Below are 54,350 nucleotides of genomic sequence, written 5' to 3'. Positions count from 1 at the left end.
GGCCCGCCGGAGGCCAGGAGGTCGAGCGCGGCCGGGTCGACACCCGGGCTGTGGTGCAGCAGCCCGGCCTGCGCGACCGAGCGGGCCAGGGCGGCCCCGGCGTAGAGCAGGGCGAAACCGCGCACGTCCAACCGCAGGTCGGCCTCGCCGTCGACGCGGGTGAGCTCGGCGGCGCCGTCGGCGACGGTCAACCGCCAGGTGCCGCAGTTCCAGTCGGCGAGCGCGTCGGTGAGGCCGAAGTCGACAACACCCCGGGCGTGCGCGGGCCACCCCCGCGCGCTCACCGCGCGGGCGACGTCGACCGGTCGGTGCATCCACAGGTCCCGCTCGTGGTCACGGGCCGACTCCAACGGCAGGTAAACGCTGACCGCGTCCCCGTCGAGGGGGCACAGCCGCAGGGTCGGCGCGACGCTGGCCCAACTGCCGAGCACCCCGACGATCTCCCGGGCGGCCTCGGGGGTGACGGCCAGGGCCTCGTCGACGGTGAGCACGGAATCCGCGCCGTAACCCCGGCCCCGCTGCCAGGTGGCGTAGCCGACCAGGTCGCCGTCGGCCTCGACGAGGGTGAGACCGTCGCCGGGCAGACCCCCGTCGGCGGCGAAGAAGTCGAACAGCTCACCCCGGCGGGTCAGCATGCCGTTGCGGTACCGGGCGACGCGCTCGTACAGGTCGGCGACGGCGGGCAGGTCGACCACCGTGCCGGCCCGCACGGTGAGGTGCGACGCGGGCCGGTGCCGGGGCAGAGCGGCGGTGCTCAGATCGACGGTGCGCAGCACCCCGGCGGTCTCCCATCCGCAGGCCCGGTACGGGGCGGCGACGGTCGGATAGAGCGCGCTCACCGCCGCGCCACGCGCGTGGGCCCCGCGCAGCAGGGCGGTGAGCAGGGCACGGCCCACGCCCCGGCCCCGGGCCTCGGGGGCGACCGCCACCCCGGCGACGTCGGCTGCCGGCACCGCCCGGCCCGACCACCACTGGTCGTGGTGCAGGTCGACGGCCTTGCCGACGAGCCGACCGCTGTCGTCGAACGCGCCGTAACGGGTCAGGCCGGCGGGCGTGGCGGTGGCCGGCGCGGGCCGCTGCGGGTCGGAGCCGAACGCGAACCGGCCCAGCTCCCAGGCGGCGTCGAGGTCGTCGGCGGTGAGTTCGCGTACGTGCACGGTGGCGGGCATCGGCACACCGTAGCGACACGGCCGCGCACCTAAGGCCGATTTACTCGCATCATGATCAACTAGTCACGCGATCTTGCAGTTCCTGTCGCGGCATACGGGGCATTTCCACGCATCACGGCGACCGAAACTGCAAGATCGGCGGGGTGTCGAGTCGGTCAGTGCTGCGGGATGTTGGCCACGCCGATGCGCTTGCGGAACACCCAGTACGTCCAGCCCTGGTAGGCCAGCACGATCGGAGTGAAGATCACCGCCACCCAGGTCATGATCTTCAGGGTGTACGGGGTGGACGCGGCGTTGGTGGCCGTCAGCGTGCCGGCCGTGTCCAGGGTGGAGGGCAGCACGTTCGGGAACAGCGCAGCGAACAGGGTCGCCACCGCCAGACCGATCGCCACGGCGGTGCCGGTGAAGGCCCAGCCCTCCCGGCGTACCCGGGCGGCGGCCAGAGCACCGAGCAGGGCGAGGGCCGCGCCGACGGCGAGCACGACGGCGGCCGCGCTGGAGCGGATGCTCAACGTCCAGGTCAGGAACCCGACCGAGAGCACGGCGGCACCCACACCCAGGCGTACGGCGAGCGCGCCCGCGCGCTCGCGGATGTCGCCGGTGGTCTTCAGGGCGAGGAACACCGCACCGTGGGTGAGGAACAGCGCGAGTGTGGTCGCGCCGCCCAACAGGGCGTACGGGTTGAGCAGGTTCAGCAGGCCGCCGACGTACTCGTGGTCGGCATCCAGTGGCACGCCGCGCAGGATGTTGGCGAAGGCGACGCCCCACAGGATCGCCGGCAGCAGCGAGCCAACCACGATCGCCGCGTCCCACCGGCGCTTCCAGGACGCCTCGGGGCGCTTGTGCCGGTACTCGAACGCGACGCCCCGGGCGATCAGGGCCAGCAGGATCAGCAGCAGTGGCAGGTAGAAGCCGGAGAAGAGGGTCGCGTACCACTCGGGGAACGCGGCGAACATGGCGCCACCGGCGGTGATCAGCCACACCTCGTTGCCGTCCCAGACCGGGCCGATGGTGTTGATCAGGACGCGGCGTTCCCGGTCGTCGCGACCGAGCACGGGCAGCAGCATGCCGACGCCGAAGTCGAAGCCCTCCAGGATGAAGTACCCGGTGAACAGCACGGCGACGAGGAGAAACCAGATGGTGGTCAGTTCCACGATGGGCTCCGGGATCAGTAGGCGAAGGCGAGCGGGCGCTCGGCGTCGTCGGTGTCGTCGGTGGGGGGCTGCTCGCTGACGTCCGGCACGCCGGCCTTGGCGTAGCGCAGCAGCAGCTTGACCTCGATCACGGCGAGAGTGGCGTAGATCAGCGTGAAGGCGGTGAACGAGGTGAGCACCTCGGCCAGCGAGACGCTGCGGGACACCCCGTTGCGGGTGAGCATCTCGCCGAAGACGATCCACGGCTGCCGGCCCATCTCGGTGAAGATCCAGCCGAAGGAGTTGGCCAGCAACGGCAGCACCGGCATGGCCAGCCCGGCGCGCAGCAGCCATCTGCTGCTCGGGGTGCGGCCCTTGCGCTGGCTCCAGAGCACCAGCAGGGCGATCGCGCCGGCCGCCATCCCGAAGGCGATCATGAAGCGGAAGCTCCAGTAGGTGACCGGGATGATCGGGGTGTAGCTGCCCGCGCCGTACTGGGTGGCGTACTGGGCCTGCAGGTCGTTGATGCCGTGCACCGTGCCGTTCGGGTCGCCGGTGCCCAGGTACGACAGCAGGTACGGGATCTTGATGGCGAACACCTCGCGGCTGCCGTCCAGGCTGCCGATGGTCAGCACGGAGAACGAGGCGGGGCTCTCGGTGGTGTAGAGGCCCTCCGCGGCGGCCATCTTCATCGGCTGCACGTCCGTCATGATCTTGCCTTGGATGTCGCCGGTGAACAGCACGGCGGCGGAGGCGGCCAGAACCACCCAGGAGCCGAACTTGGTGGCGAAGCGGTACGCGCCGGCGTCGGCGGAGTCGCGGTTGCGGATGACGTGCCACAGGCCGACGGCGACGATCAGCGACCCGGCGACCAGGAACGAGCCGGCCAGGGTGTGCGGGAAGGTGATCAGGGCGACCTTGTTGGTCAGCACGGCCGGGAAGTCGGTCAGCTCGGCGCGCCCGCTGTCGGGGTTGATCCGGTAGCCGACCGGGTTCTGCATGAACGAGTTCGCCGCGAGGATGAAGTACGCGCTGAGGTTGGTGCCGATCGCGGCGGCCCAGATGCTGGCCAGGTGCGCCCGTTTGGGCAGCCGGTCCCAACCGAAGATCCACAGGCCGATGAAGGTGGATTCGAGGAAGAACGCGACGAGCGCCTCGATGGCCAGGGGTGCGCCGAAGACGTCACCGACGAAGCGGGAGTAGTCGCTCCAGTTCATGCCGAACTGGAACTCCTGCACGATGCCGGTGACCACGCCCATGGCGAAGTTGATCAGGAACAGCTTGCCGTAGAACTTGGTGAGCTTCAGGTACCGCTCGTTGCCGGTGCGGTGCCACATCGTCTGCAGGATGGCCACCAGCACGGACAGGCCGATGGTCAGCGGCACGAAGAGAAAGTGGTAGACGGTGGTGACACCGAACTGCCAGCGGGCAACGTCCAACGCGTCCACCTGAAAACCCCCAGCCATCCGTACTACGAGACGTAGTAAATACTACTGCTCGTCGTAGACGGTTGGGCGGCCCGCACCCTCCCGGGGCCAATGACCCTGATCACCCGACCCGCCCTCGCGGCCCCGCCGGCGCGTGCGACGATGGCGCGCTGATGGACACCGCACACACCGCCTGGCAGCCGCCGCTGATCTGGCGCGCAGCCCTGCTGCTGGCCCGGGGCCTGGTCGGCCTGCTCGCCCGCCTCGAGGTCACCGGCGACGTCCCGGCGCACCTGCGTCGCGGCCCGCTGGTGCTGGCCGCCAACCACATCAGCCCGTTCGACCCGGTGGTCATGGCCGCCGCCTGCCAGACTCGTGGCGTCGCGCCGCGGATCATGGCGACCGCCGGGCTGTTCCGCGTCCCGGTGTTCGGTGCCGCCATGCGCCACGCCGGACACATCCGGGTCGACCGGGGCACCAGTGCCGTGCACCGGGCCCTCGACGACGCCGCGGCGGCCGTCGCGCGCGGCTCGGTGATCCTCATCTACCCCGAGGGGCGCATCGGCCTGGACCCCGGCCTGTGGCCCGAACGCGGCAAGACCGGCGCCGCCCGCCTCGCCCTGGCCTGCGGCGCGCCGGTCGTCCCGGTCGCCCAGTGGGGCTCGCACGAGGTGTTGCCGTATCAGGCGCCGCGCGGAATGCTGCGCGGCATCGGCCGTTCGCTGTGGCGTCGACCGGTGATCCGGGTGCACTTCGGCACCCCCGTCGACCTGGGCGAGACGGCTGCCGCCAACCCCGGTGCGGCCCGCCGTGCCACCGACCGCATCATCGACGCGCTCACCGACACCCTCGCCCCGCTGCGCCCCGACGAGCCGGACCTGCCCCGCCACGTCGACCCCGACCGTCCCAGCGACCTCACCCGGGCGCACCGCCGCCGCTCGACCTGACGCCCATCTCGCGAACGCGTTAGACAACTTCTGGAAAATCGTCTAATCTGTCTACCGTGAGCACAGTAGAAGCGTCTGTCGAGGACCCGAAGCGCGCCGCCGTCCTGGCGGCGGCGGTAGCGGTGTTCGGGCGCTACGGCTTCCAGAAGACGTCGATGGAGGCGGTCGCCAAGGCGGCGGGCATCTCCCGACCGGGCCTGTACCTGATGTTCCCCAACAAGGAGCAGTTGTACCGCGCCACCATGCAGGGCGTCATGGAGCGCGCCCAGCACGCCATGGAAGCCTGCCTCGCCGACCAGTCGACGAGCTTCGACGAGCGGGTCGTGGCCGGATTGGACGCCCTGATGGGCGCGTACATCGACACCCAGATGGCCCGCGATCTCAACGACCTGCTGGAGAACAGCGAGCCACAGTTGGGCTCGATGTTCCACGACTACCAGGTGCGGGCTCAAGCGGCACTGCGAGCCCACATCGACGCCGTCGCCCCGGCCGGTCTGCTCGACGAGGGGCGGACCGCTGACGACGTCATGGACCTGCTCTTCTCCGCGGCGCTCACCTGGAAGTCGACCTCGACCTCCAGGGACGAGTTCCGCGACCGGCTGCGCCGGGCTCTGCGGCTGCTGCACCGCTGACACACCCCTCACCGAACCGCCACGATCTCGCGCCCTTGGAGGCCCGAAATGTCACGAATCATCACCCCGTACTCGGCCCAGTCGACCGCCGCTGAGGTGATCGACGGCATCGACCTCACCGGCCGACGAGCCATCGTCACCGGCGGCGCGTCCGGGATCGGCCTGGAGACCGCCCGAGCGCTGGCCGACGCCGGCGCCGAGGTGACGTTGGCCGTACGCGACACCGCCGCCGGTGAGCGCGCCGCCGCCGACATCACGGCCGGCGGGGCACCCGGCAAGGTCCGGGTCGACCACCTCGACCTGGCCGACCGCGCCTCCATCGACGCCTTCGTGGCCGGCTGGACAGGCCCACTGCACATCCTGGTGAACAACGCCGGCATCATGGCCGTGCCCGAGCTGACCAGGACAGCCGACGGCTGGGAGGCGCAGTTCGCCATCAACCACCTCGGTCACGCCGCACTGACCCTGGGTCTGCGCGACGCGCTGGTCGCCGCGCACGGCGCCCGCGTCGTCGTCGTCAGCTCGTCGGCCCACCAGCAGTCCCCGGTCGTCTTCGACGACATCCACTTCACCACCCGCCCCTACGAGGCGTGGTCGGCGTACGGCCAGTCGAAGACCGCCACCATCCTGTTCACTGTCGCCCTGGCCAGGAAATGGGCCGCCGACGGCATCACCGCCAACGCCCTGCACCCCGGCGGCATCATGACCAACCTGCAACGCCACCTCGACGACGCGCAACTGCGCTGGGTCGGCGCGCTCGACGAGCAGGGCAACCGCCTGGAGGTGCCGCCGGGCTGGAAGACCCCCCAGCAGGGCGCGGCCACCTCGGTCCTGCTGGCCGCCAGCCCCGAGGTCGAGGGCGTGACCGGCCGCTATTTCGAGGACGGCAACGAGGCCCCGGTCATCGCCGAGCGGGCCGACGGCCGCAGCGGCGTGCTCACGTACGCCCTCGATGACAGGGACGCCGACGTCCTCTGGGACGAGACGCTGCGGCTCCTGGGGCGCTGACCGGGTCGGCTCAGGTGCCCGGGCACCTGAGCCGACCCGGCGACGGGGACAATGATCACGTGTCGCGCCGCCCTCTCGTCCTCGTCGCAGTGGTACTCGTCGTCGTCGCCGGCATCGGCTACGCCGGGCTGCGGACGGCTCACCACCACGCCAAGGACCAGCGGGACCTCGCCGACCTGACGCGGTCGTCACCGTGGCCTCGCGATCAGCTGCTGATCCCCGACGAGGTGACCCGCTCCGGCGCCGTCGGCTGGCTGGAACGTGGCGGCCTGGACGTCGCCTACCCGCTGCACACCGCCGACGGCCGCGCCGTGCCAGTGCTCTGGCGGTTGCGCGTGCCGCACCCCGCGAGCGGGCTACCCGACGGCGTCGACTGCGGCTCGCCACGGCTGCGCACCTGCACCGACCTGGGCGGCGGGAGCACGCTGATCGTGACCCACGAGACCGACAACAGTGACCCGTCCATCGCCCTCTACCGCACCGAGGGCGCCACCGTACGGGCGGTCGAGGTGCAGGGGCCGGACCCGGTCGGCGTCGACGAGTTGACCGCCGCGCTCACCCGCGCCCACCGGCCCAGCGACGCCGAACTGCTGGACCTGTTGCGCCACGACGGCCACCAGACCGACTGGAGCTGACCGCACCCTCTCGCGATCGTGCACTTGCTGTCCCGACACAAGGAACGTTCCACGCGTATCCGCGACCGAAACTGCAAGATCGGCGCGGTGGGGGTGGCAGCCGGCGCCACGGGCCTGATTTTCGCCGGCAGGCCATCCGCGCTCCACCAACCGAGGGCATACTGCGTCGCGTGTTGACCCGATTCGGTTACCTCGACGCGCCCGCGCCGCTGGCGTTCGCCCACCGTGGCGGCGCCGCCGAGGGCGACGAGAACACCACCGAGGCGTTCGCCCGGGCCATCGGGCTCGGCTACCGGTACGTGGAAACCGACGTGCACGCCACAGCGGACGGCGTCGCGGTGATCTTCCACGACCCGACGCTGCTCCGGGTCACCGGTGAGGCGGGCCGCATCGCCGACATGAGCTGGGCCGACCTCGCCTCGGTACGCGTCGGCGGCGCTGCCGTCGTACCCCGGCTCGACGAGGTGCTCGGCGCCTGGCCGCAGGTCCGCTTCAACATCGACGTGAAGGCCGACAGCGGCGTCGCGCCGACGGTCGCTACCGTGACCCGGGCCGGCGCCGGCGACCGGGTGCTGCTCGCCTCGTTCAGCGACGCGCGCCTGACCCGGCTGCGCGCGCTCACCGAAGGGCGCGTCGCCACCAGCCTCGGCATGCGTGGGGTCGCCCGGCTTCGGCTCGCCTCCCTGCACGGACGCCCGCTGCGACTGCCCCCGTCGGTGGTCGCCGCGCAGGTGCCGCCACGCTACGGGCGGGTGCCGGTGGTGGACCGCCGGTTCCTCGACTACTGCCACCGCATCGGCCTGCAGGTGCATGTCTGGACGATCGACGAACCCGCCCAGATGCACGACTTACTGGATCGTGGCGTGGATGGCATCATGACCGATCACGTCGGCGTGCTGCGCGACGTCTACCGCAGCCGCGGCCACTGGGCCGCCTGACCATCGAAGGACCCCCGATGGCCGAGACCGTGACCCCCACGGTGGACGACACCCCGCCTCCGGCGAGCACCCGCCGGGAACGCAGGGGCTGGTACATCTACGACTGGGCCAACTCCGCGTTCCAGACCACCGTGATCACCGTGTTCCTCGGCCCGTTCCTGACCACCGTCGCCGAGTTGGCGGCCGGCTGCGAACTCGGCGCGGACTCCTGCGACGGCTCCGTCTACCCGCTGGGCATCAAGATCGCCGCCGGGTCCTACTACCCGTACCTGATCTCGCTGTCGGTGTTCCTCACCGTGTTCGTGCTGCCGGTCATCGGGGCGATCGCCGACCGGTCGGCGCACAAGAAGCGGCTGCTCGGCGGCGCCGCGTTCACCGGCGCCGGCGCCACCATCGCGATGGCCTTCGTCACCGGCGACCGCTACCTGCTCGGCGGGGCGCTCTTCCTGGTCGCCAACATCTCCTTCGGCGCCGCGATCGTGGTCTACAACTCGTTCCTGCCGCAGCTCGGCGGCCCCGACGAACGCGACGGCATCTCCAGTCGCGGCTGGGCGCTGGGCTACCTCGGCGGCGGCCTGCTGCTGGCCCTCAACCTCGTCGCGATCACCCTGCTCGACGAGGGCGACAACCCGCAACGCACCCTGGACCTGGCCCGCTGGTCGATCGTGTCCGCCGGCGTGTGGTGGGCGTTGTTCACCCTGGTGCCGCTGCGGTGGCTGCGCGAGCGCCCCAGCGTCGCGGCCCTGGCCAGCGGCGGCAACGTGCTCACCGACGGGTTCCGGCAACTCGCCCGCACCATGCGCGAGGTCAAGGCGTACCCGCTGACGCTGTACTTCCTGCTGGCTTTCCTGGTCTACAACGACGGCATCCAGACCGTCATCACCCTGGCCAGCCAGTACGGCACCGAAGAGCTGCGCCTGGACCAGAGCACCCTGATCATCACGATCCTGCTGGTGCAGTTCCTCGCCTTCGGCGGCGCGTTGAGCCTGGGCGCGCTGGCCAAGCGCATCGGCGCCTGGAAGACAGTGCTGCTCAGCCTGGTGCTCTGGACCGGTGTGATCATCGCCGCGTTCCGGCTTCCCGCCGAGGCGCCGCTGCCGTTCATGGTCCTCGGCGCGGCCATCGGCCTGGTCCTCGGCGGCAGCCAGGCGCTGAGCCGGTCGCTGTTCAGCCAGCTCATCCCGGCCGGCAAGGAAGGCGAGTACTACGGCTTCTACGAGATCAGCGACAAGGGCACCAGCTGGCTCGGGCCGCTCGCCTTCGGCCTGGTGTTCCAGCTCACCTCCTCCTACCGGGTGGGCCTGGTCTCACTGCTGATCTTCTTCGTGGTCGGTTTCCTGCTCCTCGCCGCCGTGCCGATCCGCCGGGCCATCGTGGCCGCGGGCAACACCCCACCCCGGGTGCTCTGAGCACGCGTCCCGCGCCCGACAGATCAGATGCGGTCGATCAGCTAGGCTGCCCGACCGTGACCGACGACGCCGCCACCGCCCCGACCTGCCTGGCCCACCCGTTCCCCGGCCAGCCGCACGCCCCGGCCGGGTGCGCGGCCGCGCGCGGGCTCGACGGACGTCCGGTGCACGCGGCGGCGTTGAAGTTCTTCTGGGGGCCGATGGACTGCGGCAAGTCCACGATGGCGTTGCAGATGAACTACAACCACGCCCGGCAGGGTCGGCGGGGGCTGGTCACCACCCGCATCGACCGGTCGCTGGGACCGCAGGTCACCACCCGCATCGGCCTGGCCCACGAGGCCATCGAGGTCACCGACGACCTGGACCTGCGGGCCCTGGTGCGCGGCCGGTGGGCCGACGGAGTACGCGTCGACTACCTGATCTGCGACGAGGCGTGCTTCTACACCGTCGAGCACGTCGAGCAGATGGCCGAGCTGGTCGACAGCTACGACGTCGACGTGTTCGCGTTCGGCCTGGCCACCGACTTCCGCTCGCGGCTGTTCCCCGCCGCGCAACGCCTGTTCGAGCTGGCCGACGAGGTGGCCCGCATCCAGGTCGAGGTGCTCTGCTGGTGCGGCCGCGAAGGGCTGCTCAACGCCCGCGTCGTCGACGGCCGGGTCGTCCGTGAGGGTGCCCAGGTCGTCATCGGCGACACCGTCGACACCGCCGAGGTGCGCTACCAGGTGCTCTGCCGCCGGCACTACCGCAGCGGCGACCTCGGCCCCCGCGACTGAGCGGCCCGCCGCGCCGACATTCGGTCAACCACGATCACCCCGACCGTGGTCAGCAGCGCCGCCCCGGCGGCCACCGCGATCGGCGCCCGCAACGCCACCGCCGCCGGGGACAGCGCGAGCAGCAGCAGCGTCGCCGCGACCCGGGCGACCACCCCGGCCTGACCGAGCGCCATCTCGTACGCGGCGTGACCGGCCAGAAACAACGCGGGACCGCCAAGGACGACCAGCGCGCTCGCCCAGCCCACAGGTTCCCCGGGATCGTGCAGCAGCCGCTCGTCACCGACTGCCGTGACGACGATGCCGCCCACCATCACCGGGTGCAGATAGTTGAACACCAGTCGGGAGAGCCGCCCGGCCCGTTCACCCGCGGCCGCCAACGCCGCCATGCTGGCCTGCGCCCGGTCGAAGTACACCCACCACAGGGCCACCGAACCCGCGAACGCGAGGAGGAACGCGGCGATGGTCACCCGGTCCAACCGCTGCGTCAGCGTCCCACCGGTGATCAGGAGCGACTCCCCCAGCGCGATGAGGATGAACGCCTGACAGCGTTCGGCCAGGTGCCCGCCCTCCACCCGCCAGTGCTCCGGCCTGCTGCGCCCCATCCCGGGCACCGGAAACCCGGTCGCCAGCCCGATCGAGTCGACGACGATCACCGCGATCCAGATCAGCTCCCGGGCCGGGGCGTCCACCAGCCCGCCGACGACCGCCAGCGTCCCGGTACCGGCGATCCAGACGAAACACTGCCGGAAGCTGTCGCCGAGCCAGGGCTCACCCCGGATCGCCCACAGGGAGAAGGCCGTGCGACCCACCTGCACCGCCGCGTACGCGAGGGCGAAGAGCAGACCGTTGTCGCCGAAGGCGGTGGGCAGCGCGGCGGCGAGCAGCAGGCTGCCCAGCGTCACCACCAGCAGCGTGGCCCGCACTGGTGTCCGGTCCGGGTGCAGCCAGTTGCCCGCCCACACCGTGTAGATCCAGACCAGCCAGATCAGGCTCAGCAGCACCGCTGTCCGTCCGACGCCCTGCCAGCTGAGGTTCTCGGCCAGGTAGTGCGACAGCTGGATGATCGTGAAGACGTAGACCAGGTCGAAGAACAGCTCGGTGGAGGTGGTCCGCTCCACGCCACGGCGCGGGCGCAGTAACTGCGGATGACGTGGACCGCGTCCTGGCGACGCGCCGGTCACCGCGCGGCCGCCAGTGACCGGAACCGGTCGGTCAGGATCACGGCGACAGTCACCGCCAACGCCACAGCGGCGCACACCGCGACGGGTGCCTCCAGCACCACACCGACCGGCATCAGCGCCAGCAGGACCACCACCGCAGTGACCCGACTGATCGGCAGGGTCCGCCACAACAGCGCCTTGTAGGCGGCGTGCCCGGTCAGGAACAGCGCGGGACCACCCAGGGTGAGCAGTACGTCGACAGTGGTGGCCGGTGCGCCGGGCTCCCGCAGCAACCGCTCGTCGGCCGCCGACGTGACGACGACACCGGCGACGATCACCGGGTGCAGGAAGTTGAACGCGACCCGGCTCAACGCCCCGGTGCGCTCCCCGGCGTGGGCGATGAACTCCGTGGCGGCCGGGGCCGAGCGGGCGAAGTACACCCACCACAGCGCCACCGAACCGCCGAACGCCAGCAGGAACGCCCCGGACGTCACCAGGTCCACGTGCGACGTGAGGGTGCTGCCGGTGACCAGGATCGACTCCCCCAGCGCGATCAGGACGAACGCCGCGCACCGTTCGGCCAGGTGCCCACCCTCCACCATCCACCGCTCGGGTCGGCTGCGCCCCCGTCGTGGCAACGGATAGCCGATCGACAGGCCGACCACCTCGATCACGATCACCGCCGTCCACACCGCGTCCCGGGCGGCACCGCCGACCAGGCCACCGATGACCACGAGCACCGACGTCCCGGTGATCCACGGCAGCGACTGCTGAAATCCGGCCACCAACCACGGGCTGCCCTGCACCGCCCACAACGCGAACACTGTGCGGCCCACCTGCACGGTGACGTAGACCAGCGCGAAGAGCAGGCCGGTGGAGCCGAACGCCTCCGGGATCGTCGCCGACAACAGCAGGCTGCCCAGCCCCACCCCGATCAGCATCGTCCGCACCGGCCCCTGGTCCGGTTGCAGCCAGTTGGTCAGCCAGGTGGTGTAGACCCAGACGAGCCACACCAGCGCCAGCAACAGGCCGGTACGCCCCGCGCCCCGCCAGTCCAGGTGCGCGAGCAGGTAGTGCGACAACTGGGTGATGCTGAAGATGAAGACGAGGTCGAAGAAGAGTTCCGTCGAGGTGGTCGGCTGCACCCCCTCGCGTGGGCGCAGCAGCTGTGGGCGTGTCGGGGCGGCGACCGGGGGCCTAGAAAGGGTCACCGCACACCCGCCAGTTCCCGTCCTCACGGACCACCGGCAGACGCCGTTCCTCGCTGAGCCCGCCGCTGCGGGTCACCTTCACTGTCACCGTGCCGTGCGGTCGGCCGCTGCGGGTGGCGACCGACACGTCGGTGATCTCGTAGTCGGTGACCATCGGTGGTGTCCGCACCCAACTGGTGAAGCCGATAGCGCTCCAGCGGCTGCGCGCGTCCTCGCAGAGCCGCTCGTACGCCCGGTCGCTGTCGCCGAGGGCCACCTCGCTGAGGAAACCGTCGGCGGTCTCCCGGATCGGGCCGGCGGCCTGCCGGACGGTCTGCAGGTTCCAGGCGCCCAATCCGGCCACCCCCACGCAGCACAGCGCCACGCCGAACCCGGCGAACGCCAACCCGGTGCGCATCGGGCGGTGACGCCGGGCCGGTCGGCTCCACGACTGGCCCGCACCCACGACTACCGACCGTAGAGAAGACGCTCACGCTGACGGGCGACAAGCCGGAAACTGGGTGCGCCCGATGGGCGGGTGTGCCCTGTTCGCGGCGGCCCCGCATCGTCTACCGTCGGCGCACACCCCCGAGCAGTGCCAGGAGCCGATCGATGAGCCGCTTCGTGCAGCCGGTACCACCCCCCGTCGACCCGTACGCCGGCGATGGCCTGCTGCGGTCCTGGCTGGAGCGTCACCTCGGCCCGGGCGGGCACGCCGCCGCGAAGGGCCGTCTCGCGGACCTGGCCGCCGACGTCATCGGGCCACTGCGCGCGGCGCACGCCGACGCGGAGGCGCACCCGCCGACGCTGGTCCGCTACGACCCGTGGGGTGCCCGGATCGACCGCATCGACACCTCCGCCGGTTGGCAGGCGCAACGCGCCGCCGCCGCCCGGCACGCCGTGGTGGCGCTGCCCTACCTGCCGGACGCCCGGGGCACCTGGGGTGCCGCCGCGCGGGTCGTGCAGCACGCCCTGCTGCACCTGTACGGGCCGGAGTCCGCGACGTTCTCCTGCCCGGTGGCGATGGCCGACGGGGCGGCGGCGCTGCTCAGCATGCCCGACGTCGACGCCACGGTCCGCGACGCGTGGCTGCCCCGGCTGATCTCCACGGACCCGGCCACGGCGATCACCAGCGGGCAGTGGATGACCGAGTCGCAGGGCGGCTCCGATCTGGGCCGCTCCAGCACGCTCGGCCGACCCGCGGCGGACGGTTCGTGGCGGCTGACCGGGGAGAAATGGTTCTGCTCCGCCGCCGACGCCGCGATGGCGGTGGCGCTGGCCCGGCCGGAGGGCGCCGGGCGGGGCAGCCGGGTGCTCGCCCCGTTCCTCGTTCCCCGGTACGCGGTCGACTCACCGCTGGCCGACGGCGCGGCGCCGGGCGCACCCGCGCCGGGTGTCACAGTGCACCGGCTCAAGGACAAGCTCGGCACCCGGGCGCTGCCCACCGCCGAGATCGGCCTGCGCGACGCGTACGCCCTCCCGCTGGGTGACCCGGCGGTGCCCGGTCTGGTTCGGGCGATGACCCTGGTCGTGGTGACCCGGGTGCACAACGCCGCGGCGGCGGCCGGCGGAATGCGACGGGGTCTCGCCTACGCCCGCGCGTACGCCGAGGTGCGGCACGTCGCCGGCGGCCCACTGGTGTCCTCGCCCCTGCACCGGGCCACCCTGGGCACCCTCGCCGTCGACGCTGCGGGCGCGTTCGCCCTCGCTGGGCACGCCTTCGCCCTGCTCGGGCGGGTCGAGGTCGGCGCCGACCCGGAGGCCGCGGCCGAGCTGCGCGTCGTGGCGCCGTTGGCGAAGCTGGCCACCGGCCGGCTGGCCGTCAGCTCCGCCAGCGAGTACGTGGAGAGCTTTGGCGGGGCCGGTTACGTGGAGGACACCGGCGTGCCCCGGTTGCTGCGCGACGCCCAGGTGCTGCCGATCTGGGAGGGCACCACCAATGTGCTGGCCCTGGATGTGCTGCGCGCGCTGACCCGGGAGGACGCCGGGGCGCCGCTGCTGAGCCGGCTGACCGCCGCCGTCGACCTGGCGCGGCCGCTGTCGCCGGTGTTGGCCGACACCCTGGCCGCCGCCGCCACGCAGTTGCGGGAGACCATCGCCGCGGTGACCGTCGACCCGGTTGCGTCGGCGGTGCTCGCGGGCGCCCGCGGTCTGGCGTTGCGCCTGGCGTACGCGCTGACCACCGCGTTGCTCGTCGAGCACGCCGCGTGGGGCGACGAGCAGGCGGAGTTGGCCGCCCGGCTGTGGGCGCGCCGCTGGCTGCGGCACGAGGAGATCGCCGAGGACGCCCACCACCACCTCGACCTGCTCTGCTGACCGGCCGGCGCGAGCGGACGGGTAAGCGCCCATGTCGGTGCTGATCGAGCTGGGTGACGACCGGGGCGCGCCCCTGGAGGAACACCCGCCTCCACCGCAGGTGTCCCGCCGGTGGTGGGTGGCGGTGCTGGTGGCGGCCTGTGTCCTGCTCGGTGGTTCCGCCCCGCCCGTGCGCCTGACGCCTCAGGTCGGGCCGGCGGTGCCCGCCCGGGCGACAGTGCTCGGCGCCGGGCCGCTGCTGCTGGTCGTCGACCCCGAACCGAACCCGCCGACGCTGAGCGCCTACGACTCGGCCGCGCCGGACGGCCCGCCGCGGTGGCGGGTCACAGTGCCGCCCGCCGCCGGGTGGTCCGCGGAGGTCGCCGGTGACCTGTTGCTGCTGGTCGAGCGTGACCAGGCGCTCGGGGCGCGGGTGACCACCGCGCGGTCGTTGCGTACCGGCCAGCCGGTGTGGCGGCGACCCGAGCGCGTGTACGCGGCCGGAAACGAAGCGGTCGCGGTGCGCGAGGTGCGCAGCGCCGCCGAACCGGGTCGGCGGGTCGAGGGCACGGTGCACGGCGTCGACCCGGGCACCGGCGCGACCCGGTGGTCGGTCCCGCTGCCCTCCACGGCGGTGCTGCGAGCGCTGCCCGGCGTGCCCGGGCGGGTGCTGCTGGTGCAGGACGACGGGTTGGTCCGGGTGCTCGACGCCCGTGACGGCACCGAACGCGGGCGGGGACAGCTTCCGCCGGCCGACTACGGCCCGGACAATCCGCAGCTCGTCGGCGCGCACCTGGTGCTACGCCACCCGAACGGCGGCGCGGTCGCGCTGACCGGCTACGACCTACCCGGGCTGATGCCGCGCTGGCGATCGCCGGCGCAGCCGGGTGAGCTGATCCTGCGGCCCTGCCAGGGTCTGCTCTGCGGGCAGGACGAGCAGGGACGCTGGGCGATCGACGCGGGCACCGGGGCGCGGGTGTGGACGTGGCCGGCCGGGGCGCGCTGGCGCACCGTGGGGGGCCCACGGGGCACCACGGAACCCCTGGTCGTGCTGGGTTTGGCGGCGGACGGCAGGCGCTCCCTGGTCGCGACGGTAGGGCGTGAGGGTCATCGGGTGTCCGCGGTGCTCCCGGCGGGTGTGACCGACTGCCGCCGGGTCGGCGCCGGGCTGATCTGCCGCGACGGCACGGCCCGCGTGACGTTCTGGCCCCTCGACGTCCCCTGACCTCTACTCGCGGGGCGAAGTTGTCGGCCCCCGCCGGCATACTGCCGGCGTGACAGCCTCTGCCGACCTCGCGATGGTCAACCTCGACAGTTCCGATCCCGCCGGCCACGCCGCGTTTTACCACGAGGCGCTGGGCTGGGAGGTCACCCACAGCCAACCCGAATACGCGATGATCAGCTCCGGTGGCGTCTCCATCGGCTTCGGGCTGGTCGAGGGATACCGACCACCCTCCTGGCCGGACCAGACCGGCGACAAGCGCTACCACCTGGATCTTTACGTCGACGACCTGGCCGCGGCGGAGGAGAGGTTCGTCGCCGCTGGGGCGTCGAAGCCGGCATTCCAGCCCGGCGGCGAGCGGTGGGTGGTGCTCCTCGACCCGATCGGGCAGCCGTTCTGCATCTGCCCCCGCCCGCAGAGCTGAGAAGAGCCCGCCACAACGACAGAAGGAATCAGCATGGCCGTCACTCTCGTCAACCCGGACGGGTTACCGAAACCGGACGTCTGCCGCTGATCGACAACCCGACGTCGGGCGGGTAGCGCTCAGCCGCGACGACGTGACCGGGCCGCCCACACCGCGTAGGCCGGGTCGCGGTCGAGGTTGTGCCGGTCCCGGTCGTAGCGGCGGGTGGTGCGCGGGTCGGCGTGGCCCATGGCGTCCTGGACGTCCTCCAACGGCACGCCCTCCGAGCGGGCCGTGGTGGCGAAGGCGTGCCGCAGTGAGTGTGGGGACAGCTTCGCCCAGGCTGGGATGCCGGCGGCGCGGGCGAGCCGACGGACCATCCGGAACACCGAGTGCCGGTCCAGTCGGGCACCGCTGGCGGTGACCAGCAGCGGGCCGGTGAGCTGTGGCACCGGCACGCCGGTGGCGGCGGCCCGCTGGGCCAGGTAGGCGTCCAGGGCGTGCCCGGTGCCGGGGGTGAGGGCGCGGCGACGTTGTTTGCCGCCCTTGCCGATGAAGCGCACGCTGCGGTGGCCGCGTTCGGTGCCGAGGTCGGTCAGGTCCAGCGAGATCAGCTCCCCGACCCGCAGGCCCAGGTCGGCGAGGAGCGCGAGCGCCGCCCGGTTGCGTACGGCGGTCGCGCCGGTGTCCGCGTCGGCGGCGCTGAGCAGGGCGTCCACCTCTTCGGGGGTGAGCCCGACGGTGACGGAGTGGTCCCGGTCGACACGGGGGCGGTCGGCGCCGGAGACCGGGTTGGCCGGCACAGCGCTCAGTTTGACCAGGAAGTCGTACCAACTGGACAGCGCCGAGAGTCGACGCGCGACGGTCGCCGGGGTCAGTGGGCGGCCGCTGCGGGCGCCGACGCTGCTCTCCAGCGCGCGGGCGTACTCGTTGACGTGCAGGAACGTGGCCCGCAGCGGGTCGAGGTCGTGATCGGCGCACCAGCGGAGCCAGCCGGTGACGTCGCGTCGGTAGGCGTCGCGGGTGTGCTCGGACAGCCGCCGGTTGCGCAGCCACGCCTCGGTGACCTCGACCGGCCCGCTCGGCAGCGCCGGTGGCGCGGACGGGCGGGCGAGCACCGGAGCGTCGGAGAACACCATGTGAAAAAGGCTCTCAGTCTTGGGTGGGATCGGCCTGCAGGCGCGCCGGTCCCACCCGTTACCGTGTCGAATCAGGCGTTGATCTCTCGCCGGGCGCCGCCGTTGGCCTGGATGGTCACCCGGCGGGGCTTGGCACGCTCGGCGACCGGGATGCGCAGTGTCAGCACCCCGTTCTCGTACCCGGCTTCCAGTTTGTCGGTGTCGAGCGTGTCGCCGAGGAACAGCTGTCGGGTGAAGGTGCCCATCGGGCGCTCGGCGGCGACCAGCTCGACGCCGTCGCCGACGGGCCGGCGACGCTCGGCGCGGACGGTGAGCACGTTGCGCTCGACAGTGCAGTCGATGGTGTCCGGATCGACGCCGGGAAGGTCGAACGCCGCGTAGAAGTGGTCACCGTCGCGGTAGGCGTCCAGGTGCATCGTCGCGGGACGTGCCGCCGTACCGAAGAACTGCTCGGCGAGCCGGTCGATCTCGCGGAACGGGTCGGTACGCATCAACATGGTCATACCTCCTCGGTTCTCCTGGCCGAAGGTAATGAGTTGAGCCGGGTTGACTCAACTTCCTCTTCTTATTTAGCGCGTCCGCGCGCCGACGTCAACCGCTCCGGACAGCCGCTTCTCAAACCAGTGTTCGGCGTAGGGGCCCCGCGAGTACGCCGGGATCTCGGCGTAGCCGTGCCGGGCGTACAGGGCGCGGGCCTCGACCAGGTCGTGCCGGGTGTCGAGCCGGATCCGGTCCGCCCCGGCCGCGCGGGCCTGCTCCTCGACGGCGGCCAGCAGCGCCGCGCCCCCACCGGCGCCGCGGTGCTCGGAGCGGATGAACACCCGGGTCAGCTCGGCCCAGCCCGAATGCCAGCGCAGCCCGGCGCAGCCGGCCAGGTCGGGGCCGTGGTGGGCGAGCAGGAGTAGCCCGCCCGGCGCGGTCAGGTCGTCGCTGGGCAACTCGGCCAACGCCGCGTCGACCTCGCCGGGCACTGCCGGGCGACGGTGATAGCGAACCACCATCTCGGTCATGTACTCGCGCAGCAGCAGCACCGCGTCGGGGTGCTCGGGCCGGCTGGTGCTGGTCGTCCAGGTGGGCCGGGCGGTAATGGTCACCTGTTGATCATCACCGCCCGGTCAACGGCTTTATCCGGTCGCCCCGGTTCGCGTACCCGGGGTCGCCGGGTCGCCGACCCGGAGCAGCGGCCAGTCGGCCAGGTCCCGCAGCAACTGCCGGTCGTGGGTGGCGACGACGACGGCGGCGCTCGTCGCGCGGATCGCGGCGGTCAGCTCGTCGGCCAGTGTCGACGACAGGTGGTTGGTCGGCTCGTCGAGCAGGATCAGCGTGGGCCGCCCGGCCAACACCAGTGCCAGGTCGAGGCGGCGCTGCTGCCCCTGCGACAACCGCCCGACGGGCGTACGCGTCGCGGCGGAGTCCAGCAGCCCGAGCGATCCGAGCGACACGGCCTCGGCGGGGGGCAGCACCCCACGCGACACCAGTCGTCCCACCTGGCCGGCGTACACCTCGTCGGCGGTGAGATCGGAGGCCTGCCCGGCGGCCTCCTGGGTGAGCCGGGCGACCCGGGCCTCCCTCGCCGTCCAGGCGTACCCGTGGGTGGGTTCGAGCGCTCCGGCGAGCACCGCGAGCAGTGTGGACTTCCCTGCGCCGTTGGGCCCGGTGACGAGCAGCCGGTCGCCGCCGTCGATGGTGAGGTCGACCGGGTTGGCGAGCCGCCCGTCGACGGCGACGCCCTGCGCGCGTACCTGCGGCGCGCCCTGCCGCACGCCGAGGTCCGGCATTCGCAGCGTCGGCGGTGGTTTCGGTACGTCGATCCGGTGTGCCTGGAGCGCGTCCTGCTGCCGGTTCAGGGCCTGCACGACGCCCGGCGCGCGGGACTGGCGCTGGTGCTTGCCGGTCCCCTTGTCCGGCCGCCAGCCGGTGGAGAGGCGGTCGCGGGCCTTCGACACCGCGTCCTGGAGTCGTCGACGCTCGGTCTGTTGCTGCTCGTACTCCTGCTCCCAGTGCTCCCGATCGCGGCGCCGCGCGTCCTGCCAGGCGTCATAACCGCCGGCGTAGAGCCGTGCCTTCGCGTCGTGGGTGGGGTCGAGGTCGAGGAACCGGTCCGCGACGTCGCGCAGCAGCGCCCGGTCGTGGCTGACGATCGCGAGACCGCCGTCGTGCTCGCGGAGACGGCGGGTCAGGAAGTCCAAGCCGTCGGCGTCGAGGTGGTTGGTCGGCTCGTCGAGCAGCAGCACGTCGTGGCGCGCGCCGAGCAGGCACGCCAGCCGCACCCGGTAGCGCTGGCCCACCGACAAGGTCGCCAGGGGACGGTCGCGGTCGGTGCAGGCGCCGAGGGCCTCCAGTGCCACGTCGACGCGACGTTCGGCGTCCCACGCGTCGAGGCGGGTGGCCGCGTCGAGCGCGGCGGCGTAGCGGTCCTCGGCGCCCGGATCGCCAGCGGTCAGGGCGAGGGTCGCCTCGTCCAGCGCGGCGAGGGCGGTGAGCGACGCGGCCAGCGCCTCGGACGTGAGGGTGCCGACCGTCTCGCCGTCGCGGGTGGGCAGTTCCTGGCGGGCCAGGCCGATCGTGCCGGCCCGCTGCACGGTGCCGTCGTCCGGCGTGATCAGCCCGGCGAGGACGTGCAGCAGTGTCGTCTTGCCACGACCGTTCTCGCCGACGACCGCCACCCGCGACCGGGCGGAGACGGTGACCGAGACGTCGGTCAGGACGCGACGGGACCCCCGGGTCACTGTGACGTCGGTGGCGCGCACGTGTGCGCTGCCGGCCTCGACGGGCCGGGACATGGTTTCGGGGTTCGGGGTGAGGTTCAACGGTGCTCCGCAGCTCGCGATGGAGCCGGGCAGCAGCTGATGGCCGCCCGGCGGGAACCGGGACGGCGAGCGCGAATTCAGCAGAGGAAGGGCGCCGCCGTCAGCGGGCGGAGCGGACCTTCTGCGACCAGATACCTCGTGCCATGACGGCGATGCTAGCAACCTCGGCGCATCAACTCCCGAGGATTTCGCCCACCCGGTGGTCAGCGCGACACGAGGTGGGCGGGGGGAATAGCAGCGGGCCGCCTACCGGCGCGGGCGGGGCCGCAGGGCGATCAACGCGACCGCCAGTGCCACGTGAGTCGCGTCGAGGGCGAGCCTGGCGCCGCCGGTGCCCTCGACGCCGAGCACGGCGACGAAGGACAGCACGGTCGCGCGGCGGACGATCAGAGCAGCTGGTAGACGCCGTGCTCGCGGGTGAGCAACTGCTCGTCGATCAGATACCGGCGCAGCGTCGCGTGATCCGACCCGCCTGCGGCGCACCACGGCTTGAGCGCGTCGTCGACGGCCCGCTCCGGATAGCGGGTGCCCGGCTCGAACGACTGCTCGGCGATGTGCGCGAGCACGACCCGCCGTCGACCCCGCTGCGCCGGCAGACTCACCAGGACGCCCGCGCGCAGGAAGGTCCGCAGCACCGGGTCGACGCCGGGCTCGGCGTCGACGGCCGGGCCACTGTCGCGCGCGGCGGCCCGCAGCGACGCCTCGTCGGGCGCGAGCGCGCCGTCCGCGCCGGTGACGAGGCCCGCGTCGGTGAGCCGGCGGACCCCGGTGAGCACCACCCGCGCCGGCAGGCCGGTCCGCTCGGCGACCTCGGTCGCGCTGGTAGCACCCAGCACGATCGCCGCGAAGATCCGTCGCCGTCCGTCGTCGGCCAGGGCCCCGGCCAGCACATGCGCAGTCACGCCGGTCACCCTCGCATCAGCGGTACGCGGACCGCCAGGCGATTTTTGGCCCTCTCAGTCGGTCTGCGGCTGTTCGGCGACGAGCAGCACCCGGCGCAGCAGGTCGGAGAGGTGTCGCCGCTCGGTCGCGGTGAGCGCGCCGAGCAGGCGGTGCTCCTCGGCGCCCTGGACCTCCATCGCCCCGCGCCACGCTGCCCGACCCGCCTCGGTGAGTTCCACGTCGACGCGTCGACGGTCGACTGTCGACGGAATCCGGCGGACGAAGCCCCGCCGTAGCAGCGTGTCTACCCGGGCGGTGATCGAGGCGGGGGCCATCGTGAGGTCCGCGGCGAGGTCAGAAGGTGCGGCCCGGCCACCGCGACCGGCCAGGGCGTGCAGGGTGTCGTACTCGTGGGCCGGCAGGTCGAGGTCGACCAGGACCCGCTCCTTGACGGCCCGCAGATGCCGGGTCAGTCGGATCATCCTGGTCACCGCCCCCTCGACGTCCGCGTCGAGGTCGGGCACCACGGGCAGCCAACGCTCGATGTGCCGGTCGACGACGTCCGGAGTGGTGGTCACCGCGCCAGCTTACCTCAGCGCCGAAATATTCGTTGCCGAAATATTCGTTGCCGAAATATTCGATGTCGAAGTATGTTGTGGGCATGGCTCACCCACTGCGCAACCACTCCTTCCGGCTGCTGTTCCTGGGTCGCACCATCTCCGCTCTCGGCGACGCGGTGGTGCCCGCCGCACTGGCGCTGGCCGTGCTGCGGGCCACCGGCTCCACCGGCGCGCTGGCCGTCGTCCTCGCCGCGGCGGTCGTCCCCAGGCTGGTCCTGCTGCCGTTCGGCGGCGTGGTGGCCGACCGGTTCGACGCCCGCCGGGTCGCCCTCCTGGCCGACCTGGTCCGCTGCGCGACGCAGCTCGCGGTCGGCGTGGAGCTGCTCGGCGGCGACCCGTCACTGACCGCCGTGGTGGTGGCGTCCGCGCTCGGCGGCACCGCCTCGGCGTTCGCCATTCCGACGGCGTCCCCGCTGGTCGCCGGCACCGTCGAACCGGCCGACCGGCAGCGGGCCAACGCCCTGATGGGGATCACCGCAAACACCAGCCGCCTCGCCGGCCCGGCGCTGGCCGGCGCGCTGGTCTGGGCCGCCGGACCCGGCTGGGCGTTCATCCTGGACGGCGCGTCATTCGCGCTCAGCGCCATGCTGCTCGCGCTGGTGCGGGTCCGCCACGTGCCGGTGCCGCGCCGTTCCGTCCTCGCTGACCTGCGACACGGCTTCGGCGAGGTACGCGCCCGCGACTGGTTCTGGACCAGCCTGCTCGGGCACGGCGTGTGGAACGGCGCCGCCGCCGTGTTGATGACCCTCGGGCCGGCCGTCGCCATCGACCGCCTGGGTGGCGAGACGACCTGGGTGCTGCTGTTGCAGGCCGGCGCGATCGGGATGCTCACCGGATCGCTGCTGGCCGGGCGGGTCCGGCTGCACCGGCCGGTGCTGCTGGCCAACCTCGGGCTGGCCTGCTACGCCGCCCCGCTGTTCCTGCTCGCCGTCGCCGCGCCCGCCCCCGCGGTGATCGCCGCCTACGCGGTGGCGCTGACCGCCCTCGGCTACCTCAACCCGGTGTGGGAGACCGTCGTGCAGCACCACTTTCCGCCGGAGGTCCTGGCCCGGGTCACCTCGTACGACTGGCTGGTGTCGCTGGGCGCCATGCCGCTGGGCTACGCCCTGGCGCCGTTGGCCGCCGACACGTTCGGCGCACCCGTCCCGCTGGCCGTCGCGGGCCTGCTGGTCCTCGCCGCCTGCGCGGGTACCGCCCTCGTGCCCGGCGTACGCCGACTCACCTGGCCGGCGACCCCGCAATCGCAACCGGCCGACCCCGCTGCCGTCCGTTGATCAGTTCGAATGTCGATGGGTGGGTGAGCGACGGCCGGGCCCACCCACGACAAAGGCTCCCGGCCAGCGCCGGGAGCCTTTGTACGATGTGGTTGGTCAGCCGGCTTTGCGGGCCATCGCGACGAAGCCACGCCACGACCGTGGGCTGAACGTCAGCGTGCCGCCGTCGCGGTCCTTCGTGTCACGGACCAGGACCACGCCCGGAAGGTTGTCGGCAACCTCGACGCAGTCACCGCCGTTGCCGCCGCTCTTCGTGCTCTTCCGCCACCGCGCACCGGTCATGTCCATGATGCTGCCGCTTCTCTGAGAAGTTCCAACGAACACCCTCGGGGCAGGGCCTCGCCGCGAATACGCTCCCACCGTCGTTCCAGGCTAACAAGATCCGACGTTTGATCGAGGATCTGCGCCTGTGCCGCGCTGTCGACGTGCGCGACCCGTGACCCGTCCGGCATGTCGGCGATGGTGAACGGTCCGTCGAGCCCGGGGTAGCTGGGCGCGTCCGTCGGGACGATGTGGAGCTGCACGCTGCCCGTCTCGGCGTGCCCGAGCAGGCGCGCGAGTTGCACAGCCATCAAGGTGCGGTCGTCGCCGACACGCCGCCTCAACACCCCCTCGTCCAACACGGCGATCAGCAGCGGGCCGCCTCCCCGGCCGATGATCGCCTGCCGGTTGATCCGCGCCTCGGCGAACTCGGCGACCGCCTCCGGTGTCAGCACCCCACCGGCCAGGGTCGCCCGGGCGTACGCCTCGGTCTGCAGCAGCCCAGGCACCCACGCGAGTTGGAACGACCGCAGTGTCACAGCCTCGCGTTCGAGGTCGACCCACGGCCGGAACCACACCGGCTCACGGCGACGGACCACGTCCGGCCACAGCGCGTCGGCGTCCTTTGCCAGCAGCCCCGCCACTGTCGCACGGTGGCGGCTCTGGGGAATGTGCCCCGGGTTTGCCCACCTGGCGACGGTCTTCGGGTGCACACCGAGCTGACCTGCGAGGCTCTCGGCGGTGTGACCCGCCGCGGCCAGCGCCGCGACAAAGGCGTGGTTCATGCCGTCCCTCCCCGGGAACAAATCCGCTGCTCCGAGAAGATTAGTTAACGCTGTGTGTTTGTCCAGCAACCCCCGGCACAGTGCGGTGTAGACGGTGCTGCGACGAGGAGGAGAAGCTGTGCGGAACGAAGTACGAAGCGCTCTCAGAGCCGGAGACGTGGTCCTGTTGACCGCCGCCGCGAGCGTCCCCACACCGGTTCGACGGTGCGCGACAGTCGGGGTCGGCTGATGCCCGAGCGTCCGAAGCACTCCCCGTTGCGCCCGTCGTGGCGCTGCCCGGTCTGCGGCACCCTGTGGCCGTGCTCGGCCGCGAAGCTGCGCCTGCTCGGCGAGTACCGCGAGGATCGGCCGGGTCTGTTGATCCACCTGGCGAAGGTCCAGGAGGAAGCCACCGACGATCTCACCAAGCTCAACCCGGACGTCGCGCTGCCCGATCTGACCCCGCGTTTCGTCGGCTGGGCAGAGGCCCGCTGAGCTGTCGTCAACCACCTCCGCGGGTCGGTACGAGTCAGCACGATGCGGGAGACTGACGGCGTGACGACAGGCCCCGGGATGAGGCCGGCCCGATGAGCCGACCATTCAGGATCGTCGTCGCCGTGCTCGCCGCGGTGGGCGCCACCCTGATGTACCTGGGGGTCACCGCCGAGGTCAACTCCATGTCGGGGCCGATCACCGTCACGCGGACCGCCGTCGACTTCCGGACCCTCGTCGCGAAGGGGGTTGTCTTCTTCGCCCCCCTCGACCCCATGACCGCCCCGATGATGGACGCGGTGACGCCGCTGATCCGCTGGGTCGTGATCCTGCTGGTCGGGGTTTCGACGTACCTGGCCTGCGGCCTGGTCACCCGGCGGACGCACCCGTTCGTGGCGGCGATGGTCGGCGCGGCCGCGGCCCTCACCGCCACGGCGGTCGGGGACCTGCTCTGGTGGGCCACCCTCGTGGTCCGCGTCCACACCGCCCCCACCGGTTGGTACGCCAACGAGGCACTGGACCATTCCACGCTCCTCGCCAGCGCACACCTGACGCTGACCGGCTGGACGTCCGACGCCCTCTTTCTCGGCTGCCTGTTGGCGGGCACGAACGCCTCCCTGGTGGGCTGCGCCAGCCTGGCGATACTGCTGCTGGACCGGCTCAGGACTAAGACCGACGAAGGTGACGGCGAGGCTCAGGCCCGGGTTGCCGACAGCGCGCCAGCGGCCCGCGTTCCGCTCTTCGGCGACGTGCGAGGACGCGGCCCGAACCTTGCCCTGGCCGGCGTTCTTCCGGTGCTGGTGCTCATGCTGATCAACGGCACCCAGGCGGTGTGGGACAGCTACTCGGGGAGAGGTTTCCTGGCGTTGCTGTCTGTGTTCCTGTCCCGCCCCGCCCTGTCCCCGCCGCCACGCACACGCGATGACGTGGAGTACCGGCTGACCCACGAGATCGATCCGAATCCCCTGTCGATGGACCTCTGGGCGCACAGGTCGGTGCTCGCCCTCGCCCTGTTGGTGGTGCTGTGGCTCCTGCTCTGGGCGCTGGTCGGCGGCCTGCCGAATTCCGGGCACCGCCTCGGGCTCGTCGTGGTCTGTTGGGGTGCCACGATCACGGCGTCCGCGTTGACAGCGACGTCCGATGTCCTCGTCGGCTGCGCCATCTCGGACTCCCCTACCGGGTGTGCCCCCTGGGAGTCCCTGGGCCTGCAGTTGACCTCGGCGCTGCGGTTCGGCGCGGCCTGGGGCTGGCTCGTCGCGCTGCCCGTGCTGCTGGCCCGTCGGCTCCTCGACACCGACACGTCCATCGATACGCAGGAGACTCCGGCCCATGAGTCCACGTAACAAGCCCCCGCGTCGCCGTAAGGGCGTCACCGCGGCCGCGCCGCCCCCCGCGCCGGCAACCATCGCCTGGTGGAAGCGTCCCGTCACCTGGCTGCTGACGATCGTGGTCGGTGCCGTCGCCACCTGGCTCGGCGCCGTCGTCCTCGGCGCGATCAACCAGTGGAAGCCCGCGAACGAGCTGGCCGAGCAGTTGGCTGGCCGGGGGCCGGTCGTCGTCCTGGACCTCAAACACGTTCCCTACCCACAGGAGGGCGCGCTCGACTACGTCTACCCCGCCGGCGCCGACCTGGCTCGCCTGGACGCCAAGCGGCCGGACGACCCGACCGTCGAGGCCGGCGCCGTCGACATCGAACGGAGCACCTGGGAAATCACCCTCGTCGGCACCCGGGACGAGGCCGCCGAGGCCGTCGACCTCCGGCCCGTCCTCGTCGAGCCCTGCCGTCCCCCACTCACCGGGATCCAGGAGCCCAACGAATCCCAGGGCGACTCCAAGAAGATCGTCCTCGTGACACACGTGGATCGGCCGAATCCCCGCATGCTCGTCGACGACCCGGATGGCGAGGACGCCGGTGCCCCGTTCTTCGCCAGCCACAAGATCACCTTGCCCAAGGGTGAGAAGAACGTCATCCAGGTACGAGCGCTCAGCGCCAAGCAGCACTGCCGATGGCGACTGGAGCTGGACTACCTGGCCGACGGACGACGCCAGACGATGGTGATCTCGGCGCCCGGCGACAAGCCGTTCGAGGTGACCGGGCGCGCTGACGACTCGGCCTACACCTGGGTCTACCTCAGTCCGTTCAACGGTTGTCGGGCCAAGGACGGCACCGAGACCGATCGGCTGCGCATCACCGGCCCCGAGTACGCGCAGATGGTGCGCGACGGGCGCAGCTGCCCGTACTGACCGCTGGCCGTCCACCACCCGCGCCACCCGGATCACCGGCCCTCCACCGGGTCCGACCCGGGCAGAGTTGCCGGACCGGTAAACCTCGCGAGCCCACCCGGTGTCTTGCTGGTTGACGAGGCCGGGAGGTCAGATGAGGGATTCGCGCGGGGCGGAGTTCGACGACTTCGTTCGCTCACGGTCGGGGGTGCTGTTGCGGGTTGCCTTCCTGCTGACCGGAGACCGGCACGCGGCGGAGGACCTGCTTCAGGAGGTGCTGGAGCAGATGTACGTGCGTTGGCGTCGGGTGCAGAGCAGCCCGGAGGCGTACGCGCGACGTGCGCTGGTCAATCGGTCGATCAACCGGTGGCGGTGGCGTTCCCGGCGTCCGGAACAGTCGCTGGGCGACCACGACGGGGTTGCCCGGGACCACGCCGACGTGGTGGCGGTTCGCGAGCTGGTCGTCGGGGCGCTGCGGTCGTTGCCGGCTCGGCAGCGGGCCGCTGTCGTGCTCCGTTACCTGGAAGACCTGCCGGTCGTCGACGTCGCGGCGGCGATGGGCTGCTCCGAGGGCGCGGTGAAGAGTCACGCCTCCCGTGGGTTGGCTCGGCTGCGAGAGGCGCTGGCCGGATCGAACCTCGTCATGCCCATCACTGGACCCGGGAGTTCGCGATGACCATGAACGACAGTGACGTGCGCGGCATCCTGCACCGCGCGACGGATGACCTGGTCAGCCCACCGGGCCTGCTCGCTGAGGTGCGTCGGGGTGGGCGGCGGCGGGTGGTGCGCCGGCGAGCCGTGTTGGCGGCGGTCTGCGCGGTCGTGGTGGCCGTGCCCGTGGCTGGCGTCCTCGACCTACCCGGCAACGCCGGAGATGCTCCTGTCGCGTCACCGCTGCTCGACCAGCCCACTCGCGGTGATCTGGCCGCCGACGAGGGATACCTGCGGCAGGTCCGCCAGGTGTGGCAGCGCCGGATCAAGGAGGTCGGAGATCGGACGCGCGGCGAGCCGCACGTGGTGTGGGCAGGAGGAACGCCTGCTGGCCCGGCCGCCTACGTCGCCCACGCCACCGCACACGGCACGACGGTGGGGTTCGTCGAACCCACAGCCGGCGGCCCGCGCGTCCGCACCCTGACGCAGGCCACCGACAGCGAAACAGACGGCCTCGAGCAGGCAGTGCTGCTCGGACCGCAGCGCGACGTGCTCCTTGTGCTGGACTTCGGGCAACCGGTGCAGTTCTCCCCGCAACTGCGGTACAAGCCAGATGGCAAGGTCGAGCGAACCTTCGAGCCGGTGGCATTCCAGGACGGTGCGGCGGTGTTGTCGGTGTCGCCGCAGCGCACGAAGCTCACCGTCGCGCTCTCCAGGATTCCCGTTGGACGGCAGAACGTGATTCACATCGACGGCACGAGCGAGATCTACTTCCCCGACAACAAGGATCGGCCCGCACCACCGCTTCTTCGCCACACGTTGCCCGGCGCGGAGCAGGTCTGGGGCACCGACCCGGCTGCCAAAGAGGTGAACGCGCCGACGGAAGCCCTCGCCGAATACATCGACCCGGTCGGAGCGCACACGCACAACGGCTCTCCCCTCCTGTGGGTCTACGGGGCAACCCCCGATGGCCAACGGCTCCTCGTGGAAACCGTCCAGTACGACGACGACCCGTCCCGCGTCATCGCACTGCTCGCCCGCAGGTACCTTCCGTTCGAGGCGGTGGCCAGCACGACCGCGGACTGGTCGGCACCCCTACCCGTGCGGCTACGACTGCCCGACGACCAGGGCGTTCTCGTCGCCGCCGAGGGGTCAGCGCTGAGCTACCGGGTCGGCGACGGCCAGTGGCAGGACGCCGGCCGCAACGCGGCGCTCCTGCCCGCGACCGCGACCGAGGTACGGGTCACCGACGACAACGGGACCACCACCAACGTCCCGGTCGCTTCCTGAATCAGCTCCCCAGCAATGGTAAATAGCGCGCTCACCGACGCGGTGATGGCTACCTTCACCTACGGGCTGGTCGGTGAACGGTGTCACCCGGCGTGTGTATCGGCGGCACGACGCCTCACCGCAACCCTTGACGACAGGGGAAGGTCGAGATGTCCGGCGCAGCGTTCGCCACGGCAGGCGCTGCGCCGTTGCGTCCCACCCAGCTGCTTCGCCGCAACAGGCCGTTCCGAACGCTCTTCTCGGCACGGCTCGTCTCGTACGCGGGCGATTCACTCAGCCTTGTCGCACTGATCTTCCACGTCGCCGAGACGACGGGTAAGGGGCTGGCAGTCGCGCTTCTGCTCCTTGTCGGGGACTTCGCTCCGTCCCTGTTGGGTCCCTTCACCGGTGCCCTCGCCGATCGGCTCAATCTGCGACGGTTGATGGTCGTCTGCGAACTCATCCAAGCTGTGGTCCTGCTGGTCATCGTGCTGACGATGCCCTCGCTGCCGGTGCTGCTGGCACTCGTCGCGATTCGCGCCACCGCCTCGCAGCTCTTCCAACCGGCGTCTCGGGCGGCGGTGCCCGCACTGGTCGGTGACAGTGGCCTGGAAACCGCCAACTCCACCCTCGGGTTCGGCTCCAACGCGGCGGAGGCGGTCGGCCCCCTGCTCGCCGCAGCCCTGTTCCCGCTGGTCGGACTGCGTGGCGTGCTGCTCGTCGACGCCGTGTCGTTCCTGGTCTCGGCCGTGCTGCTCGCGACGCTCCCCTCACTTCCGCCGGCCACCGGCGATGGGCACCAGCCGTCCCTGCTGCGACAGGCCAGAGCGGGCATCGGTTATCTGTTGAGTGTTCCGACGGTGCGGGTGATCTTCCTTGGCTTCACCGCTGTGGTCGCCTTCAACGGGGTCGACGACGTGGCCCTGGTGCTGTTGGCCCAGAAGACCTTCCACGTCGGTGAATCCGCTGTCGGGCTGCTGCTGGGCGCTGTCGGTGTCGGACTGGTGGCCGGATACACCATGTTGTCCAGATGGGGCTCGCGGGCATCGATGCCGCTGCTGCTGATCGCGGGCTTCGCCGTCAGCAGTGTCGGCAACCTGCTGACCGGGCTCGCCTGGGCCGTCGCCGCCGCGATCGGGCTGCAAGCCGTCCGTGGGTTCGGGTTGGCGGCCATGGACGTCGCCTCCAGCACGCTGCTGCAACGTACGGTGCCAGCGGGAATGCTCGGCCGGGTCTTCCGCAATCTGTACGGTGCGATCGGGGTCGCCGCCGCGACGTCCTACCTCGCCGGTGGTGTCCTGTTGGACGCCACGTCCGCCCCGGTGACCCTGATGGTCGCGGGCATCGGCGGGCTGGTGGCTACCGGAGTCGTCGCGTTGCGACTGCCACGGGCGATCCGACGGGCCGACGAGGATGGTGCGACGCCGACGACGACGCCACCCGCGCCGACAATCTGATCAGATCGGGCCGTCGGTGCGCAGCCGTGCGTGCAGGTGCATGTCGTGCCAGCCGTCGGAGTGGCGAACCGACCCGCGGGCCACGCCCTCCTCGGCGAAGCCGGCCCGCGTGGCCAGCCGGCACGACGCCGCATTGGCCGTCGAGTGCTCCAGGGCCAGCCGGTGCAGACCGGCCCGCGTGAAACTCCACCGGGTCAGGGCGAGCAGCGCCTCGGTGGCGAGACCCTGGCCGCGCGCGGCGGGCACCAACCAGTACGACAGCTGCGCCGACGCCTCGACCAGCAGCACGCCCCGCAACCCCACCTGACCCAACGGCCGGTCGTCGGCGTCGACGATCGCCCAACTGGCCGACGTCTCGTCATGCCAACGACCGACCCACTGCGCCGTCCACGCCCGCGCCTCGTCGTCGCCGTCCATGCGGCGGACGTGCCACCGCTGGATCCGCGGACAGTCGAAGGCGGCCCGGACGGCCGGAGCGTCGTCGTCGCGCCACGGCCGCAGGGCCAGCCCGGGTCGTACCGGAAGGTGGGGTTGCTCCTGGGCGGCGAGGCTCCCGGCGGGCAGGGCTGGTGCGACGAGCAGCGGCATCAGCCCATTATCGGGCCGACGGCCTCACTCACCGGTCGGGCCGCCCGCGAGTTCGGCGACGACGTCGAGGTGACCCAGGTGACGGGCGTACTCCTGCACCAGGTGGAACAGCACCCGCTCCAGCGACGCCGGGTCCGCGCCTCTCCAGCGCGGGCCCGGCGCGCCGATCTCGGCCAGGTCGTGCGCCGTCACCACGGCCGTGGTGTGCGCGCCCTGCGCCCGCAGCGCCGCCACCAGATCCGCCCGGGTCTCGTCGGGGGCGACGTACCAGCGGTCGTCGCGACGGTCGCCCCACGGCTCGGCGACGTCCCGGCCCTGGAAACCCCACTCGATCCAGCGCAGCTCGACGTGGCGCAGGTGGGTGAGCAGCTCCAGTGGGGTCCACCCGGACGGCAGCCGACTGCGCCGCAGTTCCGGCTCGGCCAGCGCCGACACCTTGGCCACCGCGGACTCGCGGAAGTAGTCCAGGTAGCGCAGGAAGACCTCGGTGCGGCTGCCGGCCGGGTCGGTGGGCTCAGGGAACGAGGTCATGATCCGGCCGGCAGGTCACGGCCGCGCTGACGCACCCCGGCAGCGCCGTACGGGTAGTCGCCCACCAGCGGGGCGCTCGCCTCGTCCAGCAGCCGCATCTGCTCGGCGTCGAGGACCAGGTCGGCGGCGGTCAGGTTGTCGTCGAGCTGCTCGGTGGTCCGCGCGCCGAGGATCACCGAGGTGACCGCCGGTCGGGCCGCCAGCCAGGCCAGCGAGACCGCCGACATGGACACGCCACGGTCCTCGGCGATCTGGCGGACCGCGTCGAGCACCCGCCAGGTGCGCTCCTCGGCGTTGCGACCCGCGTACGCCTCGACGCCGCGCTGCGGGTTCTCGCCGAGCCGGGTCGCGCCGGTGGGCGTGGTGTCGCGCTGGTACTTGCCGGTCAGCCACCCGCCGCCCAGCGGTGACCACGGCAGGATGCCGATGCCCTCGTTCTCGCAGACCGGCACCAACTCGAACTCGATCTCCCGGGCCAGCAGGTTGTACTGCGGTTGCAGGGTCACGATCGGGGTGAGGTTGAGGTGCTGGGTGAGCAGGGCGGCCTTCTGCAACTGCCAGCCGGTGAAGTTGCTGACCCCCGCGTAGCGGATCTTGCCGGCGCTGACCGCGTCGTCGAAGAACCGCAGCGTCTCCGGCAGCGGGGTCAGCGGATCCCAGGCGTGCGCCTGGTAAAGGTCGACGGCCTCGACGCCGAGTCGGCGCAGGCTGGCGTCCAGGGCGCGGGTGAGGTGCACCCGGGACAGGCCGGCGTCGTTGGTCCCCGGGCCCATCGGGAACCGGCCCTTGGTGGCGATCACCAGGCGGTCACGCAGGTCGGGTCGGCTGCGCAGCCAGCGCCCGATGATGTCCTCGGAGACGCCGGTGGAGTAGACGTCAGCGGTGTCGATGAAGGTGCCGCCGGCCTCGACGAACCGGTCCAGTTGGGCGAAGCTGCCGGCCTCGTCGGTCTCCGCGCCGAAGGTCATCGTGCCCAGACACAGGGTGGACACCACGGTGCCGGTCTTGCCCAGAGTGCGATAGCGCATATCGTCCTTTCGGTCCGAGTGACAAAGCTGATCTTCGCACCCGCCTCGGCCACCCGCATTCGGGACAGTGCCGAACGCCGGTTGGGGCACCCACGCGGCGACGCCGCAGGTCATCATGAGCGGGTGAGCGAGCCCGCGATCGAGATCGACCGACCTCAGCGGCCGACCCAGTCGCCGCCGTCGGGGCGGGCGCCGGAGCCCGGCGCTCGTACCCGTGGCCCGTGGCTGGTGGCCGCCGCGACCACCGTGACGCTGCTGCTTCTCGCGGGCCGTTACGGCTATCACCGCGACGAGCTGTACTTCCTGCTCGCCGGTCGGCACCTGGACTGGGGCTACGTCGATCAGGGGCCCCTGGTCCCGGTGCTGGCCCGGCTGCTCGACACGATCGCCCCGGGCAACCTGGTGGTGCTGCGGACCCCGTCGGCGGTGCTGGCCGGCGCCGCGGTGCTGCTGGTCGCCGCCATCGCCCGGGAGCTGGGCGGTGGCCGGGTCGGGCAGCTCTTCGCGGCGGTGCTCGCCGCGCTCTCCGGCATCGTGCTCGCCAGTGGTCACCTGCTCAGCACCACCACCGTCGACCTGCTGGTCTGGTTGGTCGCGGCGTGGTGTGCGGTGCGGTTGCTGCGCACCGGTGACAGCCGGTGGGCGCTGGGCATCGGGCTGGCGCTCGGTGTGGGCATGCTCAGCAAGCTGCTGCCCGCGCTGCTGGCCGTCGGCCTGGTCGCCGGAGTGCTCATCGCCGGGCCGCGTCGACTGCTGCGCGACCGGTGGGTGCTCGCCGCCGCCGGGATCACCGTGCTGCTGGCCGCGCCGAATCTGATCTGGCAGGCTACAAACGGTTTTCCGCAGCTCGGCGTTGCCGGGTCCATCTCCGACGGTGACAGCTCCTACAGTGGCCGCCTTGAGGCCTTCACCCTCCACTTCGTCATCATCAGCCCGTACGCCGTACCGATCTGGATCGCCGGCCTCGTCGCGCTGCTTCGCCGACCGGCGTGGCGGGCCTACCGGGCGGTGGGCTCGGCGTGGCTGGTGGTGGTCGGCGTCGTGCTGATCGCCGGCGGCAAGGGTTACTACGACGCGCCGCTGTTGCTGGTCCTCACCGGCGCCGGCGCGCTGGTCACCGTGGCGTGGGCCTCGCGCGGGTCGTTCTGGTGGCGTCGGGGGTTGCTCGCGCTGGGCGTGGTGCCGTTCCTGCTGCCCAACGTCGTGCTGCTGCTGCCGGTGCTGCCCGCCGACCGGTTGCCCGGTTTCGTGGTCGACGTCAACTACGACGCCGGCGAGACGATCGGTTGGCCCGAGTTCGCCGACTCTCTCGCGGTCGTCCATCGTGGCTTGCCGCCGCAGGAGCGTTCGCGGGCGGTCGTCCTCACCGGCAACTACGGAGAGGCCGGCGCGGTGGCCCGCTACGGGCCGGCCCGGGGTCTGCCCCGGGCGTACTCGGGGCACAACAGCATGGTCGACTTCGGTCGGCCGCCCGCCGACGCGGACGTGGTCGTCGCTGTCGGCTGGGAGCGCCCCGACCAGCTCACCACCTGGTTCGAGCAGTGCACCCTCGCCGGGCGGGTGGACCAGCGCGTCGAGGTCGACAACGACGAGAACGGCGGCCCGATCCACGTGTGCCGGGGGCTGCGGCGTCCGTGGGCGCAGATCTGGGACACCGAGGTACGCCACACCGGCTGACAGTGCTCACCCGGCTGCGCCGGGTCGGGGTCAGGCTCCGCCGGTCAGCCAGGCCTGGATGCCGACCAGGGCCTCGGGGCCGGAGGTGGCATCGACGTCGCGGGCGAGATCGGCGATCGTGACCGCGGCGAGCGCCTGGTGCCACGCGGCCTCGGCCGCCCACATGGCGCGGGACACCGGACACGGCGTGGTGCAGGCGTCGGCCGGTGTCGCGAACGGGCCGCGCTGGCGGATCTCGGTGCAGACGAAGGCCGGGCCGGGCCCGTCGACGGCCCGGACCACGTCGAGCAGGGTGATGCTCTCCGGTGCGCGGGTCAGCACGTAGCCGCCCGACTTGCCCTGCACGGAGTGGACCAGGCCGGCGCGAGCGAGCGCCTGGAGCTGCTTGGCGAGGTAACTGCTGGAGACGTCGTGCAGCTCCGCCAGCTTGGCCGCCGGAACGGGCGTGTGGCTGACGGTGAGCACCACGCAGCAGTGCAGCGCCCACTCGACCCCGCCGGACATCTTCATGACGTCACCCTAGTCACCCCGATACTCGGACTCATTGTGTCCGAGTATAGTTACTCGGACAAGGAAGGTCCGAGTAACTGCTGAACCTCAGCAGTCGGACCACGCCGTCACGGGAAGGTGCATGACATGAAGATCGCCGTACTGGGCGGGACCGGCCTCATCGGGTCGCAGGTCGTCAAGATCCTGCAGGCCGCGGGGCACGAGGCGGTGCCGCTCTCGCCGTCCACCGGAGTGGACCTGCTCACCGGGCAGGGCCTGTCCGACGGGCTCGCTGGCGCCGAGGTCGTCGTCAACCTGACGAACTCGCCGACCTTCGACGAGGCCTCGCCCGCGTTCTTCCAGACGACCATGGACAACCTGCTGGCCGCAGCCGCTCGCGCGGGCGTCGGCCACGCGGTGATCCTCTCCATCGTCGGCGTCGACCAGGTGCCCGACCTGGACTACTACCGCGCCAAGAGCCTCCAGGAGGAGATCCTCACGGCCGGTCCGATTCCGTACTCGATCGTCCGCGCCACCCAGTTCTTCGAGTTCATCGAGTCGATCCTGTCCTGGACGGCCGACGACACCACCGTCCGCCTGCCCAGCACGCCGGTACAGCCGATGGCCGCCGCCGACGTGGCGCAGGCCGTCGCCGAGGTCAGCATGGGCGGGCCGCTGCGCGGCATCCGCAACGTCGCCGGGCCCGATGTCTTCGCCCTCGACGAGCTCGGGCGGATCACGCTCGCCGCCGGTGGTGACCAGCGCACCGTCACCACCGACAACGGCGCGGGCATGTTCGCCGCCATGTCCGGCGACGTCCTCATCGCAGGCGACGACGCCGTCATCGCGCCGACCTCCTACCGGGAGTGGCTCGCGCGCCGGGCCTGACTGGGCACACCCCGCGTCTCGCGGCGGCGATCGACCGCCGCCGCGACGCGCGGGTACGGCGATACCGCGCTCTCGGCCGTATCCAGTTACTGGCGCGTCCCACCCTGCGACGTGCTGGTCCCGGCCCGCCACTCGTGCGCCAGGATCGCGAAGACGAGCTGGTCGGCCCACTCCCCCCGAAACAGGTAACTCTCGACGTGGCGTGCCTCCTGCCGCATGCCGAGTCGCGCCATCAGCCGGGCCGACGCCGTGTTGCGACAGTGGCAGCGCCCGTAGACCCGGTGCGCCGGTGTCCGTCGATCGGCGCCCGGGCGCCGGGGCAGCAGCAGCGGGCTCGCGAGGATCACCAGCCCCGCGACCGTGATCGCCGTACGTGGGCTGGTGGCCTGCGCGAGCAGCCCACCGAGCGCGCTGAGGGTGGCGATGGCCGCGCTGCTGCCGATCGACCAGGCAGAGAGGGTACGGACGATGCGATCCTTCGGAGTCTGTTGAAGGCGGTAGGTGGCGAGCACCGGGTTGTACAGGCTCATGCTGATGATGATCGCGAACTCGACGGCGATCACCGTGGCGAGACCGACCACGCCGGGTTGGACGAACGCGAGGCCGATCAGCCAGATCGCGCGCAGCGTGCCCACGGTGCGGATGATCCGGTGTTGGCCGTGCCGAGCCACCACCCGACGGGCCAGGCGTGACCCGATGAGGCCGCCGACGCAGGGTAGGGCGAAGGCGAGGCCGTACTGCCAGGGCGGAAAGCCCAGCTCGCCGAGCAGGAGCACTGCCAGCAGCGGCTCGGTGGCCATGATCAGCCCGGCGACGAGCAAATGGTTGAGGTAGAGCGCCCGCAGACCGGGGTGGGTCAGCAGGTGCCGCCAGCCGTCGAACAGCTCCCCGGCCCGGACCCGGCCTGCGCCGGTGCGCCGGGGGTGGTCTTCGTGGCCGCGGATGGCGGTGAGGCCCACCGCGGAGAGCAGGTAGCTGAGCGCGTCGGCCACGACGGTGACGACCGGCCCGAACAGGCCGACCGCCGCGCCGCCCAGCGGCGGCCCGAGCGCGATCGAACTCCAGGTCGTCGACTCGAACCGCGCGTTGGCCACCAGCAGGTCGTCCGGCCGCACGAGGGCCTTGAGGAAGGCGCCGCTGGCCGCGTTGAAGGCGATCTTGGTGGTGGCGAGCACGGCCGAGACGACCAGCAGCTGCCCGAAGCTGAGCCGGTCCAGCGCGTACGCGACGGGGATCGTCAGCAGGACCACGAACCGGGCCAGGTCCATCGCGATCATCACCCGCCGCTTGCGGTGGAACTCCACCCACGGCCCGAGCGGCCACGCGATCAGCGCGCCCACCGCCGGCCCCAGCGCGGCCAACACGGACACCTGGGCGGGGCTGGCCCGCAACACCAGCACGGCGATCAACGGCAACGCCCCGAATCCCAGCCCCGAGCCGTAGGCGCTGACCGCGTACGACGCCCACAACCAGCCGAACGGCCGTCCCAGGGAACGTCTCGTTGACAAGCCCACACCTCCCGCTCCCGACAACTTGCCGTTGACCGGTGTGATCACAGCAAGGCCGGGGACCATGGATCAAACAACCGCATGGGCGGTGAGCCACAACCAGACGTTGTGTCAGTAGGGTTCGGCGGGTGAATCTCGACGCCGTCCGCACCTTCGTCGCCGCCGTCGACGCCGGCCAGTTCCAGGACGCCGCCACGGCACTGTCGATCACCCAGCAGGCCGTCTCCAAGCGCATCGCCGCACTCGAGAAGGACCTCGGGGTACGGCTGTTCACCCGCACCGCGCGCGGCACCCACCTCACCGTCGACGGTCAGACGTTCCTGCCGCACGCCCGCGAGCTGCTGCGGGCCGAGGCACGCGCCGACGCCTCCGTACGCCCCGGCCGCCGGGCACTGCGCGTCGACGTGCACAGCCGACGGATCGCACCGGCGGTGCTGCTGCAGGACTTCCACCGCGCGCATCCCCGCATCGAGCTGGACGTCGTCACCCTCGACGCCGACGTTCACGCCGCGATGGCCGCCGTCGAGGCGGGAACTGTCGACGCCACCTTCCACGCCGTCACCGTCGCCGCACGCCACCTGCCGTCCGCCATCAGGACCACGCGCGTGATCGACGAGCACCACGAGTTGCTGGTCGGCCCCCGCCACGCGCTCGCCAACGCCCGCACCGTCACGCCCGCACAACTTGCCGACCACCGCATCTGGATGCCCGGCATGGCCCCCGGCACCGAATGGGCCGACTACTACGACGAACTCGCCGCCGCGTTCGGCCTCACCATCGACCTGGTCGGACCGGTCTTCGGCAACGAGGCGCTGCTGGCCGAGATCGCCGACTCCACGGAGCTGGCGACCCTCGCCGGCGAGCGCACCCGGTACCTCTGGCCGGACAGCTACGACCTCCGACGCGTGCCGGTGCGCGACCCGGCCCCGATCTATCCCATGTCCCTCATCTGGCGCGACGACAACCCGCACCCCGCGCTGGCCGCGCTCCGCGACCACCTCGGCTCCCGACGGGTGCGGGCACCCGGCACCGAGGTCTGGCTACCGGCATGGGCGCACCTCAGCTAGCCAGGTCGGCGGCCACCTGATCGTCGTGACGGCGGCGGGCCCTACCAACCGCAGCCATGTGGTGCTCAGCCCAGGCGCGTACCGCTGCCAGCGGTGCGTCCAACGAGACACCCAGATCGGTCAGGGCGTAGTAGACGCGTGGGGGCACTGTCGGCTCGACGCGGCGGGTGACCAGGCCGTCACGGCGCAGGCTCTGCAAGGTCTGCGAGAGCATCTTGTGCGACACCCCGGGCGTCCGGCGGCGCAGCTCGGCGAACCCGAGTTCGCCCGGATGGACCTCAGCGAGCACCTTGATCAGCATCGACGTCCACTTGTCGCCGATTCGGTCGAGCAGCTCCCGGGTCGGGCAGGCCGGGCTGAAGAGATCCCCGGTTACCTCCAGCTCACCAGGTGTCGGTGAAGTGCCGTCTTGTCCGATCATTCGCCACTCTCCATGATTGAGTAGGTAACCGATGGTAACCGGTAAGGATGAGATGGAAATACGACGGATCCCAACGAATGGCACCGAGCTGAATGTGGCGCTGGACGGTGCCGGCCCGCCGGTGCTGCTGATGCACGGTTGGCCGCACACCTGGCAGGTGTGGGGCTCCGTCCTGCCGCTGATCGCCAGCCGGCGGCGGGTCATCGCGCCCGACCTACGCGGGCTCGGCGACAGCGCCCACGCGGCAGCTGGCTTCGACGCCGCGACCGGTGCCGACGACATGCTCGGGCTGCTCGACGCACTCGGTTTGGACCGGGCGGATGTGGTGGCCCTCGACGCCGGCGTGCCCGCCGCCTTCCTGCTCGGCGTACGGCACCCGACCCGCGTCCGCCGACTGGTCCTCATGGAGGCTGTGCTGCCCGGCCTGCCGGGCGGATTCGCCACGCCGCCGTGGTGGTTCGGCTTCCACTCGGCCCCCGGGCTGGCCGAGACGGTGCTGGAGGGTCACGAGGGCGAATACCTGGACTGGTTCCTCACGGCGGGGACCTACGAGCGCCGGGGCGTGCCGCCGGAGATCCGGGACGCGTTCGTCCACGCGTACACCGGCCGCGAGGCACTGCGCCGCGGTTTCGGCTACTACCGGGCGGCGGAGCAGAACGCGGCAGCGATCCTCGCGGCGGGACGGCTGACCGTGCCCACCCTCGCCGTCGGCGGCAACACGGTCGGCGACCTCCTGCACCACCAGTTGGCCCCGGTCACCGACGAGTTGACGGGAACGCTCGTCGCGCGCAGCGGCCATCTCGTTCCGCTCGACCGTCCAGACGCCGTTGCGGAGCTGATCCTCGCGTCCCACGACGCCAGCGGCACCGAGCACCGCGACGGTCTCTCCCGGCCGTAGGCCCGCTCGCCAGGACAGCGGTAGCCACACCGCGAGCCCGGCGTTGCCCAGTGCCGGCAGCCACCGCCGAGTCGGTGCCCGCCGGCACCTCGACGAGGCTGCGCCTACCTGCGGTGGTCACCGCGATGTCTCGGCGTGTTGACAGGCGTTCAGCCGGCACTACATTTAACGTGTTGGTTAAGTGAGGTGGGAGGCTCTGGTGTCTGGCAGCGATCAACTCAGCGCGGTGTTCTCGGCGCTCGCCGACCCGACTCGACGGGCGATCCTCGCCGAGCTGGCCGACCGCGACGCCACGGTCACCGAGCTCACCGCTCCGTTCCCGATCTCGATGCCGGCGGTGTCGCGGCACCTGAAGGCCCTTGAGCGCGCGGGTCTCATCTCACGCACCCGGTCGGGGAAGTTGCGGATGAGTCGCATCGAGGCCGCCCCGCTGCGCGAAGCGGCCGAGTGGATCGAGCGCTACCGGCGGTTGTGGGATACGTCCCTCACCCGCCTCGACGCCCACCTCGCGGCCGTCCAGGCCGCTGGTCGCCCAACGGATCGAACGGCCCACGGCGCGGCGATTCCCGACACCGAATCGCCGAGCAAGCCTCACGACAAGGAGAATTGATGGACAACGACAAGCCGCCAATCGTCATCTCACGCGTGGTGGACGCGCCACGGGAGCTGGTCTACCGGGCTTTCACCGACCCGGACCACCTGGCCGCATGGTGGGGGCCGATCGGCAACTCACTGCCCCGCGAGGAGATGGACTTCGACGTCCGGCCTGGCGGCTACCAGCGGTGGACCGAGGTCTTCCCGACCCAACCCGGCCTTCGAGTCGCCGTCCACGTCGACCTCACCGACGTCGTCGACGGCGAACTGCTCGACGGCGTCGCGCACGTCACCGGGCAACTGCCGGAGGGCATTGAGCCGCACGAGACGAGGATGCGGGTCGAGTTCCACGACGAGGCCGATGGACGGACGCGCCTCGAGATCCGTCAGTGGCTCCCGGGGCGGGTGGTCGGCCCCGCCGACCAGGGTTGGAACGAGGCCTTCTCCAAACTGGACGCCACACTGCGGAATGCCCACCCCGTCGCAGTGCACGTCGAGGTGTAACGCCATGGCCAAGCTGATCTACGTGACGAACGTGTCCCTCGACGGTTACATCGAGGACGAACACGGCAGGTTCGACTGGACCCCACCCGACGACGAGTACCTCGCGTTCATCACCGACCTGGTTCGGCCCATGGGCACCTACCTCTACGGCCGGCGTCTGTACGAGTCGATGGCCCTCTGGGAAACCGACCCTGCCCTGGCTGCACACTCGAAGCTCACCGCCGACTTCGCCGACGTCTGGCAGGCAGCGGCCAAGGTCGTCTACACCACCACCCTGGACGCGACCTCGACCGCCAGGACCCGGCTCGAACGGAGCTTCGACCCCGCCTCGGTACGCGCCGTGAAAGCCTCGGCCACCAGTGACCTCACCATCGGGGGCGCACATCTCGCGGCGCAGGCATTCCAGGCCGGGCTGATCGACGAGTGTCACCTGCTGATCCATCCCATCCTCACCGGCGGAGGCAAGCCCGGGTTGCCCAGCGGCACCCGCCTTGACCTGGAGCTACTGGGCAATCACCGATTCAGCAGCGGTGTCGTCCACCTGCACTACCGCATCCGCACCTGAGACGGTCGTCGGCGTCACCGGCCTCACAGGATGTCGGTGACGCCGACTGGCCGCCGAGCAGGCACGCAGGCGTCGTTCGACGACGCCGCAGGACGTGGGTACGGTGACACTGTGCTCTCGGTCGTGAAGGGTCTGTCCCGGTACCACACCGAGGAGTCGCTGCGCTCCCACCTGCTGGAGCGCTCACATCGCACCGAGAACGGCTGCCTGGTCATCGAAGGTTACGGGCGGCGACGCGGGGTGCACCAGAAGGTCGCCGGCCGCGCCTGGGCGCACATTGCCGCGTACGTCGTCCTCGTCGGCGGGTACGACCCCGCCCTCGACGTCGACCAGACCTGCGGCGCCGCCGACTGTATCGAGCCGACACATCTGCGCCAGCTCAGCCGGGCAGAGGCCTGCCGCAGCCGCAACCAGGTGGCACAGTGCCGCAACGGCCACGACCGTGAGATCGACCAGGCCACCGGCCGGTACCGTCGGGTCTGTCGCAGTTGCAACCGGGAGGCCCAGCGCCGGTGGCGTGAACGTGAGGCCGCCGAGGTAGCCCAGGCCCGCGCCGCGTACGGCCGCTCGTAGCGATCGTCCTGAGATGACCAGTTTCCCCGTGACCGCCCGCCGGGTGCGTGACGAAAGCCTCAGCCCTCGACGGCGCCGGTCGCACCTACGGGACTGCCTCTACCACTTCGCGCCGTACGGCTTCCACGCCACCTGGCATCACCTGGCGACCCGGCACCGCATCCCCCGCGACATCGAAGCCGATCCCCCGTCGCTGGTCCGGGCCCTCGGTGAACTCGAGACAGCCCGCGCTCTGGTGCTGGCAAGGGCAGTCGCCTTCGCGGCCCAGCGGCGACTGCAGAAACAGGCAGGCCGACGAACCCCCACAACGCCGCATCCGTGGGACTCGTGGGGTTGCCACGACATCGCCTACTGCCCCGATCCGCAGAAGCATCCCACCGAAGTGCTCTCCATCGTGGTGGGGCGGGTGCTCGATGCGTACGCCGCAGGGGTCGACCTGGCCGGACGATGCCTGGTCTGCGGCGACGAGGATTCCCGCCCGGGAAGGGCCTGCCGAAACTGCGGCGTCGTACCCGACGGGTATCGCAACTCGGTCTGAAGGATCAGGAGCAGTGCGGTTGCCGCGGTAGCAGGCGCCCCCGCAATCCGGTGACCAGCAAGCGCGCTCGCGTCGGTGTCTGACGGGACGTCTCGGTCAGGGGTCGATCAGTCTCCAGTCTCCTTCGGAGATGACCTCGACGGTGCCATCGACCACCTTGATGGCGGTGTTGTCGTCGATGGCGTAGGTCGGGACCGGGATTCCGGACGCCCACTTCTGAATGTCGGACAGCTCGGTGTCCTCCATGTCCGGATGGTTGAGGTGGGGGTACAGCGTGAAATCCACCAGTCCCAGCGCCCGGTCGGCACCCTGCGCCATGTCGCTGCCGTCGGGGACGAATTGCCTGTCGAATTCGGCGTCGCAGTTGTACGGGGTGACCGCGATGCTCCCGGCGCTGACCCCCACATAAACCGTGTCACTCAGCGACGGCAGGAGGTCGGCCAGGCCCGACTGGCGCATCCAGTAGGTCAGGTACAGCACATCGCCGCCCCAGACCAGGAGGGCATCGGCGCCCCGCACCGCCGGGACCCAGTTCTCTTCTCGAATGGTCGGCAGCGCGGTGAGCTCCAACACGCCCAGGGATTTCCAACCGAGCTCAGACAGCGGGATCGAAGGTCGGCCGTGGATCGCCTTCCATGCCCTCTCGCCTCCGCCGGGGAAGGGGTAGACACCAGTGGGGACGAACAGGGCTGTGGCCTCGGCGATCGGTTTGCCCAGCAGGTCGACGAGCGCGTCGGAGATGCTGGGGTTGCAGATGCCCGACGACGTGAGAAGAAATTTCATCGATCCGCTCTCCTCAGCCACCCAATGACGGCGATCGCGTTGCCCATGAGAACCAGCGTCCCGGCTCGGCTCGTTCTCACTCATCTCGATCATCGTCGACCGATGTCGGCCTTGGCGAGGACCGGTCGGCTCACATCCTGGTTGTCGATGACGACGTCCGCGCGTTCGTGCGGCGCGCAGGCGGCGAAGTACAGCCGCTGGCCGCCGACGTAGCGGCCGAGGCTGGAATGTTCGGGATCCGGATGCGAGCCGTCGCGTCGGGCCATCCGTGCGACGGTGACCGCGAACGGCGCGTCAAGGAAGACGGAGAAGTCCCAGAACTCCATCAACTCGTCACGGTGCAGGAACAGCCCGTCGACGATGAGTACCGTGCCCGGCGCCGCGGCCCGCCACGGAAGGTCCAGGGCCTCGTCGGTCCGAAGATCGTGGGCAGCGGGACGGTAACGGCGAGAGCCCTCGGGACCGAACGGCTCCAGCACGTTGTGGACGAGGGCTCCGTAGTCGTAACTGTCGAGCCAGAAGCCTTCCGGCGAATCCTGGCCCCGGCGACGCCGCACAGAACGACGGTGATGAAAGTCGTCGGCCGACACGTGCACGACAGGACGTCCCCGGCCGCTTAGCACCGCCGCCATCTCGCCGGCGAACGTGGACTTACCCACCCCATCGACCCCGTCCACGGCCACCCGTACGCACTGCGGGGCGGGGAGCGTCGGAACCATGTCAGCGACGTCGTCAAGCAACTGCCCCCGCACGAGGCCCACGTCGTTCCTCCGTTCAGGACCGGAAGCGCAGCACGCCCCACGGATCGTGGAAATCATCCTGGCAGACGCCTCACCAGCAGCGGCTCACATTAAGCCCGTCGGGACAGGACAGTCGGCTTGTCTGGGACTTACACCATCCTCAGCCGTTAGGCAGCATAACTGTCATTATGGTGCCTGTACGTTTCGCGCCTTTCGTCCCAGGTAATTAACGGATTATCGTTAATTACAATCCAGTATTTGGCTCCCCTGGCCCCGGCCACTAGCGTCAGCTCCGCCTCAAGAACGCGTTGGCTTCGCGGACCTCACGCGCTGAGGATGTGGGCATGGATGACCACGGCGCGAACGCGGTCGGCGAGCACGAGGAAGCGCTACCCGGGGGCAACATGGGGGGCGCGACACGTGTCGGTGCCACCGTTCGGCGCGGTGCCGGGGCTTGGAGCCCGACGATTCAACGCCTGCTACGACATCTGCGTGAGCACGGCGTCACCTGGGCTCCGCAGCCACTCGGGACCGATGAGCACGGACGCGACAGCGTCTCGTACCTGCCGGGCATCGTGCCGCGGTACCCGTTGCCGGACTGGATCTGGAGCGACGCCGTCCTCACCGATGCCGGTGTCTACCTCGGACAACTTCACCAGGCCAGCGCCAGCTTCGACACCGTCGGTGGAGTGTGGCAGTTCCCGGTGCGGCAGCCAGCTGAGGTCATCTGTCACAACGACTTCGCGCCGTACAACATGGTCTTCACCGACCGGCGGCTCACCGGAGTCATCGACTGGGACACGGCCTCTCCCGGTCCCCGGTCGTGGGACCTGGCCTACCTCGCCTACCGACTGGTGCCGCTGGCCCATCCCGACAACGGCGACGCAATCGGCAGTGACCTGGGCGAACGGGCACGTCGGCTGCGCGTGCTCTGTGATGCCTACGGCTCGGAGCAAGGCCCTGCTCACGTCCTTCAGGTCGCAGCCCTTCGGCTACACGACCTCGCCGTCTTCACCGAGGCGCGGGCTGATCAGGGCCAGGAGGACATTCGCGGTCACGTCGGGCTCTACCGACGCGACGCGAGGTGGATCACCGCGAATGCCGATCGGCTGATCCTCCATGACACCTGATCAGATAGGCCGCCCAGCGTCGACCTTGCGCGTGCGGCACCGCAGCCAGCATCGCCTGCGCCCGGACTCCTACCGAGCCCACCCACGCCGTGTTCGTCGACGCCCGGGCCGACCTCCGCCCGGCGCGGCTGCTCGCAGTGTGCTGGCTGGTGGCCGCCGTCGATGGGACCCGCTCCGCATGCGGATCACGGTGGTGTTGACCGATCCGATGGTCAAGATCTTGGGTCGGCTCCGGGCCCGGGCAACAGATCGATGTCCGTAGCCCGCATGGGCTGTTCGCACTCCGAGCACCGTAGTTCCACGTGACTAATCTTGCCGCAGGCGTGGTGGCGGTAGAGCACCGGCGGGCCGGCCTCGCCCGCCGTCCACCGGTCACCCCACCGCACCATGACAAGCAGCAGATCACAGAGCTCCTGCCCCTTGTCGGTGAGCAGGTATTCGTGCCGGACCGGCCGGGCGGAATACTCACGCCGGGCCAGGACGCCCTGTTCGACCAGCCAGTTCAGCCGCTCGGCGAGCACCTTGCGGGACATGCCGAGTCCGCGCTGGAGTTGTTCGAAGCGGTGCGTGCCGCCGTAGACGTCCCGCAGGATCAGCGGAGACCACGGCTCACCGATGATGTCGAGGGTGCGGGCGATCGAGCACGCCATGGCGCCGAACTGCGTTCGCTGCATGACGCCACGATACGCAAGATGGTTCCTTCAGGGAACTGACTCTGTTAGCGTCGCATCAGTCCATCTCCTTAAGGAACGGACTGGTCTTTGCCCCCTCCACACGCGTCTGGAAGCCGAGAGAGGCCCGCATGAACCATCCGCCGATCGTGTCGACCGAGGACTGGCAAGAGGCAGTGAACACCTTGCGCGTCCACGAAAAGGCACTCACCCGCCAGCTCGACGCGGTAGCCGCGGCACGTCGCCGGCTGCCGATGACACCGGTCGAGCAGGACTACGTGTTCGAGGGCCCGTCCGGGCCTGTCAGTCTGACCGACTTGTTTCAAGGCCGCCGCCAGCTCATCGTGTACACCTTCATGTGGCACGGCGTCGACGCTGTCTGCTCCGGCTGCTCGCTGTTCACCGACAACGTCGGGCACCCGGCCCACCTCAACGTCCGCGACGTCACCCTGGCGTTGACGTCCCATGGCCCACTGGACGACCTGCTGGCGCTGCGGCGGCGAATGGGTTGGACCCTGCCCTGGTACTCGTCACTGAACAACAGCTTCAACGCCGACATGGGAACCGGCGACGGATTCGCGCTGAACGTCTTCCTCCGTGCCGAGGACCGGATCTTCCGCACCTACACCACCACCGCCAGGGGCGTGGAACGCCTCGGCAGCAACTGGACCTTCCTCGACCTGACGCCATACGGCCGACAGGAGACCTGGGAGGACTCGCCGGAAGGCTGGCCGCAGACCCAGCCCTACCAGTGGTGGCGGCTGCACGACGAGTACGACACGACAGATGATGCGTCATGACAGTCGACACGCCAGTCGCTGAGCTTCTCTTCCGGCAGGACGATGCAACACCCTTCAACACCGACCTGGCGACACTCAAGCCCTGGAGCCAGGCATTGGCCTGTCTGGAGTCCGCGCACAAGTGTTGGCTGTCCACTGTCGGACCGGACGGCCGCCCACATGCCGCGCCGGTGATGGTGGTGCTGGTGGATGGGGTGCCGCGCATCGCGAGCCGCCCGACCTCCCGCAAGAGCCGGAACCTGGCCCGCAACCCCCGCGCTGTCATCACGGTGAGCAGCGACGACCTCGACCTGGTGGTCAGCGGTGGAGCTCACCAGGTTTCGGGCGGCACCGCGCTGCGCCGGGTGGCCGCCGCCTCCGCGACAAAGTACGACTGGACGTTCGCCATCAGGGACGGACGAGTCCATGACGAGAGTCTGCCGGGATCGCCCGAGTATGCCTTCTACGAGGTCTCCCCCGTCCGGGCTTTCGGCTACGGCCCGGACGGGCTGACCGCGACCCGTTGGCGGTTCCACCAAACCTGAGTGACCGGGCTCGGGGCGTCGCCCCGAGCCCGTCCGCCGATGGTTGGTCTGGGCCACACTTTTCACCTCGATGCCGAGGCCGGTGGCCTGAGATCAGTGGGCGGGCTCGCCGAACCAGCGGGAAAGGTGGTCGTCCAGGTCCCGCTGGCCGTCGCCGATCCAGGCGACGTGGCCGTCGGGGCGGAGCAGGACACCCGGAACGTCCAGTGCCGCAGTCGAATCCGCGACGTGATCGACCCGGTCCGACCAGCCGCCGACGGTGAGGCGTTCGGTGCGGTCCAGCAGCAGACCGCGGCCGCGGTGCAGCAGACCGTAGAGGTGGCCCTGTTTCACGTCCAGGTCGGGCAGACGGCGACCGAGCAGGTTGGGGCCGGGGCCGAAGTCGTAGCGGATACCGATGGCGGTGATCTTCTCCAGCAGATGGAGGTTCACCTCGTCGAAGTCCATCAACTCGATGAGCAGCCTGCGTACGGCCTGGGCGCCCGGTTCGGTGGACAGCAGCTCCGTCTGGGCGCGGGTGTTGTCCAGCACCGCCTCGGCGACCGGACGGCGTTCGGCCTGGTAGGTGTCCAGCAGTGCCTCCGGCGCCCAGCCGCGGATCCGCGCGGCCAGTTTCCAGCCGAGGTTGAACGCGTCCTGGACGCCCAGGTTGAGGCCCTGTCCACCGATGGGCGGATGGATGTGCGCCGCGTCGCCGGCCAGCAACACCCGCCCGACCCGATACCTGTCGGCCAGCCGGGTGGCGTCGCCGAAGCGGGACAACCAGCGCGGGGAGTGCACGCCGAAGTCGGTCCCGGCGATGGCGCGCAGCTGGCGTTTGACGTCGTCGAGGGTGGGCGGTTCGGCGCGGTCGCTGACCCCGACGGCGGGAACCAGGACGCTGTAGACCCCGACGCCCGCGGGCCGGAGCCAGAACCGCTGGTGGGTCTCGCGGATCTCGGCCACCTTCGCGGCGATCTCCTCCTGCGAAACGCCCACCTCCACTTCGCCCATCAAGCTCTCGGTCCGTGCGGGTTCGCCGGGAAAGCCGACGCCGAGCAGTTTGCGCACCGTGCTGCGCCCGCCGTCGCAGCCGATGAGGTAGCGCGAGCGCAGCTGTTCCCCGTCGGCCAGCTCGACTGTCACACCCTCGTCGTCCTGCTCGAACCCGGCAACCGCCCGACCGCGCCGGACCTGCGCGCCCAGTTCGATGGCGTGCTCTTCGAGCAGCCGTTCGATGACCGGCTGCGGGATACCCAGCAGGTAGGCGTACCGGGAATCCAGGCCAGTGGGCGCGGGCTTGGCGATGGCGGCGAAGTAGGCGCTGGCCGGACGCTGCCGCCCGTGCGGGAGGATGCGGTCCAGCAGCCCGCGCATCGCCATCAGCTCGAGACTGCGGATGTGCAGGCCGACGATCCGGACGGCCGACGCCGGTTCGGTCTCCTTCTCCAGGACGAGGACCCGCACGTCGTGCAGTCGTAGTTCGGCGGCGAGCACCGCACCGGTCGGCCCGCAGCCGGCAATGATCACGTCGTACGTGCGGGGCGTGCGATCGGTCGACGGGGGCTCGGCGCTGAATTGCGGAGGGTACATAGGTGTTGCCTTTCGGGAGTGCCGTGTTGGCAAGGCGCTCCCGGCGACACCTACGTCAATCGCCCGACCATGACGGTAAGAGGGAGTACCCACATCGCTACAACGTTCATGGGTCTCACCTCCTCGGGCGGTGTCACGGTCGACTGCAAGCTATCTCCCCCAACGTGATCCCGTCGAGTCGTTTCCTCGCCAGGTGATCACGGCGTTGGGTGGGTCAGCGATCGGTGAAGCCACTCGGCCATCAGCGCGCGTTCGGCGTCGGTGAGCCCCGGGAGGTCGGGCAGCACCGTCGCGAAGGTCACCGCTACCGCGTTCGCGCTCGTGTCGGGTGTGGCCGGAGTTGTGGTGGGGCTCTGGCTCAGGCGGAACGACAGTGGGTGGCGGTTCGCGCGGTTGGGCGAAATCCGAGCCGCTGGTAAAGGTGTCCGGGCACGGGGTAGGCGGCGTCCCACGGGGGTAGACGACGGCGCGGGTGGCGCCGGCTGCCCGGAGCGCGTGCAGGCAGGCCAGGCTGACCGCGGCGCCGCGTTGCGCTGCCAGGCGAGGTCACCGATGTGCCATCGGCTCGCCGGTGTCCAGGAGCGTTGGACGGCACGCTGCATGGCGATCAGGTCCTCGGGTCCTGAGTAGTCTCGCCGCCGCATCTGCCTCCTCCGCCGGGTAGAGAACACCCTGCTGACATTCAGGCGCAAGGTCAACTGGTTCGGCCAGCGTCGTCCGCCCGGCGGGTGCGCGATCGACGCCGCGCTCCGCTCGGCCAGCCCGACTTTCGTCCGGAGTTGACCCTCGACCGGGTTGAGGCCCGACCATCGGCGACATGACCGACCAGGCGACCGTCGACCCGACCATGACCCGCATCATCGAGGCCGTGCAGCTCGGCCAGAGCGGCGCACCTGCCCGAGCCCGTGAGCTGCTCACCGTGTTGTGGGACGAACTCGGCCCCACCGGTGACGCCCTGCACCGCTGCACCCTGGCGCACTACCTCGCCGACCTGCAGGACACCACCGAGGCGGAGTTGGCCTGGGACGAACGTGCCCTGGCCGCCGTGTCCGACCTGACCGACGAACGCGCCCAGCGGTATCTGTCCTCGCTCCAGGTCCAGGCGTTCCTGCCGTCGCTGTACCTCAACCTGGCCGACTGCCACCGGCGTCTGGGCAACGTCGGCCCGGCCCGGGAGAACCTCGCCCTGGCCCGTGAACACCTAAAACGGCTACCGGACGACCCGTACGGCGAGAGCATCCGCGTCGCGGTCCGGGACTTCGTCGAGGACGATCCGACCGACCGTCGGCGGTAGCGGTCGGGTCGGTCACCGATCTCGGCGAGCGACGCCCGTGCGGTATTCCTGGGGCGAACGTCCGTAGTGGGCACGGAAGAGGCGGCTGAAGTGGGCCTTGTCCGGGAAACCCCAACGGGCGGCGATGGACTGGATCGACTGCCGCAGCAGCGGGTTGCCGAGATCACGCCGGCACTGCTCCAGGCGCTTGGCGCGGATGAGTTCGGTAACCGTCGTCGACTCCGCCTCGAACAGGCGGTGCAGCGACCGCGGCGAGATGTGGTGGGCGGCGGCGACGCTGCGAGGGCTGAGCTCGTCACTGTCGAGGTGGCGGTCGATGAAGTCGACGACCCGGGCCCGCAGTGCGGTCTGCCGCGCCTCCGGTGACAGGGTGTCCTCGATGTCGAGGTACTGAGCGAGCGCGGCAGTGAGCAGGTCCACCGCCACCCCGCCCAGGATCTCGGCCTGGGCCGGCTCGAACTGCTCCGGGTGCGCCGCGATGCTGCGCAGGTGGTGGGCCAACAGCCCGCCGACGCCGAGGTGCGACGGCATCGGCGTGGCCAGGAGGCGGCGGAGGCGGTCCGGCGCCAGCGGCAGCGCCGCGTGCGGTATCTGCACGGTGATCGAGGTGGCGGGACCGAGACCGTCCGCGCGATGCCGGGCGACGTGCGGCCGTGCGGTGTCCAAGAGGGTGAAGTGGTTCGCGGCTTCCAGCGTGGACTCGGTGCGGTCCTGGATCAAGGTGCTGTGACCCGTCAGTGGTAGCGCGAGTTGATACACGTCCCCCTCGGCTCGGCGGACCAGTGTCGTGGGCCGGATCGAGTCCAGCGACGGGTAGCGCAGCGAGGTCATCCGGATGCGGCCGAGATCGATGGCCTGCGCGTAGGCCACGAAGTTGTCCAGATGGCCGCTGCTGATGTGCGCCGGCGCGGTCTCCTGGGCGACCAGGGCATACCAGAACGCGAAACGGTCCGCCGGGGGCAGCACCGTCGTGTCCACCACAAGGTTGGGCAACACTCCGTTCGCCTCCCCCCATATGCGAGGATGGATTCTTGCATGCTTCGACTGTCTCTACCCACAACGCGGTTTCCACGCCCGGTGCTGCCCGGAGGGTTGGCGAATGTCGGCGGTGACCGGCGCCGACATTCGGGAGGCGGCCGACGAGATGACCCGGGTGCTGCTGCCACACCGGGAACGCGACTGGTCGGTGCCGGCGGGCTCGCTGAGCTGGAGCTGCTGGACCACAGCGGCGCACGTCGCGCACGACCTCCTCGCGTACGCGGGCCAGGTCACCGGCCGCCCAGATGACGGCTATCTGCCGTACGACCTGCGGGTCTCCCCCGACGCGAGCCCGACGCAGGTGCTCACAGTGGTGCGGGCCTGCGCCGGTCTGCTCGCCGCGGCCGTCGACGCCGCCGGGCCGGAGGCGCGGGCCTGGCACTTCGGCGCGTGCGATCCGGCCGGCTTCGCCGCCATGGGCGTGGCCGAGACCGTGCTGCACACCCACGACGTCACCGTCGGTCTCGGCGTGCCGTGGCAGCCGCCGCAGCGGCTGAGCGCGCTGGTGCTGCGGCGACTCTTCCCGGACGCCCCGCCCGGGGCGGCGCCCGAGGTGCTGCTCTGGATGACCGGCCGCGGTGAGCTGCCCAGCCGGGCCCGGCGCACCTCCTGGAGCTGGCGGGCCGCGGTCGACTGACTCGCACCGACGGTGAGGGCCGGGTGGTCGCCTGCCGGGCGACCACCCGGTTGGAGCGTCAGGGTCAGGTCCAGCTGATGCCACGGTTGCGAACGCTGCGCATGCCCGTCTCCTCTCTGCTCGGTGACGGCCCCCGTGCCCGCCAGGTGACCTCAGCGTCGGCCACGGACTGCTTCGGCGGTACCGGTGTCGGCGTTCGGAGTCGTTCGGGCTTGTTCGACCGGAGACTCGGACGTGGCAGGTGTGGAGTCGTGCCGCCGTGGCCACAGCGGCACGACAGCGAGAACCGCCACCGCGCCCGCCAATCCGCTGAACCCGATCACCGTGGTGGCCGGCCACCGCTCGGCACCCAGACCCGCGAGGACCATCGCCGTCCCCTGCAGCCCACTGAGACCGGTGATGGCCACCCCGAACGCGCGTCCCCGGTACTGCGTCGGCACCGCCCGGCCGAACAACGCGTTCACAGGGATGGCGAAGGCGCTCGCGGCTCCGGCCAGCACCAACAACAGGAGCATCATCCACAGCGGAGGGACGAGCCACGCCACCGTCAGCACGCCGGCCGACATCGCGGCCAACGGCAGGATGAGCCGTGGCCGGGCCGCCGGTGGACAGAACCGGGTGAGCGCGACCCCGCCGAGGGACATCCCCAACGGCGCCGCCGCCAGCAACAGCCCGACGGTGGCGGCGCCGCCACCGTACTGTCGGGCCAGCGGCGCCATCAGCCCCTCGGCCGCGTAGGTGAAGGCGCTGGCCGTCCACAGGAGGAGAACGTAGGACCGCAGCCGGGGATCGGCGAAGATCACCCGCAGGCCAACCGCCCGGGCCTCACCGGTCGGGCTCGACCGCGGTCGGGGCGCGGGGCGCGAACGCACACCGATCCCGATCAGAAGTGCCGACACCAGAAACGTGCCGGCATCCACCAGCAGGGCACCGCGCAGCGACAGCACCGCCACCAGACTCCCCCCGACGGCGAAGCCGACCACCTGCACGACCTGGGCGCAGATGTTGTCCACGCCGTTGGCCACCGCGTAGCGGTCGTCGTCGAGCACCTCCGGCATCAACGCCGCCCGCGCCGCCACGAACGGTGGCCGCATCAGGTTGACCACGAAGAGGAGCACCACCAGGGCTTGCGCGGGGAGGCCCGGCAGCGCCGCCAGCGGGATGAGCGCCGCGCGGCCAAGGTCGCACGTGATCATCACGCTTCGCCGGGGGAACCGGTCGGCCAGGCCGGACAGCAGCGGTCCGCCGGTGAGCCAGGCCAGGTAGGAACTGGCGTACGCGGCCGCCGCCAGCGCGGCCGAGCCGGTTTCGCTGAAGACGAGCCACGCCACGGTCACGGCCGTGAGCTGGTCACCGGCCAGGGACAGCAGGTACGCACCGAACAGGTGGCGGTACTCGCGTACCGCGAACACCTCGGCGTACGTCGCGGCGCGCTCGGTCACGTCGCCCCGTCCCTCCCGCGCCGGCGGTCATCTGGGCGCTCGGCCCCGACCGTATCCGCGTTCGCGTCGTCGAGGCCGGGAGCAGGCGTTCGGACCTGTTCGGATCCGTTCGCGACAGGTGCGGACGGTCGGCGCGGGGATGGGCTGCCCGGCTACCCGGGATGCAGCGAGTGCCGGTGGCCGTCGAGTGGGAAGGGCGGCCGGGCCGGCAGCACCTCCTGGAACACGAAGCCGCACTTCTGCGCCACCCGGCAGGACGCGACGTTGTCCACCTGGTGCAGCAGGTCGAGACGCGTCACCTCGGGGAACCTGTCGAACGCCCAGCGGCTCAGCGCGGTGACCGCACGCGGGGCGACGCCGCGGCCGCGTGCCCACGACGCCGTCCAATAGCCGACCTCCGGGGCCGGACGCTGCGGCGTTACCCCCTTGAGCACCACGTTGCCCACCAGCGGGGCGCCGTCGGCCTGCTCGTCGAGGACGGCGAAGGTGTACCGCCGCCCGTCGGCCCAGTCGCGCAGCGCGCCGTCCAACCACCGTCGGGCCTCGGCGGGGGTGGTCACCGGAGTTCTGGTCCAGCGGCGCAGGACCGGATCCCGGTACGCCCGCACCAGCTCATCCAGGTCGTCGGCGCACCACTGCCGCAGGACGACACCCGGCGTCGAGGGCATGTCGGGTGACCGAGATTCGATCATCATCGGCACAGTCTGCCGTGGCAGTGGCCGGGGGTCAGCCCCGACGGCGCCACCGACGCCACCAGCTACGGCGGGGCCGGCGCGTCGGCGGCAGAACGACCGCCGCTTCGGTGCCGGTCGTCGTCACCGTGGGACGGGCACGTTCGGCGCGCCAACGGCGGACCACGTCCTCGGCGTTCACCGGGCGCACCGCGACCCGGGGGCCGTCGTCGGGGAAGCGCAGCCACGCCACGATCTGCGCGTTCAGCTGCCCCACGAAGTCGCGGACGGACTGTTCGGTGGGCAGGTCACGGACCTCGTCGGGGACCTGCTCGATGCGTCGGCGCAGTTGCAGCGACGTGGGCAGGAGCAGGTCGCTGGGGAGCGCCTCGCGCTCCAGGAAGCTCTTGATCCACCACGCCTCGTCGTACGGCGCCCCCCGACCGGGGATCGGCTTGCCCATGCCGGGCAGGTCGTCGAACTCGCCGCGCTGAACGGCGTCCTGAATCTTCGCCTCCACTGACGCTTCCCACGCCTCGGTCACCGTGCGGCACCTCCCTGGCCACCGTAACGCGCCGCCTCCGGCCGGCGACACGCACTTGCCAGGGGTCAGCACGTCCGCGACGGCGCGCATTCCCGCCGACTGTGGCGCCGTTGCGCCGAACGTGAGTGGATCACCACGGATCGCAGGCCACGGCCTGTCAGGTGGCCCTGGGGTGGGATGTTCATCCCGATTACGGTCGGTGTGGGGACTACCGAACGGGGGAAGCGTCGTGGTGAGTACTGGTGCACTGCTGGGTATCGCGTTGGTGGCGTTGGGGCTGGTGCTCACGCCCGGCCCGAACATGGTCTACCTGGTGTCCCGCTCGGTGGCGCAGGGCCGTCGAGCCGGTCTGGTCTCGCTGCTCGGGGTGGCCGCCGGCTTCGGCGTCTACCTGGCGGCGGCGGTCGCCGGCCTGGCCACCGTCTTCGTCCTGGTGCCGACGCTGTACGCGG

The 54,350-nt window shown here is 71.1% G+C and carries 61 protein-coding genes (2 of these 61 cut by a window edge); 32 read left to right on the top strand and 29 right to left on the bottom strand.

Features of this window, described 5'->3' with window-relative positions; translation table 11 throughout:
• From OG992_RS04825 to OG992_RS04815, 3 genes are all read right to left on the bottom strand, one after another.
• A protein-coding gene (locus OG992_RS04825) for an enhanced intracellular survival protein Eis (RefSeq protein WP_266302502.1) crosses the window boundary here: on the bottom strand, window positions 1-1,169 show its 5' portion. Its footprint begins 25 nt before the window's first position; only the first 1,169 of its 1,194 coding nucleotides appear in the window; the start codon lies at window positions 1,167-1,169; the stop codon falls past the left edge of the window.
• Window positions 1,170-1,324: 155 nt separating this feature from the next.
• Window positions 1,325-2,323, bottom strand: a complete 999-nt coding sequence (cydB, locus tag OG992_RS04820) for a cytochrome d ubiquinol oxidase subunit II (protein WP_238685640.1) — start codon at window positions 2,321-2,323, stop codon at window positions 1,325-1,327.
• A 14-nt stretch (window positions 2,324-2,337) separates the two neighbouring features.
• On the bottom strand, window positions 2,338-3,750 hold the full coding sequence (locus tag OG992_RS04815) for a cytochrome ubiquinol oxidase subunit I (protein WP_266305151.1): 1,413 nt from the start codon (window positions 3,748-3,750) through the stop codon (window positions 2,338-2,340).
• 152 nt (window positions 3,751-3,902) lie between these two features.
• Between OG992_RS04815 and OG992_RS04810 the strand changes: the two genes are divergently transcribed.
• The 7 genes from OG992_RS04810 (at window position 3,903) to OG992_RS04780 (ending at window position 10,071) form a co-directional block, all read left to right on the top strand.
• Complete coding sequence (locus tag OG992_RS04810) at window positions 3,903-4,676, top strand: 1-acyl-sn-glycerol-3-phosphate acyltransferase (RefSeq protein WP_266302501.1); 774 nt, start codon at window positions 3,903-3,905, stop codon at window positions 4,674-4,676.
• A gap of 56 nt (window positions 4,677-4,732) precedes the next feature.
• Complete coding sequence (locus tag OG992_RS04805) at window positions 4,733-5,308, top strand: TetR/AcrR family transcriptional regulator (RefSeq protein ID WP_266302500.1); 576 nt, start codon at window positions 4,733-4,735, stop codon at window positions 5,306-5,308.
• Between the two features lie 48 nt (window positions 5,309-5,356).
• The gene (locus tag OG992_RS04800) at window positions 5,357-6,316 is read left to right on the top strand and encodes an SDR family NAD(P)-dependent oxidoreductase (protein ID WP_266302499.1); all 960 of its coding nucleotides are present in this window, start codon (window positions 5,357-5,359) and stop codon (window positions 6,314-6,316) included.
• Window positions 6,317-6,375: 59 nt separating this feature from the next.
• Window positions 6,376-6,951 carry a hypothetical protein gene (locus OG992_RS04795; protein WP_238685636.1) on the top strand — a complete coding sequence of 192 codons (576 nt, stop codon included), beginning with the start codon at window positions 6,376-6,378 and terminating at the stop codon, window positions 6,949-6,951.
• 170 nt (window positions 6,952-7,121) lie between these two features.
• Window positions 7,122-7,889, top strand: a complete 768-nt coding sequence (locus OG992_RS04790; protein WP_238685635.1) for a glycerophosphodiester phosphodiesterase — start codon at window positions 7,122-7,124, stop codon at window positions 7,887-7,889.
• A gap of 17 nt (window positions 7,890-7,906) precedes the next feature.
• Window positions 7,907-9,298, top strand: coding sequence for an MFS transporter (locus tag OG992_RS04785; protein WP_266302498.1), 1,392 nt, complete (start codon window positions 7,907-7,909; stop codon window positions 9,296-9,298).
• 164 nt (window positions 9,299-9,462) lie between these two features.
• On the top strand, window positions 9,463-10,071 hold the full coding sequence (locus OG992_RS04780; protein WP_238660175.1) for a thymidine kinase: 609 nt from the start codon (window positions 9,463-9,465) through the stop codon (window positions 10,069-10,071).
• Here the strand turns inward: OG992_RS04780 and OG992_RS04775 are convergent.
• Genes OG992_RS04775 through OG992_RS04765 form a run of 3 tightly spaced genes read right to left on the bottom strand, consistent with a single transcriptional unit; the run spans window position 10,038 to window position 12,839 of the window.
• Window positions 10,038-11,189 carry a low temperature requirement protein A gene (locus tag OG992_RS04775; protein WP_238685633.1) on the bottom strand — a complete coding sequence of 384 codons (1,152 nt, stop codon included), beginning with the start codon at window positions 11,187-11,189 and terminating at the stop codon, window positions 10,038-10,040. The genes OG992_RS04780 and OG992_RS04775 overlap by 34 nt on opposite strands.
• A 59-nt stretch (window positions 11,190-11,248) precedes the next feature.
• A complete protein-coding gene (locus OG992_RS04770; RefSeq protein WP_266302497.1) occupies window positions 11,249-12,442 on the bottom strand; it encodes a low temperature requirement protein A in 1,194 nt (397 codons plus the stop codon).
• The gene (locus OG992_RS04765) at window positions 12,429-12,839 is read right to left on the bottom strand and encodes a DUF4878 domain-containing protein (RefSeq protein ID WP_210783879.1); all 411 of its coding nucleotides are present in this window, start codon (window positions 12,837-12,839) and stop codon (window positions 12,429-12,431) included. The genes OG992_RS04770 and OG992_RS04765 overlap by 14 nt, the downstream gene beginning before the upstream one ends.
• 194 nt (window positions 12,840-13,033) lie before the next feature.
• Between OG992_RS04765 and OG992_RS04760 the strand changes: the two genes are divergently transcribed.
• The 3 genes from OG992_RS04760 to OG992_RS04750 are packed head-to-tail and all read left to right on the top strand — an operon-like array spanning window position 13,034 to window position 16,362.
• Window positions 13,034-14,737: an acyl-CoA dehydrogenase family protein gene (locus tag OG992_RS04760; protein ID WP_266302496.1), complete on the top strand. Its 1,704-nt coding sequence runs from the start codon at window positions 13,034-13,036 to the stop codon at window positions 14,735-14,737.
• Window positions 14,738-14,768: 31 nt separating this feature from the next.
• Window positions 14,769-15,941, top strand: a complete 1,173-nt coding sequence (locus OG992_RS04755) for a PQQ-binding-like beta-propeller repeat protein (RefSeq protein ID WP_266302495.1) — start codon at window positions 14,769-14,771, stop codon at window positions 15,939-15,941.
• 49 nt (window positions 15,942-15,990) lie between these two features.
• Window positions 15,991-16,362 (top strand): VOC family protein, encoded by a 372-nt coding sequence (locus OG992_RS04750; protein ID WP_238685629.1) that lies wholly within the window; start codon window positions 15,991-15,993, stop codon window positions 16,360-16,362.
• A 119-nt stretch (window positions 16,363-16,481) separates the two neighbouring features.
• Here the strand turns inward: OG992_RS04750 and OG992_RS04745 are convergent, their stop codons facing one another.
• The 7 genes from OG992_RS04745 to OG992_RS04715 form a co-directional block, all read right to left on the bottom strand.
• Entirely contained in the window at window positions 16,482-17,480 is a 999-nt protein-coding gene (locus tag OG992_RS04745) for a tyrosine-type recombinase/integrase (protein WP_266302494.1), read from the bottom strand.
• Between the two features lie 71 nt (window positions 17,481-17,551).
• Window positions 17,552-17,977, bottom strand: a complete 426-nt coding sequence (locus OG992_RS04740) for an Hsp20/alpha crystallin family protein (RefSeq protein WP_238685962.1) — start codon at window positions 17,975-17,977, stop codon at window positions 17,552-17,554.
• A 72-nt stretch (window positions 17,978-18,049) separates the two neighbouring features.
• Complete coding sequence (locus OG992_RS04735) at window positions 18,050-18,574, bottom strand: GNAT family N-acetyltransferase (protein WP_238685627.1); 525 nt, start codon at window positions 18,572-18,574, stop codon at window positions 18,050-18,052.
• A gap of 30 nt (window positions 18,575-18,604) precedes the next feature.
• Entirely contained in the window at window positions 18,605-20,290 is a 1,686-nt protein-coding gene (locus OG992_RS04730) for an ABC-F family ATP-binding cassette domain-containing protein (protein WP_266302493.1), read from the bottom strand.
• 246 nt (window positions 20,291-20,536) lie between these two features.
• The gene (locus tag OG992_RS04725) at window positions 20,537-20,659 is read right to left on the bottom strand and encodes a hypothetical protein (RefSeq protein ID WP_266302492.1); all 123 of its coding nucleotides are present in this window, start codon (window positions 20,657-20,659) and stop codon (window positions 20,537-20,539) included.
• Between the two features lie 17 nt (window positions 20,660-20,676).
• The gene (locus OG992_RS04720; RefSeq protein ID WP_238685625.1) at window positions 20,677-21,192 is read right to left on the bottom strand and encodes a DUF2087 domain-containing protein; all 516 of its coding nucleotides are present in this window, start codon (window positions 21,190-21,192) and stop codon (window positions 20,677-20,679) included.
• 54 nt (window positions 21,193-21,246) lie between these two features.
• Entirely contained in the window at window positions 21,247-21,750 is a 504-nt protein-coding gene (locus tag OG992_RS04715) for a MarR family winged helix-turn-helix transcriptional regulator (RefSeq protein WP_238685624.1), read from the bottom strand.
• An 83-nt stretch (window positions 21,751-21,833) separates the two neighbouring features.
• Between OG992_RS04715 and OG992_RS04710 the strand changes: the two genes are divergently transcribed.
• The gene (locus tag OG992_RS04710; RefSeq protein WP_266302491.1) at window positions 21,834-23,066 is read left to right on the top strand and encodes an MFS transporter; all 1,233 of its coding nucleotides are present in this window, start codon (window positions 21,834-21,836) and stop codon (window positions 23,064-23,066) included.
• 96 nt (window positions 23,067-23,162) lie between these two features.
• On the opposite strand, the gene OG992_RS04705 is transcribed toward OG992_RS04710, so the two are convergent.
• Together OG992_RS04705 and OG992_RS04700 are read right to left on the bottom strand one after the other, a co-directional pair.
• Window positions 23,163-23,354: a DUF397 domain-containing protein gene (locus OG992_RS04705; protein ID WP_238685622.1), complete on the bottom strand. Its 192-nt coding sequence runs from the start codon at window positions 23,352-23,354 to the stop codon at window positions 23,163-23,165.
• On the bottom strand, window positions 23,345-24,112 hold the full coding sequence (locus OG992_RS04700) for a DUF5753 domain-containing protein (RefSeq protein WP_266302490.1): 768 nt from the start codon (window positions 24,110-24,112) through the stop codon (window positions 23,345-23,347). Before OG992_RS04700 ends, OG992_RS04705 begins: the two co-directional genes overlap by 10 nt.
• Before the next feature lie 228 nt (window positions 24,113-24,340).
• On the opposite strand from OG992_RS04700, the gene OG992_RS04695 reads away from it, so the two are divergent.
• The 6 genes from OG992_RS04695 (at window position 24,341) to OG992_RS04670 (ending at window position 30,183) form a co-directional block, all read left to right on the top strand.
• Window positions 24,341-24,586 (top strand): flavin reductase, encoded by a 246-nt coding sequence (locus OG992_RS04695; RefSeq protein WP_266302489.1) that lies wholly within the window; start codon window positions 24,341-24,343, stop codon window positions 24,584-24,586.
• 92 nt (window positions 24,587-24,678) lie between these two features.
• Entirely contained in the window at window positions 24,679-25,926 is a 1,248-nt protein-coding gene (locus OG992_RS04690; protein ID WP_266302488.1) for a hypothetical protein, read from the top strand.
• Entirely contained in the window at window positions 25,913-26,827 is a 915-nt protein-coding gene (locus tag OG992_RS04685; protein ID WP_266302487.1) for a hypothetical protein, read from the top strand. Before OG992_RS04690 ends, OG992_RS04685 begins: the two co-directional genes overlap by 14 nt.
• Window positions 26,828-26,960: 133 nt before the next feature.
• Window positions 26,961-27,482, top strand: coding sequence for a SigE family RNA polymerase sigma factor (locus tag OG992_RS04680; RefSeq protein WP_238685618.1), 522 nt, complete (start codon window positions 26,961-26,963; stop codon window positions 27,480-27,482).
• Entirely contained in the window at window positions 27,479-28,747 is a 1,269-nt protein-coding gene (locus tag OG992_RS04675; protein WP_266302486.1) for a hypothetical protein, read from the top strand. The genes OG992_RS04680 and OG992_RS04675 overlap by 4 nt, the downstream gene beginning before the upstream one ends.
• Window positions 28,748-28,896: 149 nt before the next feature.
• Entirely contained in the window at window positions 28,897-30,183 is a 1,287-nt protein-coding gene (locus OG992_RS04670; protein ID WP_266302485.1) for an MFS transporter, read from the top strand.
• Here the strand turns inward: OG992_RS04670 and OG992_RS04665 are convergent, their stop codons facing one another.
• Genes OG992_RS04665 through OG992_RS04655 form a run of 3 tightly spaced genes read right to left on the bottom strand, consistent with a single transcriptional unit; the run spans window position 30,184 to window position 32,330 of the window.
• On the bottom strand, window positions 30,184-30,771 hold the full coding sequence (locus OG992_RS04665; RefSeq protein ID WP_266302484.1) for a GNAT family N-acetyltransferase: 588 nt from the start codon (window positions 30,769-30,771) through the stop codon (window positions 30,184-30,186).
• Between the two features lie 24 nt (window positions 30,772-30,795).
• The gene (locus OG992_RS04660) at window positions 30,796-31,302 is read right to left on the bottom strand and encodes a DUF664 domain-containing protein (protein WP_238685614.1); all 507 of its coding nucleotides are present in this window, start codon (window positions 31,300-31,302) and stop codon (window positions 30,796-30,798) included.
• On the bottom strand, window positions 31,299-32,330 hold the full coding sequence (locus OG992_RS04655; RefSeq protein ID WP_266302483.1) for an aldo/keto reductase: 1,032 nt from the start codon (window positions 32,328-32,330) through the stop codon (window positions 31,299-31,301). The genes OG992_RS04660 and OG992_RS04655 overlap by 4 nt, the downstream gene beginning before the upstream one ends.
• Window positions 32,331-32,453: 123 nt before the next feature.
• On the opposite strand from OG992_RS04655, the gene OG992_RS04650 reads away from it, so the two are divergent.
• Window positions 32,454-34,007: a glycosyltransferase family 39 protein gene (locus tag OG992_RS04650; protein ID WP_266302482.1), complete on the top strand. Its 1,554-nt coding sequence runs from the start codon at window positions 32,454-32,456 to the stop codon at window positions 34,005-34,007.
• 30 nt (window positions 34,008-34,037) lie between these two features.
• On the opposite strand, the gene OG992_RS04645 is transcribed toward OG992_RS04650, so the two are convergent.
• Window positions 34,038-34,517 carry an Rrf2 family transcriptional regulator gene (locus OG992_RS04645; protein ID WP_266302481.1) on the bottom strand — a complete coding sequence of 160 codons (480 nt, stop codon included), beginning with the start codon at window positions 34,515-34,517 and terminating at the stop codon, window positions 34,038-34,040.
• A 126-nt stretch (window positions 34,518-34,643) separates the two neighbouring features.
• Between OG992_RS04645 and OG992_RS04640 the strand changes: the two genes are divergently transcribed.
• Entirely contained in the window at window positions 34,644-35,384 is a 741-nt protein-coding gene (locus OG992_RS04640) for an SDR family oxidoreductase (RefSeq protein ID WP_266302480.1), read from the top strand.
• Window positions 35,385-35,470: 86 nt separating this feature from the next.
• On the opposite strand, the gene OG992_RS04635 is transcribed toward OG992_RS04640, so the two are convergent.
• Complete coding sequence (locus OG992_RS04635; protein ID WP_266302479.1) at window positions 35,471-36,892, bottom strand: MFS transporter; 1,422 nt, start codon at window positions 36,890-36,892, stop codon at window positions 35,471-35,473.
• Window positions 36,893-37,020: 128 nt separating this feature from the next.
• Between OG992_RS04635 and OG992_RS04630 the strand changes: the two genes are divergently transcribed.
• Complete coding sequence (locus OG992_RS04630; protein ID WP_266302478.1) at window positions 37,021-37,959, top strand: LysR family transcriptional regulator; 939 nt, start codon at window positions 37,021-37,023, stop codon at window positions 37,957-37,959.
• On the opposite strand, the gene OG992_RS04625 is transcribed toward OG992_RS04630, so the two are convergent.
• Window positions 37,952-38,380, bottom strand: a complete 429-nt coding sequence (locus OG992_RS04625) for a helix-turn-helix domain-containing protein (protein ID WP_266302477.1) — start codon at window positions 38,378-38,380, stop codon at window positions 37,952-37,954. The two genes, OG992_RS04630 and OG992_RS04625, sit on opposite strands and share 8 nt — an antisense overlap.
• Before the next feature lie 52 nt (window positions 38,381-38,432).
• Here OG992_RS04625 and OG992_RS04620 point away from each other — a divergent pair, with 52 nt between their 5' ends.
• From OG992_RS04620 to OG992_RS04595, 6 genes are all read left to right on the top strand, one after another.
• Window positions 38,433-39,278, top strand: coding sequence for an alpha/beta fold hydrolase (locus OG992_RS04620; protein ID WP_266302476.1), 846 nt, complete (start codon window positions 38,433-38,435; stop codon window positions 39,276-39,278).
• Window positions 39,279-39,477: 199 nt separating this feature from the next.
• Window positions 39,478-39,888 (top strand): helix-turn-helix transcriptional regulator, encoded by a 411-nt coding sequence (locus OG992_RS04615; protein ID WP_266302475.1) that lies wholly within the window; start codon window positions 39,478-39,480, stop codon window positions 39,886-39,888.
• The gene (locus OG992_RS04610; protein ID WP_266302474.1) at window positions 39,888-40,376 is read left to right on the top strand and encodes an SRPBCC domain-containing protein; all 489 of its coding nucleotides are present in this window, start codon (window positions 39,888-39,890) and stop codon (window positions 40,374-40,376) included. The genes OG992_RS04615 and OG992_RS04610 overlap by 1 nt, the downstream gene beginning before the upstream one ends.
• 4 nt (window positions 40,377-40,380) lie before the next feature.
• Window positions 40,381-40,941: a dihydrofolate reductase family protein gene (locus OG992_RS04605; protein ID WP_266302473.1), complete on the top strand. Its 561-nt coding sequence runs from the start codon at window positions 40,381-40,383 to the stop codon at window positions 40,939-40,941.
• Between the two features lie 111 nt (window positions 40,942-41,052).
• Window positions 41,053-41,514: an HNH endonuclease gene (locus OG992_RS04600; protein ID WP_266302472.1), complete on the top strand. Its 462-nt coding sequence runs from the start codon at window positions 41,053-41,055 to the stop codon at window positions 41,512-41,514.
• Window positions 41,515-41,527: 13 nt separating this feature from the next.
• Window positions 41,528-42,052, top strand: coding sequence for a hypothetical protein (locus OG992_RS04595; protein WP_266302471.1), 525 nt, complete (start codon window positions 41,528-41,530; stop codon window positions 42,050-42,052).
• A gap of 96 nt (window positions 42,053-42,148) precedes the next feature.
• Here OG992_RS04595 and OG992_RS04590 read toward each other — a convergent pair whose 3' ends face one another.
• Window positions 42,149-42,835: a Type 1 glutamine amidotransferase-like domain-containing protein gene (locus OG992_RS04590; RefSeq protein ID WP_238685600.1), complete on the bottom strand. Its 687-nt coding sequence runs from the start codon at window positions 42,833-42,835 to the stop codon at window positions 42,149-42,151.
• A gap of 89 nt (window positions 42,836-42,924) precedes the next feature.
• Window positions 42,925-43,596, bottom strand: a complete 672-nt coding sequence (locus OG992_RS04585) for a uridine kinase (RefSeq protein WP_266302470.1) — start codon at window positions 43,594-43,596, stop codon at window positions 42,925-42,927.
• 323 nt (window positions 43,597-43,919) lie between these two features.
• Between OG992_RS04585 and OG992_RS04580 the strand changes: the two genes are divergently transcribed.
• The gene (locus OG992_RS04580) at window positions 43,920-44,705 is read left to right on the top strand and encodes a phosphotransferase enzyme family protein (RefSeq protein WP_266302469.1); all 786 of its coding nucleotides are present in this window, start codon (window positions 43,920-43,922) and stop codon (window positions 44,703-44,705) included.
• 212 nt (window positions 44,706-44,917) lie between these two features.
• Here OG992_RS04580 and OG992_RS04575 read toward each other — a convergent pair whose 3' ends face one another.
• A complete protein-coding gene (locus tag OG992_RS04575; RefSeq protein WP_266302468.1) occupies window positions 44,918-45,379 on the bottom strand; it encodes a helix-turn-helix domain-containing protein in 462 nt (153 codons plus the stop codon).
• A gap of 128 nt (window positions 45,380-45,507) precedes the next feature.
• Between OG992_RS04575 and OG992_RS04570 the strand changes: the two genes are divergently transcribed.
• Together OG992_RS04570 and OG992_RS04565 are read left to right on the top strand one after the other, a co-directional pair.
• On the top strand, window positions 45,508-46,176 hold the full coding sequence (locus tag OG992_RS04570; protein ID WP_266302467.1) for a DUF899 domain-containing protein: 669 nt from the start codon (window positions 45,508-45,510) through the stop codon (window positions 46,174-46,176).
• A complete protein-coding gene (locus tag OG992_RS04565) occupies window positions 46,173-46,700 on the top strand; it encodes a pyridoxamine 5'-phosphate oxidase family protein (protein WP_266302466.1) in 528 nt (175 codons plus the stop codon). The genes OG992_RS04570 and OG992_RS04565 overlap by 4 nt, the downstream gene beginning before the upstream one ends.
• A 93-nt stretch (window positions 46,701-46,793) precedes the next feature.
• On the opposite strand, the gene rox is transcribed toward OG992_RS04565, so the two are convergent.
• On the bottom strand, window positions 46,794-48,272 hold the full coding sequence (rox, locus tag OG992_RS04560; RefSeq protein ID WP_266302465.1) for a rifampin monooxygenase: 1,479 nt from the start codon (window positions 48,270-48,272) through the stop codon (window positions 46,794-46,796).
• An 817-nt stretch (window positions 48,273-49,089) separates the two neighbouring features.
• On the opposite strand from rox, the gene OG992_RS04555 reads away from it, so the two are divergent.
• A complete protein-coding gene (locus OG992_RS04555; RefSeq protein WP_266302464.1) occupies window positions 49,090-49,566 on the top strand; it encodes a hypothetical protein in 477 nt (158 codons plus the stop codon).
• Window positions 49,567-49,578: 12 nt separating this feature from the next.
• Here OG992_RS04555 and OG992_RS04550 read toward each other — a convergent pair whose 3' ends face one another.
• On the bottom strand, window positions 49,579-50,562 hold the full coding sequence (locus OG992_RS04550) for a helix-turn-helix domain-containing protein (RefSeq protein WP_266302463.1): 984 nt from the start codon (window positions 50,560-50,562) through the stop codon (window positions 49,579-49,581).
• 103 nt (window positions 50,563-50,665) lie between these two features.
• Here OG992_RS04550 and OG992_RS04545 point away from each other — a divergent pair, with 103 nt between their 5' ends.
• A complete protein-coding gene (locus OG992_RS04545) occupies window positions 50,666-51,241 on the top strand; it encodes a maleylpyruvate isomerase N-terminal domain-containing protein (RefSeq protein WP_266302462.1) in 576 nt (191 codons plus the stop codon).
• 152 nt (window positions 51,242-51,393) lie between these two features.
• On the opposite strand, the gene OG992_RS04540 is transcribed toward OG992_RS04545, so the two are convergent.
• The 3 genes from OG992_RS04540 to OG992_RS04530 form a co-directional block, all read right to left on the bottom strand.
• Window positions 51,394-52,683 carry an MFS transporter gene (locus tag OG992_RS04540; RefSeq protein WP_266302461.1) on the bottom strand — a complete coding sequence of 430 codons (1,290 nt, stop codon included), beginning with the start codon at window positions 52,681-52,683 and terminating at the stop codon, window positions 51,394-51,396.
• A 152-nt stretch (window positions 52,684-52,835) separates the two neighbouring features.
• Window positions 52,836-53,378: a GNAT family N-acetyltransferase gene (locus tag OG992_RS04535; protein ID WP_266302460.1), complete on the bottom strand. Its 543-nt coding sequence runs from the start codon at window positions 53,376-53,378 to the stop codon at window positions 52,836-52,838.
• Between the two features lie 31 nt (window positions 53,379-53,409).
• On the bottom strand, window positions 53,410-53,898 hold the full coding sequence (locus OG992_RS04530) for a DUF1992 domain-containing protein (protein WP_266302459.1): 489 nt from the start codon (window positions 53,896-53,898) through the stop codon (window positions 53,410-53,412).
• A 229-nt stretch (window positions 53,899-54,127) separates the two neighbouring features.
• Here OG992_RS04530 and OG992_RS04525 point away from each other — a divergent pair, with 229 nt between their 5' ends.
• A protein-coding gene (locus OG992_RS04525; protein WP_266302458.1) for a LysE family translocator crosses the window boundary here: on the top strand, window positions 54,128-54,350 show its 5' portion. Its footprint extends 428 nt past the window's final position; 223 of the gene's 651 nt are visible here — the first part of the coding sequence; its start codon is at window positions 54,128-54,130; the stop codon falls past the right edge of the window.

Source organism: Micromonospora sp. NBC_00362, from assembly GCF_026342155.1.
Lineage (GTDB): Bacteria > Actinomycetota > Actinomycetes > Mycobacteriales > Micromonosporaceae > Micromonospora > Micromonospora hortensis.
Note: the sequence above shows the minus strand (reverse complement) of the source record. Positions and strands in the feature narration are given on the sequence as shown.

Bases quoted from the DNA above. Each gene is read 5' to 3' on its own strand.
- OG992_RS04655 (WP_266302483.1), bottom strand. From the start codon at position 32,330: ATGCGCTATCGCACTCTGGGCAAGACCGGCACCGTGGTGTCCACCCTG.
- OG992_RS04570 (WP_266302467.1), top strand. From the start codon at position 45,508: ATGAACCATCCGCCGATCGTGTCGACCGAGGACTGGCAAGAGGCAGTG.
- OG992_RS04625 (WP_266302477.1), bottom strand. From the start codon at position 38,380: ATGATCGGACAAGACGGCACTTCACCGACACCTGGTGAGCTGGAGGTA.
- OG992_RS04700 (WP_266302490.1), bottom strand. From the start codon at position 24,112: ATGAACCACGCCTTTGTCGCGGCGCTGGCCGCGGCGGGTCACACCGCC.
- OG992_RS04710 (WP_266302491.1), top strand. From the start codon at position 21,834: ATGGCTCACCCACTGCGCAACCACTCCTTCCGGCTGCTGTTCCTGGGT.
- OG992_RS04675 (WP_266302486.1), top strand. From the start codon at position 27,479: ATGACCATGAACGACAGTGACGTGCGCGGCATCCTGCACCGCGCGACG.
- OG992_RS04645 (WP_266302481.1), bottom strand. From the start codon at position 34,517: ATGAAGATGTCCGGCGGGGTCGAGTGGGCGCTGCACTGCTGCGTGGTG.
- OG992_RS04665 (WP_266302484.1), bottom strand. From the start codon at position 30,771: ATGCCGCTGCTCGTCGCACCAGCCCTGCCCGCCGGGAGCCTCGCCGCC.
- OG992_RS04545 (WP_266302462.1), top strand. From the start codon at position 50,666: ATGTCGGCGGTGACCGGCGCCGACATTCGGGAGGCGGCCGACGAGATG.
- OG992_RS04555 (WP_266302464.1), top strand. From the start codon at position 49,090: ATGACCGACCAGGCGACCGTCGACCCGACCATGACCCGCATCATCGAG.
- OG992_RS04610 (WP_266302474.1), top strand. From the start codon at position 39,888: ATGGACAACGACAAGCCGCCAATCGTCATCTCACGCGTGGTGGACGCG.
- OG992_RS04580 (WP_266302469.1), top strand. From the start codon at position 43,920: ATGGATGACCACGGCGCGAACGCGGTCGGCGAGCACGAGGAAGCGCTA.
- OG992_RS04670 (WP_266302485.1), top strand. From the start codon at position 28,897: ATGTCCGGCGCAGCGTTCGCCACGGCAGGCGCTGCGCCGTTGCGTCCC.
- OG992_RS04595 (WP_266302471.1), top strand. From the start codon at position 41,528: ATGACCAGTTTCCCCGTGACCGCCCGCCGGGTGCGTGACGAAAGCCTC.
- OG992_RS04660 (WP_238685614.1), bottom strand. From the start codon at position 31,302: ATGACCTCGTTCCCTGAGCCCACCGACCCGGCCGGCAGCCGCACCGAG.
- OG992_RS04685 (WP_266302487.1), top strand. From the start codon at position 25,913: ATGAGTCCACGTAACAAGCCCCCGCGTCGCCGTAAGGGCGTCACCGCG.
- OG992_RS04765 (WP_210783879.1), bottom strand. From the start codon at position 12,839: ATGCGCACCGGGTTGGCGTTCGCCGGGTTCGGCGTGGCGCTGTGCTGC.
- OG992_RS04590 (WP_238685600.1), bottom strand. From the start codon at position 42,835: ATGAAATTTCTTCTCACGTCGTCGGGCATCTGCAACCCCAGCATCTCC.
- OG992_RS04755 (WP_266302495.1), top strand. From the start codon at position 14,769: ATGTCGGTGCTGATCGAGCTGGGTGACGACCGGGGCGCGCCCCTGGAG.
- OG992_RS04740 (WP_238685962.1), bottom strand. From the start codon at position 17,977: ATGTTGATGCGTACCGACCCGTTCCGCGAGATCGACCGGCTCGCCGAG.
- OG992_RS04640 (WP_266302480.1), top strand. From the start codon at position 34,644: ATGAAGATCGCCGTACTGGGCGGGACCGGCCTCATCGGGTCGCAGGTC.
- OG992_RS04575 (WP_266302468.1), bottom strand. From the start codon at position 45,379: ATGCAGCGAACGCAGTTCGGCGCCATGGCGTGCTCGATCGCCCGCACC.
- rox (WP_266302465.1), bottom strand. From the start codon at position 48,272: ATGTACCCTCCGCAATTCAGCGCCGAGCCCCCGTCGACCGATCGCACG.
- OG992_RS04810 (WP_266302501.1), top strand. From the start codon at position 3,903: ATGGACACCGCACACACCGCCTGGCAGCCGCCGCTGATCTGGCGCGCA.
- OG992_RS04760 (WP_266302496.1), top strand. From the start codon at position 13,034: ATGAGCCGCTTCGTGCAGCCGGTACCACCCCCCGTCGACCCGTACGCC.
- OG992_RS04705 (WP_238685622.1), bottom strand. From the start codon at position 23,354: ATGGACATGACCGGTGCGCGGTGGCGGAAGAGCACGAAGAGCGGCGGC.
- OG992_RS04620 (WP_266302476.1), top strand. From the start codon at position 38,433: ATGGAAATACGACGGATCCCAACGAATGGCACCGAGCTGAATGTGGCG.
- OG992_RS04785 (WP_266302498.1), top strand. From the start codon at position 7,907: ATGGCCGAGACCGTGACCCCCACGGTGGACGACACCCCGCCTCCGGCG.
- OG992_RS04800 (WP_266302499.1), top strand. From the start codon at position 5,357: ATGTCACGAATCATCACCCCGTACTCGGCCCAGTCGACCGCCGCTGAG.
- OG992_RS04745 (WP_266302494.1), bottom strand. From the start codon at position 17,480: ATGGTGTTCTCCGACGCTCCGGTGCTCGCCCGCCCGTCCGCGCCACCG.
- OG992_RS04690 (WP_266302488.1), top strand. From the start codon at position 24,679: ATGAGCCGACCATTCAGGATCGTCGTCGCCGTGCTCGCCGCGGTGGGC.
- OG992_RS04565 (WP_266302466.1), top strand. From the start codon at position 46,173: ATGACAGTCGACACGCCAGTCGCTGAGCTTCTCTTCCGGCAGGACGAT.
- OG992_RS04695 (WP_266302489.1), top strand. From the start codon at position 24,341: ATGCCCGAGCGTCCGAAGCACTCCCCGTTGCGCCCGTCGTGGCGCTGC.
- OG992_RS04535 (WP_266302460.1), bottom strand. From the start codon at position 53,378: ATGATGATCGAATCTCGGTCACCCGACATGCCCTCGACGCCGGGTGTC.
- OG992_RS04605 (WP_266302473.1), top strand. From the start codon at position 40,381: ATGGCCAAGCTGATCTACGTGACGAACGTGTCCCTCGACGGTTACATC.
- OG992_RS04680 (WP_238685618.1), top strand. From the start codon at position 26,961: ATGAGGGATTCGCGCGGGGCGGAGTTCGACGACTTCGTTCGCTCACGG.